The organism is Parabacteroides sp. Y3-G-102, from assembly GCF_023656845.1.
Taxonomy (GTDB): domain Bacteria; phylum Bacteroidota; class Bacteroidia; order Bacteroidales; family Tannerellaceae; genus Parabacteroides; species Parabacteroides distasonis.
Map to the genome: position 1 here is coordinate 1 of NZ_JAMOKU010000028.1, position 57,671 is coordinate 57,671.

A 57,671-nucleotide genomic window follows, 5' to 3' on the forward strand; every position below is an offset into this window, starting at 1 on the left:
TGTGTCTATGTTATCAGTATGAAGTTAAAAGAAGTGACTACTATATCAGTATTACTTTATAACTACTGTCTACTGATTACGTTTATAAACAAAAAAAGTGTCTAGATAAATCAGGAAAAGACAACTGTTCGTGATTTTCCTCTTTTTCCATCGGGGTGAAAAACTTTTTCCACCGTGATGAAAAAGCTTTTTCACTACGATGGAAATCCTTTTTCATCACGGAGAAAAAAGGGTTACTTGTATTTTTATTACCTTTGTGTCCTTAATTGTTTAGGATGTACATATATAATTCAATACCCCATATAACGAACACGCTAAATCTGGGAAAGGACCTATTGGAGGTCTTATTTGAGAAAAGAAAATCATTACCGTTTCGCTATGATTATGCGTTGGATATTATCGATGAGAATAAATTGAATATCTTGATCGAGCGTGAGGTGATCCGCAGGAACGGCCCTTATATCGAGATGGATGAGCATTATCTCTCTTTCTATGAGCTGCTTCTGGAGGCGAATGAGGAGATTTCTACCTCGGTGATCGATGAGAATATCCAGTTGGTGTATCAATTGATCGATTATTATGGCAAGGAGGATAACGATTTGCGTAAGCTGGGTTATCTGCGATCGGTCAAGGCGCATTTGCGGAAGATCGGGAAGATCTTGGTACGTAACGTGGTGTCCTTGCAACGGGTGATCGATAATACGTTCAAGAACGAGCCGAGCTATAAGGTGAAGATCGCCAAACTGGAGAATCTGGACGCTAAACGAATCGAGATCAACCGCCTGATCGTGGAAGTGGAGAAGCTGCTGGATCGGGAACGGACTCCCTTTTTCGCCCAAGTCCCGGACGAGGAGCTGTTGACGATCGCCCGTGAGTTGAAGACGGAGTTATTGAGCGCCGGCCATAGCTTGATCCATTCCCAACAGGATATCATTGATTACTTGAACCAGATCCGTACGCAGGTGGGTTTTACCCGTAAGCTGCGTCGTATCAAATATCTGCGGGAGCAGTTTGAGTTACAGGAGAACACGAACGTGCGGGAGGTGGTAGACGCGGAGCGTTCCGTGGTATTGGAGGGCGTGCAGCCTACCTTATTCAAGATTTCCATTCCTTATTTGCAAACGGACGAGGCGCTGGATGTCATCTTGAAGGTGGCCGACGGCATGCGGCCGGACAAGGCTATCCACCGGCAGGAGCTGGGCGTGATCTCCGCCGAGCAGATGGAGAATCAAGAAGTGGGGGAGGCTGCTATCAATACCCGGAAGATGATGGATGTTTTTAGCCGGACCGGAGGGGATTTGTTCTCTTTCGTGATGGGCTACGAGTATAACCGGGAGATGGATTTCGAGGCGAAGGTTACGTTATTTTGCCGTTTACTCTCCCTCTATGAAAATGAGTTGGAGATAACAGACCGTTTTGGGCATACGGAGCATATAGAATATGCCATTATTCAAAGAACCTAGTTGTAGAGACGGGGCGTGCCCCCTGTGATGAGACGGGGCACGCCCCGTCTCTACAACTGGATAAAATAAAACAACAATAATAAGATGATAGATAATTTACCGGTACAGACCGCACAGATCTATGATTACCTGTCGAAAGGTAATTTTCTGTGCTCGAATACAAGTGTAAAGGAGTTGAGGACACTCTTCTCGGTCGTAGAAGATAATTTTGAGCGTTTACGTGATTATTTCTCGCATATCAATTTCGTGTTGGAGCAGGGGAATAATTACTTCTACTTCTCCCGCAAGGAGCCCCGGGCTACCTTGGAGCAAAAGCTCCAGCGTTTCTTCGCTTGGATCGATATCATGGACTTCTTCTGTACGTACGATACGGCCTTCGGGCCCGGTTTCACTTTCTCGCCGGCGGAGATATTGGTACGTTCCCGTATCGACATGGATCTAGAGATGAAGCTGGACGGGTTGAAAAAACATACCGGAGGCAAGGAGAAACGCAAGGATATCCTCGATACCATCTTGGACAGGATGACGAAAGAGGGCTTTATCGAGTGCGTAAGCGATATGAACGGGACGTGGAAAGTGCTCTCCTCGTGGGATTACCTCACGAAGATGATCCATAGTATTAACATAAAGAACGAAGATGAGATATCTCAATAAAATAGTATTTATAAACAGCGCCGCTATCCGTTACTCGGAAGTGCAGCTGGATGGAAATATACATTTAATCGGAACGCAGGGAGTGGGGAAGAGTACGATCCTCCGTGCGATCCTTTTCTTTTACAACGCCGATACGCAGCGGCTCGGAATCCCGGTCGAGAAGAAATCGTATCAGGATTATTATTTCCCTTATGCCGATTCCTCGATCATCTACGAGGTAGCGAGGGAGGATGGTTGGTTTACGGTACTTAGCTATAAGACGATGAACCGTATCTGCTACCGCTTTATCGCCTCTCCGTACCGGCCGGATCTTTTTATCGACGAGGAGGGAGCGCCTTATCCGTCGGATCGTATCCGCTCGGTGCTCGATAAGAACGGTATCAAGTATAGCGGGGCGATCTCCACGTATGAGGAATACCGGAATATCCTCTACGGAAACTCGGATAATAAACGGGATTACTCTTGTTATTCCTTGATGGAGAGCGGCTCCTACCAGAATATCATCCGTACGATCCAGAACGTCTTGCTGAATTCACGCTTGGAGGCGGATTATATCAAGCAGACGATCATCACCTCCTTGAACGAGGCGGATAGCGTGATCGACTTGAGCCGTTATCGGAGCCATCTATCCGGTTTTGAGGCGCAACTGAATGATATCGGTGTTTTTCGTGAGCCGGGCATGGCGCGGAAGGCCGCCGGGATCTCCACCTTGTCGGACGATATCCGTAAGCGGGATTTACGGATCAACGATCTGTGCCGCCAATTGCGCGGGGCTTATCTGCAAACGGAGCGTATCTTGCCGGAGTTGTCCCGGAAGATACACGAGCAGGAGGCGGTCAAATCGGATTTCTATAAGCAAAGGGATAAGCTAGACGCTGAATCGAAGAACCGGACAGCCACGATGGAAGGCGAGTTGGCCGTGCTGAAAAACGCCTTGTCGGAGGCGGAAGCGAAACGGGTTTTCTATGCCGGAAAAGATATCCAGACGGCGATGGATCGTTGTAACAAATTGGAGATCTTACAGCAGGAACAGGAATCCTTAGTCGTGGAGAAAGATTTGCTTTCTTCCAAGAATAAAGAAGCCTCGGTCTTGCACGCCAATTTGATCGCTAATCTGAAGAACGAGTTGGCCGGCTTCGAGAACGAGAAACAGAAACAATTACTGGCGGCAGAGACTGAGATCAATGCTCGTCGGGAGGCTCGCCGGGAGTATTATCGACGGCTACGGGAGGAATCGCGCCATGCCGCCTCGGAGGAGAAAGAGCGTTTGTTGGTGGATCGGGAGAAACGTACGACGGAGGTCGCCGCCTTGAAGATGCGTATCAAGACTGCCCGAGGGCAGTCGGGAACCTCGGAGGAATTGGAGGCGGTCAAGGGGCGTCTCGGTAATTACGACGCGAACCGGAAGGACTTGGAGCTGAAGATCCGTGAGCTGAAGTACGAGTTGAACTACCAGACGAAAGAGTTCGAGACCGCCGAGAAGCATTTGGATGAGGATTATCAAAAGCTAGCGGAATCCAACGAGATGAAGATCGAGGCCCTGAGCGCTAAGCTAGTGGAACTGACGGAGTTCTTGGATAACCAGAAAGATAGCTTCTTCAACTGGCTGTCCGAGCATAAACCCGGCTGGGAGCAGACGATCGGGCAAGTGTGTGACGAGCGCCTGCTTTACGGGAAAGAGTTTACGGCGGAGGTAGGCGAGGGAGATACCTTTTATGGAATCCGCTTCACCTCCGGGATTCACCGGAATGTCAAGACTAAGGAGGATTACTTGACGGAGAAGAAGGTGGCCGAGGAAAAACGTGCCGGAATCCAGCGGTTTATCGCTACGGCGCGGCAGGATTTGGAGGCGGCTAAGGAGAATCTTCGCAAGCAATATCAATCCTCGGTGAAGCCCATCAAGGAGGATATCTATCATGCGGAATATGAGTTGGAGCAACTGGCGGTCCGCAAGAAGGAAGACGAGTCTCGTCTGTCGGCCTTGCGGGATCAGGCGACCCGTCTGAGGCAGGAGGAGATCCGGCGCTTGGAGGAGGAGTTGAACGCTGCCGAAGCCGTCCTTTCCTCGATCCAGCAGGAGATCGCCACGCTTCAAGGTAAGATGGACCGGGAACTCGCTTCCTTGGATGAGCAAGAGAAAGATGAGTTGGCTGCTTTGGATAAGGAACTCTCCGTCGCAAGGGAAGCTATCTCGGAGGAGATCGCACGCAAGAAAGCGGAGTTGGAAGAGCGCAAATCCGGATATGACAGGGAGCAATTGGATAGCCTGACCGCCAGTGGTGGCGATCCGAAACGTTTGGAGGAGATCCATTCCCGCTTGGCGTATATCGGTGGGGAGATTAAATATATCAACGAGACCAAGGCATTGATTATCGAGTATCTGAAAGATAAACGAGAGATGCTGGATAAGGTATCCGACTGGACGACGGAGAGCCTGCGCTTGCAGCAGATCATCCACGGGGAACGGGAGGAATTGAAAAAACGTCTGGCGGACGTGAACCGGAGTATCTTCAAGGTAGATGCCGAGTTGAAGGAGCTGAAGGAGGCCAACCGGAAAGCGTTGGAGAACCGGGAGGAATATCACCGCTCTACCCTGTTGGACTGGTTTACCTCTAGGGAATCCATCTTCTCTTCCATGAACCGTACCGATACGGATGGCGATTGCCGTTCCTTGGTACGGGAGATCACGATCCGCATCAGCGAGCAATCCCAGAAACTTTCCGAGCTGCGCAAGGAGATAACCGCCTACACCGGCAATTTCTCCGAGGATAATGTGTTCGCCTTCAAGACGAGCTTCTCGGATGATAAAGAGTATATGGATTTCGCTTGCGACTTGAAGGAGTTTATCGACGAGGATAAGGTCTCGGAATACCAATCGCGTATCAATACCCGCAACTCCGATATCTTCCGGCAGATTACGGCGGACACGAAAAGCATGGTCTCTCAGGAAGGCAATATCCGTGGCGTGGTGGATCAGATCAACGCCGATTTCAAGGAGAAGAACTTCGTGGGGATTATCCAGTGTATCGAGATGCGTATTGATCCGAGCCAGAACAAGATCGTCAATCTGTTGAAGGAGATCAAGCGATTCAACGAGGAATATAGCTGGGATTTGGGGCAGAACCTCTTCGCTTCCTCGGCCGACGATACGGCTACCCGGGAGAAGGCGACGACGTTGCTACGTGAGTTGATCAAGTCGATGGACGCTTATTCCGGCAACTTGATCCGCTTGGCGGACTTCTTCGACCTTAAATTCCGGGTGATCGAGAACCGGAATGATACGGGCTTCGTAGAACGTCTTACGAACGTAGGCTCCGAGGGTACGGATATCTTGGTCAAATCCATGGTGAATATCATGTTGCTGAACGTGTTCAAGCGGAACGCCTCCACGGTATTCTCTGATTTCAAGCTCCATTGCATGATGGATGAGATCGGGAAGCTGCACCCGAACAACGTGGCGGGTATCTTGAAATTTGCCAACGACCGGGATATTCTCTTGATCAATGGTTCGCCGACCGAGCAGGATGCTCTGTCCTATAAGCACATCTATAAACTGGAGAAGGATACGGATAGCTTCACCCGGATTCGCAGGGTGATTACGCAGTTCGATTAGTTACGATCTATGTTAGGGCCTCGGTTGATACGGGTGAGAGACGAGGCTCTCTCATAGGTCATAGATTAGGCTCTCTTATGGGTCATAGACGAGGCTCTCTTATAGGGGTAGGTGTCTCGTCTATGGCCCATAAGAGAGCCTCGTCTATGACTATACCATTGAAAAAATGTTAAAGCCCTGCGATCTCATCCAGCCAAAGCGTAGCCATTGCGTCGCTCGGCATTCGCCAGTCTCCACGTGGGGAGAGGCTGATGGAACCTACTTTCGGGCCGTCCGGCAGGCAACTGCGCTTGAACTGTTGCTGGAAGAAGCGGCGGAAGAAGGTATGGAGCCATTTCTTGAGGGTGGCATCGTCGTAGGTTTCCCCGAATGCCCGCTTCGCCAAGAAATAAATCTTCGCGGGTGAGGCTCCGAAGCGTAAGAAGTGATAGAGGAAGAAATCGTGCAGCTCGTACGGGCCTACCAAATCCTCTGTCTTCTGCTTGATATTCCCATGCTCGTCGGCGGGAATCAATTCCGGGCTGATCGGAGTGTCTACTATATCTAATAACGTGGCGCGGGAAGCCTCGTCTACCTTGTTATTGGCCACCCATTCCACCAGATATTTAACCAATGTCTTGGGAATGCTACCGTTGACGCCGTACATAGACATATGGTCGCCATTGTAAGTAGCCCAGCCCAAGGCAAGCTCCGAGAGGTCTCCCGTACCGATCACAAGGCCGTTCTCTTGGTTTGCTACGTCCATAAGAAGTTGGGTACGCTCGCGGGCTTGGCTGTTCTCGTACGTCACGTCATGTACATGGATGTCGTGATTGATATCCTTGAAGTGTTGGATGCAAGCGTCCTTGATGGAGATCTCCCGGAGGGTCACGCCAAGGGAGCGTATCAAGTCGCAGGCATTGGTATAGGTACGATCCGTCGTTCCGAAGCCGGGCATGGTGATGCCGATGATCTTATCCCGTGGGATCTTCAAGGCATCGAAGGTCATGACGGTGACCAGTAGGGCCAAGGTGGAATCCAGTCCCCCAGATATGCCTACGACGGCGGTTTGGGCGTGGGCGTGGAGGATGCGCTTGGCGAGTCCCGCTACCTGTATATGGAATATTTCCTCGCAACGTTCTTTCAAGGCATCGCCGGAAGGGGTAAAGGGATGCGGGTCGATTGCCCGGGTCAAATCCAGTGTCCGGTTGGGAAGGCTGAATGAGACTACGGTGCCGTTATCCATGTTATGGTTGAGATAACCCTGCATGAAACTGGTGTTGATCCGTCGGTCGTTCTGTAAGTTCTGGATATCGATCTCGCTGATAACGAGTTGCTCCTCCATGGAGAAACGCTCGGATTCCCTTAATAACGTGCCGTTCTCCGCTATGATACCGTTTCCCGCGAATACGAGGTCGGTACTGGATTCTCCGAAACCGGCGGAAGCGTAGACGTATCCGGCGATACAACGTGCGGATTGCTGGCAGATCAAGGATCGTAAGTAAGCATGCTTACCGATCAACTCGTTGCTGGCGGATAGATTGAATATCAAGTTCGCCCCCTGCATGGCTAGCTCGGAGCTGGGAGGGATGGGAACCCAAAGATCCTCGCAGATCTCGATACCCACACGTACCTCATCGTACTCGAAGATCAGGTAGCAATCCAGCGGCACTTCCCGGTTACCGATCGTGATCATGGATTGCTGTAGGTGTGAAGAGGCCGTGAACCAACGCTCTTCTTGGAACTCCTTGTAGCTGGGCAGGTAGCTCTTGGGCACTACCCCCAATATCTCGCCCCGTTGGAAAGCGACGGCGGCGTTTATCAGTTGGCTTCCGCTGACAAGCGGGCAACCTACGATCGTTAGTAAATCCAGATCGGCGGTGTTGTTCACTAAATCCAGCAAGGCTTTCTCGGCGTTTCTGAGTAAGGTCTCTTGCGAGAACAAATCCATGCAAGTATAAGACGTAACCGATAATTCGGGGAAGGCGATGATCTGGACCTCTTTTTGGGACGCTTGGCGCATCAATCCCTCAATCTGTTGAATATTATAAAAGCAGTCAGCCACTTTAACCTGTGGTACGGCTGCCGCTACTTTGACGAATCCGTAATTCATATTTGTTATTGTTTATCTGATAGATGTTCTTAATTTATCGGGGTTTTGACGACAGTCCCACAACAATACGATACGTATGGAACGTTTTCCTTCTTGGGTATATATAAGTTTATGATGTCCCTCGATCAAGGAGCGATATTCCTTGTCTCTATCGGCGAAAGTCTCTTCTATAGTACCAATAAGAGGATTGTTCTTTATCCGGATACAATTCTTCTCCAACTTATCGATAAAGTTGAGAGCAGCTTGTTTTCCAAAATGCTTTAAACAGTAGGCTATGGCTAAATCAGCTTGTCTTTTCGCACGGGGTGCCCAAATTACTTTAGCTTGTTTCTCCATGTCTCAAAGAATTGGTGCATATCATCCTCATTGATGCCTTTACCTTCTTCTAGCTCCTGTTCGGCTATATCTATTTCCCTATTGGCTTCTTTCAAACTGAATGAAATGGGAGATGTTGCATTCGCCTTGGACATAATTCGTTTCATATATTTCTCGATCTTTAGGACCGTTTCCATATCGTCTATTTTATTGAGATACCTCTCGATAAAGCTTTCTCTCCATTGTTGTAACTCTATTGTCGTCATATCAATTTCCCTCCTATATATTTATGCCCCAAAGGTATGTATTTTGTATGGGATAAAAAAGAAGGAGAGGCATACTTCGCAGCATCCTCCCCTTGTAAACACAAAACAATCAACAAAAAACTACTGTCTGAATAAGACTATCTGATGAATAAAAGCTCACGGTGTTTCGGCAAGGTCCATATCTGGTCATCGACAACCAGTTCCAACTTGTCGATATGGTAACGGATGGCTTCCATCATCGGGACGATCCGGTCGTGGTAAGCGATCGCCTTCTCCCGCTCGCTCTCTATCTTGTTGGCTATCTTGCGGGCGTTGACCATCTCGTCCACTTTTTCCTTGATGAAGATCGTGCGGTTCGCTATATCCTCGATGATCTCCATGTTCTTGGAGGATAGATGGGCGGCTTTATCTGCGGGGAATAATTCACGCATCTTATATACGTTGTCGATCAAGGAAGACTGGTATTTGGTGGCCATCGGGATGATATGGTTCATTGTCAGGTCGCCTAATACACGGGCCTCGATCTGGATCTTCTTCGTGTACATCTCCCATTTGACCTCGTTGCGAGCTTCCAGCTCCTTACGGGTCATGACTCCCGTGGACTCGAACATGCGGACGCTGCTATCTTTCAAATAAGCGTCGAAGATCAAAGGCACGCTGGTCTCGCAATCCAAGCCCCGGCGTGCGGCCTCGGCCTTCCATTCCTCGCTGTAGCCATTGCCGTCGAAATGGATCGCCTTGCATTCCTTGATATCCTTGCGGATTACCTCGATGATAGCGGCGAACTTATCCTTTCCGGTGGCTATCTTAGCGTCTACCTCGGCCTTGAACTGCCTCAACTGATCCGCTACGGCGGCGTTCAATACCAGCATGGCGGCGGCGCAGTTCGCGGAGGAACCTACGGCACGGAACTCGAAACGATTACCGGTGAAGGCGAAAGGGGAGGTACGGTTACGATCCGTGTTATCGATCAATAACTCGGGGATACGGGCGATATCGAGTTTCATGCCTTGCTTTCCCGCTAGGTTGAAATCTTCCGTATCGCTGTTCTCCAGATGTTCCAAAACCTTGGACAACTGTGTCCCTAAGAAGCTGGAGATGATCGCTGGGGGAGCCTCGTTCGCTCCCAGACGATGGGCGTTGGTCGCACTGGAGATGCTGGCCTTCAGCAATGCGTTATGGGTGTACACGGCTTTCAGTACGTTGACCACGAAGGTCACGAAGCGCAGGTTGTCTTCCGGCGTCTTACCCGGTCCCATCAAAAGGATTCCGGTATCGGTTCCCAGCGACCAGTTATTGTGCTTGCCGGAACCGTTGACACCTTTGAACGGTTTCTCGTGCAACAGGACACGGAACCCATGTTTGCGGGAGATCTTGCGCATTAGGGCCATGATCAGTAAGTTATGGTCATTGGCGAGGTTGCATTCCTCGAAGATGGGAGCTAGCTCGAATTGGTTCGGGGCGACCTCGTTATGGCGGGTCTTTACGGGAATGCCGAGCCTCAATGCCTCTACCTCGAGGTCTTTCATGAATTCCATGACACGGGTGGGGATGGCGCCGAAGTAATGATCCTCCAACTGCTGGTTCTTGGAGCTTTCATGTCCCATCAAGGTTCGGCCGGTCATCAACAGATCGGGACGTGCGGCGTACAGGCCCTCGTCTACTAGGAAGTATTCCTGTTCCCAGCCGAGGTAGGCGTATACTTTCTTCACGTCCGGGTTGAAATAGTGACAGACATCGACTGCCGCTTTGTTTACGGCTTCCAAGGCTTTCAGTAGGGGGGCTTTGTAGTCGAGGGATTCGCCCGTGTAAGCGATGAAGATCGTCGGGATGCACAGGGTGTCGCCTACGATAAAAGCGGGGGAGGAAGGGTCCCAAGCCGAGTAGCCACGGGCCTCGAACGTATTGCGGATACCGCCGTTCGGGAAACTGGAGGCGTCCGGCTCTTGCTGGATCAGTAGTTTGCCCTCGAATTCCTCAAGTACGCCGCCTTTGCCATCATGTTCAATGAAAGCGTCGTGCTTCTCGGCGGTACCTTCCGTCAAGGGATGGAACCAGTGGGTGTAGTGGGTAGCGCCTTTTTCCATCGCCCATTTCTTCATGCCGGAGGCCACGGCGTTCGCTGTCTCACGGTCTAGCGGGGTACCGTTGTCGATGGAGTCCACCAGTCTCTCGTATGCTTTCTCTGGAAGATATTTGAACATCTTCTCACGGTTGAATACCAATTCTCCGTAATACTCGGAAGGTCTCTCGGCGGGAGTGGTTAGCTCGGTCGCTTTCTTCTCGAACGCCGATTCTACGACTCTAAATCTTAACTTTGACATAATACCTGATGATTATTGTTGTTTATAGTAAATGACTTATCTTAGCCACTTCCTCAGCCTAGCCATGGCCTCTAGGGTGTCATCCCTATCGCCGAAAGCGGTGAGGCGTAGATAACCTTCCCCGCTCGGTCCGAATCCCACTCCGGGGGTTCCGACTATCTTGACTTCATAAAGCAGTTTGTCAAAGAATTTCCATGAGGAGAGGCTGTCCGGGGTCTTTAGCCAGAGGTATGGGGCGTTATCGCCTCCGTACACCGTGAGACCGCAGTTTTGCAGACCCTCTTTCATGATCTTCGCATTGGTCATATAATAATTGATAGTAGCTGTTACTTGCTGTTTCCCGGCGGTGGAATAAACCGCTTCCGCACCCCGTTGGGTTATGTAACTGGTTCCGTTGAATTTCGTGCATTGGCGACGGTTCCATAATTTGTTCAACTGTACCCGTTGCCCGTCCAGCGTGAAGGCGTTCAGCTCCTTCGGTACAACCGTGTATCCGCAACGTATTCCCGTGAATCCGGCGGTTTTAGAGAAGCTCCGGAATTCGATGGCTACCTTCTTCGCTCCTTTGATCTCGTAGATAGAGTGGGGAATATTTGGGTCCTGTATATAAGCCTCGTAAGCGGAGTCGTACATGATAAGCACGTCGTTGGCGAGGGCATAGTTTACCCATTTCTTCAATTCGTCCTTAGTCAAGGTCGTTCCGGTCGGGTTATTGGGATAGCAGAGGTAAAGGATGTCCACCCTGCGACTGGGCAGATCCGGTACGAAGTTGTTTTCCGCCGTGCAAGGGATGTATACGACATCGCTCCATTTCCCGTTTTCCAATACCCCGGTGCGTCCGCTCATTACGTTCGAGTCGATGTAGACCGGATATACGGGGTCTGTCACCCCGATACTATTGTCGTGGCGGAGCATGTCACCTATATTTCCACAATCGCTTTTCGCCCCGTCGCTGATGAATACCTCGCTCGGTTCGATAAAGACTCCCCGGCTGGCATAATCGTTCTTGATGATAGCGTCGATTAGGAAAGGATATCCCTGCTCGGGGCCATATCCGTGGAATGTATCCTTGCTCGCCATTTCTTCCACGGCTTTATGCATCGCCTCAATAACGGCGGGGGCAAGTGGTTGCGTAACATCACCAATACCCATTCGAATGATCTTATCCTTGGGATGGGTAACCTTGAAGCTGTTTACCTTTTTCGCGATGTCGGAGAAAAGGTAATTGTTCTGTAATTTCAGGAAATGTTCATTAATTAGTGCCATACTCAGTTCTTTTGTTTTTATGTTGTTGTTTTTGTTGTTTTGTCTTGTTCCCCATGTCAGACTTTGATGAATCCCTCGAACACGTTGACCGCTCCGCCGGTCATAAAGACCTTACCGCTCCGCTCGTCCCACTCGATGGTTAAAGGGCCCCCATCCATGATGACCTTCGTCTTTCGCTTTGTCTTCCCACGTACGACCCCGGCCACGGCGGTGGCGCAAGCTCCGGTTCCGCAGGCTTGTGTGATGCCGGAACCTCGTTCCCACACCCTCATCCGTACCTCGTCCGGTTTTAGCACCTGCACGAACTCCACGTTTGTCCGGTCCGGAAAAAGCGGGAGGCATTCCAGTAACGGGCCTACGCTTGCCAGATCGACCTTGTCCATCTCGTCCACGAAGATAACCAAATGAGGATTTCCCATGGAGATGACGGTGCCGGTGTAAATTTCTCCTCCGGCCTCAACTATCAAGGCGATTTCACCTACGGCAGGCTTTCCCATATCTACCGTGACCTCGGTGACCTCTTCACGCTCTATTTTCAATTGTAGCTCTTTGATACCTGATAAGGTCTCTAAGGTAACCTTGTTCTTTTGCGTTAGGCCGGCCTCATAGACATATTTGCCAATACATCTGGATGCGTTTCCGCACATCATCGCCTCGGAGCCGTCCGCATTATAGATATGCATGCTGAAATCTGCGATGTCTGAAGAACCTATCAAGACCAAACCATCAGATCCTATGCCTGTGTGCGGCTTGCTCCATGCGATAGATAATTCCTCGGGGTTGTCTATCGGATAGACCATCGTGTTTACATAGATGTAATCATTTCCGGCACCGTGCATCTTTGTGAATCTGATTGATTTTGTCATTTTGATGATATTATTCTTTATATTATTTCTTTTTGTTTTATTGTAATGCAAATATATAACGTTTTGATAAGTATATAACAGGTGAGAGGCTCGAATGTTTTATAAATATGAGGTTTGTAATAGATTGAAGTTATAATATATGCTTTTAGTTATAAATGATAATTAGAAGTGTGCGTTTTGGTTTTATATCGTAATATATGCTTTGTGAATATGGGTTGCTGTAACTGTAAGTAAAAAAGCTATATATCTATCTATTTGCTTAAAATAAGTCTGTTTGTCTGACGAGCCTCTTTTTCAAGAAGCCTTAACTAGGGATAGATAATGGGTGAAAATACGTATTTAACCACTGATTTCTACGTAAAAGGTCATGTTTTGTTACGCGAAAGGTTGCGTTGGGCGACGCAAGTAGTGGCGTTAGCCAACGCAATAGGTCACGTAAGGCGATACATATAGTCGCGTCGGGCGATACAACCGTATGAAATGCGTCTTTTATCCGTATAAAAAACATGTTTTGACCCGTATAAATGTGAACTAGCATGAATTATTTTTCTAGAACAAAAGGTCGTATTTGGCTAATATATTACTAAACAATCATTTGCTAATATTTTTTCTCATATTTAGGGACGATAAGTACATCAGGCCAGAAAAATCAACTCTCCGGGAGTTTGGTTTACAAATTGACAAAAAGAAAGGAGCTACTCGGTTTTGTTTCCGGATAGCTCCTTTTATCAGATTAACTAATTATCTAGATAATTTATTTTACGAACTTAACAGTTGTCTTATGAGCAGATCTCAAGAGCTTAGACTGATCGATTGAGATCATATAAATACCGTTCGGCATATTCGGAGTGCTGATGTATTGCTCATCGCTAGTGATGATACCCGTAGAAACAACTTTACCTACCATATTAACGATTACATAATTACCCTTACCATTCTTTACATAAAGACCGCTAGCGGTTGTAGATACCGTAACCTCTTGAACCTCGTCACTGATAGTCTCGTTATCGGTGATGATACCCATAGCGTCAGATTTTACGTACATTGTAGCGACAGCTTTATCGTATCCAACTGGTGTGAAATCAGCTACTACCTTGTCACCCTTTAACGGAAGATTGATAGCGATATCCATGCCTTCGGTCAATTGTCCGTCTGTATCATTAGGAGTTTGTATCTTAACCGCAACATTCATAGCGGGAGCTGTCACTGATCCTCCCATTGCTGTAGTTACGTCAGCTTTTAATAGAGTGATCGTTTCTGCGGCTGCTACTTGACCATCCCCATTCATGTCGGAAGTCTTTGTTACAACCATGCTGTATGGATTAGTCGTTCCTGTTGCAGCTAACTCTGCGATAGCACGAGTAATAGTTTCGGCTACGATTGCTTTTGCTTCGGTTGCATTCGTACGATTAGTCATTGTTATCGTTTCAGTTGCAGACCATTTCCATTCTGTCGCATTTAAAGTTTTTGTGGAATCTTGTGAGGTAATCACAAAATTCTGGCCTTTTTGCTCCATCTTAGTAGCTAGCTTACGATAACCTTCTTTTTGTCCATTCTTGTAGGATGTCAAGAGAATTGAATCGGGAGACATTTTACCAGTAGCGGCCGCTTTAAGATTCAGATAAACTTGGGCATCACCCATCGGTACTTGTACAGTAGAGCTAGTTGTAGGTACAGCATATAATGATGCCTCAACTAAACCTTTGGCCTGTTGGGTCATATTGGTTTTGATAAGGAAGTTTGGGATGGTAGTTTTTTCCTCTTCGTCTTTTTCCAAAAGAGCGATCACACTACGTAAGGATTCGCCTATCGTTACGTTGTAATCGAACATACCAGCATTAGTCGCTTTTTCTTTTAAAGAGAATAACTCTCCACCTTTAATTCCCATTACTCCGGCTAACTCGGACAATCCGCCTAAATCTAACTTAGCTGTGAATGAATCAAATGGTAAAAGTCCTGTTTGCTTTCCTAGTTCAAAGTTTAAAGAAACAGTGGAGCCGAGAATTGTTGTTGAAATAGTTTTAGGTAAGTTGAGTTCTATTGGTAATCCATTAGTTGATGAAAGATTTGCTGTGTAATAATTAGACATTTTTAATGTGATCTGACTGAACATAGCGGGAATATCTTTACTTATTTCACTCAGATTTACTTTCATACTATCTGGTTGAACTGTAATAGGATTTGCGATAAGCGTCTCTGCTCGTAATGTGCTGGCTGTCCCAAAAACAGGAGAACTTAATACATTCTCAATGTTGGGCTTTGCCAATTCTATGATATCGATTCCGCTTACTTGTTTTACCTGTTCAAACATAGCGGGCACAATAGCTTCTATAACTGCAGCTTTTTCCTTATCCGTAAGTTTTTGTTGTTGTGCCATCACTGGGGTGGTAGCCATGAATGTAGCGGCTGCCAAACTAATGCATGTAAAGATTTTCTTCATATAAATTTGTTTTAAAGTGTTTTATGACTCTAGCTGGCAAAGTTATTATAAAAATTAAATGCACCAGCGTTTATTATTCATAAAAGTTGGTGCATTTTGCTACTAAAGAAAAGAAATATTCGTCAATAAGCGGATTCATGTACGTCTTTTATGGCCCTGCCGCTTGGCTCGTTCATGTTTTTGAAAGCCGAGTCCCAAGCTAAAGCCTCTGCGGTAGAACACGCTACGCTAGGAATGGAAGGTACGCTTCTCGCCGCGCTTTCGCTGGGGAAATGCTCTTCAAAGATGGAGCGGTAATAATACTCTTCCTTGTTTTGGGGTGGATTGATTGGGAATCGTTTGGCGGCATTCGCCATCTCTTCATCAGTGACCGACTCGGAGGTTATTTTCTTTAATGTATCGATCCAGCCATAGCCTACCCCATCCGAGAATTGCTCTTTTTGACGCCAAGCGATCTCCTTGGGCAAACTGTCGGAAAATGCTTCTCGGAGTATCTTCTTCTCGATGGTCGTACCCGGGCACATCTTTGCCACCGGATTCAGACGCATGGCCACATCAAGAAACTCTTTATCCAAGAACGGCACTCGTCCTTCTACGCCCCATGCGCAAAGGCTTTTGTTCGCGCGCAAGCAATCATATAAATACAGTTTGCTTAATTTACGCAGGGTCTCTTCATGGAAAGCCTGTGCGTTCGGGGCCTTATGGAAATATAAATATCCCCCGAATACCTCGTCCGCACCCTCGCCGCTTAGTACCATCTTGATACCCATGCTCCGGATCACACGGGCCAGTAAATACATGGGGGTGGAGGCTCGGACGGTAGTGACATCATAGGTCTCGATATGATAAATGACATCTCGTAAAGCGTCCAATCCTTCTTGTATCGTATAATGGATCTCATGATGAACCGTACCGATCGCATCCGCTACTTTACGGGCGGCGAGCAAGTCCGGGGCATCTTTCAATCCGATGGCGAACGAGTGGAGTTGAGGCCACCATGCGTCCGCTTTCCCATTGGTCTCGATGCGTTTCGCCGCGTATTTCTTGGCGATAGCGGAGGTGATGGAGGAATCCAGACCTCCGGATAGAAGGACGCCATAAGGGACATCGCTCATCAGTTGGCGTTTGACGGCGGCTTCCAGCGCATCGTGAAGTTGTTGTACGTCGGTAGGATTATCTTTCACGTTGGCATAATCCATCCAGTCACGGGTGTACCATCTCGTGAGTTTACGGTCTTCGCTATAGAAATAATGACCGGGGAGGAACGGCTCGTAATGAGTGGCGAAGCCTTCAAGTCCTTTTAACTCAGAAGATACCATCAAGTGTCCCTCGTCATCGTATCCGATGTAGAGCGGGATCACGCCGATCGGGTCACGGGCGATCAAGTAAACCTCTTTCTCCTCGTCATAGAGAGCGAAGGCGAAAATACCATTGAGATCCTCGATGAAATCAATCCCTTTCTTCTTGTATAAGGCGAGGATCACCTCGCAATCGGAGCCGGTTTGGAACTCGTAATCGCCTTTTAACCGTTCTCGTAATTCCTGATGGTTGTAGATCTCTCCGTTGACGCAGAGGATGAGTTTCCCATCGGGGCTGACTAAAGGCTGCCCTCCGGAGGCAGGGTCTACGATGGAAAGGCGTTCATGGGCCAAGATAGCGGTTTTGCCTTGGTAGATACCACTCCAGTCCGGCCCCCGGTGACGGATTCGTTTACTCATTAATAACGCTTGTTTACGCAGGGCTTGCGCTCCGTCGTGTATATTGAATATCGCTGTTATACCACACATGATCATTAAAAATTGAAAGTTGAAAATTAGTTGGTTTGTAAGAAACGGTCGATGGATCGGGCGACATTACGGCCGGAGGCCATCGCTTTTACGACTAGGCTCGCTCCGCTGACAGCGTCTCCGCAGGCAAATAGGTTGCTGTTGGCGGTATATCCGGCGTTGTCTACGGCGATGTTATCGCGGTTGTCGGTAGCCAATCGCAGTTCTTTGATCAATCCTTCTTGCTCCGGATGCAGGAAGCCCATGGCGAGGAAAACCAGATCGGCCTCGATGATCTCTTTCTTGCCGGTCAGCCTCATCTGCGGACGGCCTCCGTCTGGGGAGGGAACCCATTCGACTTCTTCTACCTCAACCCCTATCAGGTTGTTTTTCTCTCCGATAAAACGGTTAGAGGTTAGGTTCCACCGGCGGATACAACCTTCCTCATGGCTGCTGCTGGTTTTCAGTACTTGCGGATACATGGGCCAAGGTGTCGCCGGATTCTGTCCGACGGGTGGCTGGGGCATGATCTCGATCTGGGTGACACAGGCCGCCCCATGACGGTTCGCTGTCCCTACACAATCGCTACCCGTATCGCCTCCGCCAATCACTAAGACTTTCTTGCCTTTGCAATTGATCTGGCTTTTGGGCGGGATGGGGATGCCTTCTAAGATCCGGTTCTGCTGGCTTAATAACTCCAAGGCGAAATGTACGCCTCTTAAATGACGTCCCTCGATAGATAGATCCCGGGGAACCTCGGCGCCGATCGCTACGCAAACAGCGTCGAAATCTTTCACTACATCTTTCGCTAATATCTCTTTGCCGACCATCGTGTTTACACGGAAAAGAATCCCTTCTTGCTCCATGATACGGATACGGCGATCGATAATGTGCTTGCCTAGCTTGAAATTGGGGATGCCGAAGCGTAGCAAGCCGCCCGGTAACTCATCTTTCTCGAATACGGTGACTTCATATCCTTTCCGGTTCAATTGGTTCGCTACGGTCAATCCGGCGGGACCGCTACCGATCACGGCTACCTTTTTCCCGTTGCGTACCGGTTGGATAGGCTGTACGTATCCTTCCCGGAAAGCGGCTTCCACGATAGCCGCCTCGTTCTCACGGATCGTGACAGGTTCGTCGCAGCTAAGTTTCAGTACGCAGCTTTTCTCGCAGAGGGCGGGGCAGACACGTCCCGTGAACTCCGGGAAGTCGTCGGTCTGCTCCAATACGTGATATGCCTCTTTGTAACGGCCTTTGTATAACAAATCTTGCCATTCGGGTTGCTTGTTACCCAGCGGGCAGGCCCAGTGGCAGAAGGGTACGCCACAATCCATGCAGCGGGAGGCCTGCGTACGGCGGTCGCCGCTGTTCAAGGTCTGTTCTACCTCGCTGAAATCATCTATACGTTCGTGGACGGGACGATAGCCCGCCTCTTGTCTATGTATCGTTAGAAATGCTCTTGGGTTTCCCATAGTTCTCTTGTTTTTGTGTAAATATTTAGTAGTCTTTCTGCATCTCCGCGATCTTGCGTTGGAGTTTGCGCATCTGTTCCTCTTGGAGTACTTTCTTGTATTCGATCGGGACGATCTGGATGAACTCATCCACGTACTTGTTCCAGTTATCGAGCATCAATCCGGCCAGATGGCTGCCGGTATGATGATAATGCTTGCGGATCAATTCATGAAGTTCCTTTCGTGAGGTGCTATCCTCGATCAAGGAAAGCTCTACCATTTCCATGTTGCAATAATAATCGAAATCACCATTCTTGTTCCACACGTAAGCGACACCACCGCTCATTCCGGCGGCGAAGTTCCGGCCTGTATTGCCTAAGACGACAACCCGGCCTCCGGTCATGTACTCGCAACAATGGTCGCCTACACCTTCCACGACAGCGATTGCCCCGGAGTTTCGCACACAGAAACGCTCTCCGACCCGGCCGTTGATATAAACCTCACCGCTGGTAGCTCCATATAATAAGGTATTACCGGCTATCGTATTGTCTTCCGCTATAAAGGTGGAGCGTACCGGAGGCATTAAACTGATGTGTCCGCCGCTCAATCCTTTTCCGAGATAGTCGTTCGCCTCGCCTTCCAACCGGAAATGTACGCCGTGAGCCAGAAAGGCTCCGAAGCTCTGGCCCGCCGCCCCCTTGAACTTGATATGCAGGGTGTTCTCCGGTAACCCGATGTTCCCGTACCGCTTGGCGATCTCGCCGGAAAGCATGGCTCCTACGGAACGATCGGTGTTGGCTATTGCGTAATCCAACGATACTTCCTGTCCGGATTCGATGGCAGCCTTTGCGTGACGGATTATATCCACATCTTTCACGTTGTCGATCGCGTGGAGTTGACGGGTGACATGATGGATGGCCTGCGTGGCGGCTTGTTCCGGTAGATGGATCAAGCGGCTGAGATCCAATAGATCATGTTTCTCGATATGATCAGAAGGTTTACGCATGAGTAAGTCCGTACGGCCAATGATATCGTCTAGTTTCGTATAGCCTAGCTCTGCCAGATATTCTCGAACTTCACGGGCGAGGAAGGTGAAGAAATTCACCAAATATTCGTGTCGGCCATGAAAGCGTTTACGTAATTCCTCATCTTGGGTAGCGACACCTACCGGACACGTGTTCATATGGCATTTACGCATCATCACACAGCCTAAGACGATCAAGGCGGAGGTGGCGAATCCAAACTCCTCGGCACCCAGCATCGCCATCAATAGGATGTCCCGTCCGGTTTTCAATTGTCCGTCTGTTTGCAAGCGGACTTGTCCCCGGAGGCCGTTCATCACGAGCGTCTGTTGAGTCTCGGATAGTCCTAGCTCGGGTGGGATTCCGGCGTAACGGATAGAGCTTATCGGGGAAGCCCCCGTTCCTCCTTCTGCCCCGGAGATCACGATCCGGTCCGCTTTTGCCTTGGCTACGCCGGCGGCGATGGTTCCCACGCCACTCTCGGATACGAGTTTCACACTGATCTCGGCTTGAGGGTTCACGTTCTTCAGATCGAAGATCAATTGCGCCAAGTCCTCGATCGAGTAAATATCGTGGTGAGGTGGGGGAGAGATCAGAGAGATACCCGGGATCGAGTGACGGGTTCTCGCTATGATATCGTTCACCTTATAGCCGGGAAGCTGTCCTCCTTCGCCCGGTTTCGCTCCTTGGGCGACCTTGATCTGGATCTCGTCGGCGTTTACCAGATATTCCGTGGTCACGCCGAAGCGTCCGGAGGCTACTTGCTTGATGGCGGAGCGGAGCGATAACCCGTCCTCACGGGAGATGAAACGGGCCGAGTCCTCACCACCCTCGCCCGTGTTACTGCGTCCGTGTATCTTGTTCATGGCTATAGCTATCGTCTCGTGCGCTTCCCGACTGATAGAACCGAAGCTCATCGCTCCCGTGACAAAGCGACGCATGATCGCTTCTTCCGGCTCTACCTGCTCCAAGGGGATCGGGGTGCGTTGTTTGAAGGTCAGGAAGTCACGCAAGAATATGGGGCTTTCCTTCTCATCAACCACATGGGAATATTCCTTGAATTTCTTGTAGCTCCCCAAGCGGGTAGCCAGTTGAAGCATGGAAATGGTATCCGGGTTCCAAGCGTGTTTCTCGCCATCCTTGCGGAAGGAATAAATGCCTTTATGTTCCAATAAAGAATCCGTGGGGTGGGAGAATGCGTCATTGTGCATGGCGATCGCGTCTGCCGCTATCTCTTCCAAGCGGATACCACCGATGTTGCTGGTGGTTCCCCCGAAGTAAGTATCTGCCAGATCCCGGCTTAGGCCGATCGCCTCGAAAAGCTTTGCTCCCCGGTAACTGCGGATCGTGCTGATCCCCATCTTGCTCATAACCTTGAATAAACCCTTGCAAATGGCTTTTACGTAATTCTTCTCGGCAGTCTCGTAATTCAATTGTATCTCTTGCCTGTCTACTAGATCATCCAAGATAGCGAAAGCCATATAAGGGTTGATGGCACTGGCTCCGTAGCCTAGTAAGAGGGCGGCGTGCATTACCTCACGCATCTCGCCGGTTTCCACTACCAGCGCTGTTTGCACCCTTTTCTGCACGGAGATCAGATGGTGATGCACGGCGCTTACCGCTAACAGGGAGGGAATCACCGCTTTTTTCTCATCTACGTTTCTGTCGCTTAAAATGATGTAGTTAACGCCATCGGTGACGGATTGCTCCGCTTGCTTACATAATTCGTCCAAGGCAGCTTTCAGTCCTGCGCATCCTTTCTCTGCGTCAAACAAAGTGGGGAGCTTAACACTTTTAAAGCCCTTATACCGGATGTTACACAGGAGATCCAGTTGTGTATTGGTCAAGATCGGATGGTTCAGCCGAACCATTTTACAGTGGCTCTCGTTTGGAACTAAGATATTGCTTCCCACTGCCCCGATATACTCGGTCAGGCTCATGACGAGTTCCTCGCGGATCGGGTCGATCGGCGGGTTGGTTACTTGGGCGAATTGTTGGCGGAAATAATTATAGAGGATTTGCGGACGGGCGGATAATACGGCCAGTGGCGTATCGTTGCCCATGGAGCCGACCGGTTCCGCCCCTCCCGTGCACATCGGTATGATAATACGTTCGATATCCTCACGGCTGTATCCGAACGTACGCAGTAGCTTGTCGTATTTCTCTACCTTATGAGGAATCTTACGACCGGATTTCAACTCGTCCAATTCCACCCGATTTTTCTCCAGCCAAGTACGGTAGGGCTGGGCGTTCGCCAGTTGTTCCTTCAGCTCGCTATCGTAATAAATCTCGCCTTTCTCGGTATCGATGAGTAAGATCTTTCCGGGTTGCAGACGGCCTTTTTCCTTGATCTCGTTAGGCTCGAAATCCATGACGCCGACTTCGGAGGCCACGACCATCATGTCATGTTTCGTGATCAGGTAGCGGGCGGGGCGGAGGCCGTTACGGTCTAGCATGCCTCCGGCGTAGCGTCCGTCGCTAAAGAGCAGGGCGGCAGGCCCGTCCCACGGTTCCATCAAGATGGAGTGATATTCGTAGAAAGCCTTTAGGTCTTCGGAGATCGGGTTCTTCTCGTTGAAACTCTCCGGTACCAGCATCGCCATGGCATGCGGCAGGCTCATCCCGGAGGCCACGAAGAATTCCAATACGTTATCCAGTGAGGCACTGTCACTCATGCCCGGCTGGATGATCGGGCGTATATCGTTGATATCCGGGATTCTGGGGGAGGATAGTACGCTCTCCCGGGCCTCCATCCATCCCCGGTTGCCCCGTATCGTGTTTATTTCCCCGTTATGTGCCAGTAGGCGGAAAGGTTGCGCCAGACTCCAAGTGGGGAAGGTGTTGGTACTGAAGCGTGAATGTACCAATGCCAGTCCGCTAGTGAAATAAGGTTGCGTCAGGTCCGGAAAGTAATGGCGTAGCTGCATGGATTCCAGCATGCCTTTGTAAACGATGTTTTTGGTGGAAAGAGACGCTATATAGAAATCATCCTTGGCCGGAAGGTCGGTGGCCGATACCCTTTTCTCGACCCGCTTACGTATGAGGTATAGCTTTAGTTCCAGCTCTTGCTGATCGTTACAGCCGATGATGAATATCTGCTTGATATCAGGTTCGGTCGCTTGTGCGTCCTTTCCCAAGATTTCCGTATGAACGGGAACTTTGCGTAAGTGCATCAAGGTTAATCCCTCTTTCTCGATCTCTTCGATGAGGATACTGAGGATGCTTGCTTGCTGTTCCTCGTCTTTGGGGAGGAAGATTAGTCCGGTGCCATATTTGCCTTTTTCGGGAACCGGAATTCCTTGCAGGAGGATGAACTCATGCGGGATCTGTAATAAGATTCCCGCTCCGTCACCCGTTTTGTTATCGGCTCCCTCGGCGCCTCGGTGCCTCATGTTCTCTAGTACCTTAAGGGCTGATTCGATGATGTCGTGCGATTTCTCGCCGTGGATATTTACTAACATTCCTACTCCACAAGCGTCATGTTCATAAGACGGGTCGTATAATCCTTGTCTGCTATTAAAATGATTTCTGTTTGTTTTCATTTGTTGACCTTATGTTTGCGTATAAATGATTATTGCGTCAATTTATTTCGCAAATATAGGTATTAATGGCATAATGTAATTGCTTGTAGGAGCGAAAGAACGGAGAAAAGATAAGAATATCTTATCTAATGTTTCTATTTGTAAGTATTCACTGGGTTTATTCTTTTTATTTGAAAGATATTTGGTTGGTTAGTTTGCTAAATGAAAGATGAACTAAAAAAAGAAGCACCGTCACGTTTTGCGACAGTGCTTCTTTTTCTCCGGAAGCGCTGTCACGGATTGTGATGTCGCTTCCTATCTGTTTTATCTATCGGGATATTCTCGGATGAAATAGCGGGATAGGAATTTCCAATTATCTTGTATGATCGCCTTGCCACGTTCCGGGCTGGTAAGGCTTTTTGTTTGTGCGTCGGCCAACATACCTCGGTCTACCAGCTCTTTCAGGAAGTAAACGCTGCAATGTTTCACGATGAAGAAAGAGAGCGCTTGCTTGGCGGCACGGTTGGTGTCGTAGAAGGGATTGTTCTCATCCTTGATCAACTCCACGTCACGGGTGATGACTTGGGCGCCTTCCTCGGGCGTGGCGTAGATCGCCAGCTTCTTGCCTTGCCAGTCCTCGGGAAGATGGAAGTTCTCGGCGGGGATAAGGCCGGAAGTCTCCGTGATAAATGTTTGTGCATCTTCGGTCTTGTCGAAATAGAGAAGCAGTTTGTCTCCTGCGGCTTTGTGGAAAGTCTCGTATTGTTGGCGGTTTTCCTCCAGCATATCGTCGGGCAGGGTGGCTACAGACTCGTCGGCGGTGTTCTGAAATACCGCATGGTCGGGATGCTCGGCGGGCAATATCTTTGCCAGCCATTGCGGGGAGGTCAGGCCTAGCAAGGAGGTCTTGCTGGTGTAGGCCATCATGCCGTGGCTGTTGACGAGCAGGTTGTTAAGCTGCTCTTGGTTGAGGTCGGGCTGCTCCTTCCAGCGGTCGTGGGCGAAGTCGCTCAGTTCCCGGGCCGACTCAGGCAGGATATAGGATTCGTAATGGAACCATTGCAATAGACGGTCGTAATCCTCTTGCCGCTCGTAGCGGGTATCAAGGGCGAAAAGCTTTGCCATGCGGGTATTCTCCGGCGCCGTGGTCCACTCTTTGCAGAACAGGTCGTAGATAAGCATGCCGGTGGATTCGTTGGCAGGGTTGTCCGGACTGACGAAAGTGCCTTTACGATAGCCGTGATACTGCTGGGTATAATGCCAAAGGAGGAAACGCACGTCCTCAAGGTTCACCTCATCGTCGTAATAATGATCGTCCGGAGTGTAGAAGGGGAGGTATTTGCCGTATAGCTCCTTATGGGTAAGGATGAAGGCACGCCAAATCCCCATGCCGGAGATCACGTCCTCGAAGTAGGCGGCCATGCGGATACAGATCTGCTTTGTTTCCTCGCCCTCGAAGGAGTTTACCAACTCGGTCTTCTCCATGATATCGTAGATACGGTTCGCTATTCCGGTATAATAGGAATCCACGGGAGTGCTTTGTTTATAGGGATGCAACTGCAACCAGTCTTTCGGGAAAATTTTAATGTTCTTCATGTTATTAAATGTCTTTATGCATTCAGGAGTGCAAATGTAGTAAAAATACGTTAGCTATGTCAAACGATAAGGAAAAGTTGCGGTCTTAAAAATGTAACATTTGTTGTCTTTATTGTTATCGGATCTAAACATCTTTGAAATACCGCCCCCGTACTTTTGCGTCGAAATCAAAGATGAAATAATAAGTAGTAAGATAATGGGAAAGAGTTTAAGGGGCAAAAGATTGAAAAGGTTAGGGCTTTTCTGGGTGGGAGTTTTCCTGTCATTCTCTCTATGGGCACAAACAGGGGTTATCTGCGGGACAGTTACGGACGCAAAGATGAAAGAACCGTTGATCGGCGCCTCGGTCGTGATCGAGGGGACTACGGTTGGCGCTATCACGGATATAGACGGTAATTTCCGTATCGAGAACGTGAGACCAGGTACTTATACGGTAGCCGCCTCTTACGTGTCGTACCAAACGCAAACGGTAAAGGATGTTCCGGTAGTCGCACGCCAAGAGGCGGTGTTGAATATCGAGCTTTCCGACGCTAACCTCCAATTACAGAATGTGGTCGTAGTGGCCCAACGGAAATTGGGAACCGAGATGGCCGTACAAAATACCGTACGCAAGAGCCTTCCGGTCGTGAATGGTATCTCCGCCCAGCAAATCAGTAAAACACAGGATAGCGATGCCGCCGAGGTACTACGCCGTATCCCGGGAATCACCATCGTGGACGACCGTTTCATCGTGGTCCGGGGTCTGGCGCAACGTTATAATAATGTATGGCTGAACAATGCCACGACTCCTTCCAGCGAGACGGATAGTCGTGCTTTCTCATTCGACGTGCTGCCCTCTTCCTTGATCGATAATATGATGATCTATAAAAGCCCCTCGGCGGAATTGCCGGCGGATTTCTCCGGAGGTTTCGTGCGGGTGCTGACAAAGAATATTCCCGAGGGTAATACGCTCAACGTCTCCTATCAAGTCGGGTTTAATACAAACTCCGCTTTCCGAGATTTCCAACTGACGAAAGGTTCCGCCTTGGATTATCTGGGCTTTGGCGCTGGCTCCCGAATGTTACCCTCGAACGCCCCATCTCATTTGAACGACATATCGGCAGCGGATGCGGCGGCGTTTACGAAGCGGGTGAATACAGGATGGAACGTGTGTCATTTCACGGCGATGCCGGAACAGAAACTGACGTTCATGATGAATCGTACCTTTGATATCGGTGACATGAAGATCGGTAATATCACCAGTGTGAACTATAGCACAGGCTATGATTATTACGAGATGAAAAACAACAACTACCTCTCGTACGACATGGCCAAGGATCAATCCTCATACCGTTACCGCTACGATGATGTACAATATAAGAATACGACAAAATTAGGAGCCTTGTTCAACTGGTCGTTGATGAAGGGAACGAGCAAATATGAGTTCAGGAATTTCTTCAACCAGCGTGGAACCTCTTCCTTATCGCAACGAGAGGGAACGGATTTCTACTCCGACCAAAATATCCGGAAATGGGAATCCCTTTATACCGGACGCACTACCTATTCCGGCCAGCTAAGCGGGGAGCATAAATTGAGAGAAGATATGAATAAACTGGATTGGACGTTAGGTTATGCTTTCGCCGCTTACAAGGAACCGGATCGCAAGGTGGTAAAATCTTTGGAGAGTACGACGGATGGTGACTCTCGTTATTACGTGTCCGACCCGACTCGTTATTATCAAGACTTGAAAGATAACAGCGCTTCCGCCGCCTTGAATTACGAGCATAAGTTCGCCGTCTCGGAGATGTTTACCCCTGTCTTGAACACGGGGGTATATGGAGAGTTTAAGAAACGTAACTTTGATGCCCGTCGTTTTGTCTATAATATGCTGGGAAGTGGTTATGACCGTTTTGCCGAATGGGACTACAGCTCGGTCTTCTCGGACGCAAATATATCGACCGATCGTATCTATATGAAAGAGAGTACGAACAAGAGCGACTCTTATACTTCCGATAATCTGCTGGGTGCCGCTTACGTAGCCGCTAAACTGAACTGGGGAGAGAGGCTGAATGCGAACGTAGGTGTACGTATGGAGTACTATCAATTGAAATTAGATGGTTATGAGTCGGACGGTATAAAACCGGTGCATCTGGATCAGAACGCTACGGATTTCTTTCCTTCCGTCAACATCGCTTATAATTTGAATGAGAAGCACCAAGTACGCTTGGCTTATGGACGTTCCGTGAATAGGGCGGAGTTCCGGGAGATCGTACCTTACGTATATTATGATTTCGCCTTAGATGCGAATATCACGGGTAACGTAAACTTGAAGAACGCTTATGCGAATAATATGGATCTGCGTTATGAATTTTACCCGGCTCCGGGTGAGACGGTGACGATCGGCGGTTTCTACAAACGGTTCGATAATCCGATCGAGCAAACCTATATGGAAGCGGGTTCCGGATTGCAGTACACATACCACAACGCCGATCATGCGAATGCTTTCGGCGTGGAGCTGGATATCAAGAAGAATCTGGACTTTATCGGTCTGAAAGGCTTGAGCTTCGTATTCAACGGGGCTTATATCCATAGTAGGGTGTATTTCGCCGAGGGCTCTTTCGAGCGGGATCGTGCGATGCAGGGGCAATCCCCTTACTTGATCAATACGGGCTTATTCTATCAGAATGACAACGCAGGAATCTCAGCCTCCGCCTTGTATAACCGGATTGGCAAGCGTATTGAGACGGTAGGCGTACCGAAGCAGAAGCCGAACGATGATATTCCCGATATCTATGAGATGCCCCGTAACTCCTTGGACTTGAGTTTCTCGAAGAAGATCGGTAAATACGTGGAGGTCAAGGGAGGCGTAAAAGATCTATTGAACTCAAAAGTAGAATATAAACAATTCCTAGAATTAACAGAGGCTTCCGGAGAGAAACGGGAGGTCGAGCAATTAATCCGTAGCTATCGTCCGGGTGTGACCGTGAATCTAGGTGTAGCCGTGAAGTTTTAATTTGAATTCACTCATATAAACTAAATTCGTTTACTTATGAACAAGTTATTATTAAAAGGTGTGGCCGCCGCTTTCTGTATGGCCACGATGTTTGGAACAACCGCTTGTGGCGACGATGATGATCTCGTAAATGTAGAGCCGCCTGTAGAGGAAACTCAAGATGTTATATTGGAAGGTGAGATTACCTCGGATATGACCTTGAAGGCTGCTGATAACAACCTGTTGAGAGGTTTCGTATATGTGACGGATGGCGTGACCTTGACGATCGAGCCGGGAACGGTAATCAAGGGGGAGAAATCGTCTAAAGGCTCCTTGATCGTCGAGCGTGGCGGAAAGCTCATCGCCGAGGGTACGGCGGAGAAACCGATCGTGTTCACTTCCGACCAACCGAAAGCTTCTCGTACCTATGGTGATTGGGGTGGCTTGATTCTTTGTGGCAAGTCTATCGTGAATAATACGGCTGGCGAGGCTCAGATAGAGGGCGGTCCTCGTTCTTACTACGGTGGAAAGGATCCGGAAGATAACTCCGGTATCGTGAAATATGTCCGTATCGAGTTCGCCGGTTATCCATTGGAGCCAAATAAGGAGATCAATGGTTTGACTTGCGGTGGTGTTGGCCGTGGCACTACGATCGAATACGTGCAGGTCTCTTTCTGTGGCGACGACTCATTCGAGTGGTTTGGCGGTACGGTAAACGCAAAACACCTGATTGCTTACAAAGGTTGGGATGATGAGTTTGATACGGACTATGGATTCCAAGGTAAATTGCAGTTCTTGTTAGGCGTTCGCGACCCGAAGCACGCTGATACGTCCAAGTCCAATGGCTTCGAGTCTGATAACGACGCTGATGGTTCCAATAATACTCCACTTACCACTCCGGTCTTTTCTAACGTGACCTTGATCGGTCCGTTCTATGGTGAATCAGCTGGTAAAACGGAAAATGATATCTTTTATGTTACGGAAGACGCGGCTAATGGCGCTAAGGGTGGATCATTCCAAGCCGCTATGCACATCCGCCGTAACTCTTCCTTGAATGTGTATAACTCGATTTTCGTGGGTTGGCCATACGGTTTGTATCTGCAAAACGCAAATGTGGGTGCGGTTGTTAAGAATGTGATCTTCGCCGGTATGTGGGAGAATTTCAAGGATGAAACTAGCCAAAATTACTTTCAGACAGCAGACTTGAGCAACCTTACTTACGCTTCCAGCAATGATATCATCGCTAAAGATGGTGACTATACATCGATCGTAGCGGATAAGATTGACGGAGCGGATTTCTCTGATACGGCTTTGAACGACGCTTTCTTCGAGAAGGTATCTTATAAGGGAGCTTTTGATGGCAAGAATGACTGGGCCGCTAACTGGACCAACTTCGATCCGAATAACACTGAATATTAATTTAGCTTGACTTTGAATAGGCTGTGAATTTGTTTGGGGCACTGAGGTATCCGGAAAGATCCCTCGGTGTCTTTTCGCATATAATTTAGATAAGAATGTATCATGAATAAAAAGCTATTGTTATTTTCTGCTTTTATGGCGGGGGCCTCATGGACCGTACAAGCGCAAGACTTGGTTTTAAGCGAAGGACAGTATTATACCGATGCCACGCAAACCACTCCATATACGGGTCGTTATACGGAATTTTATGACGATGGTATGCTTAAGATGGAGTTATATTTGAAAGATGGCCGTCCGGAGGGAACTTACGTGATTTATTATCCGAGTGGCAAGATCGCCGAGGTGCGTTCCTATTATCATGGGATCTTTCACGGAGAATGGCGTACATATAATGAGAACGGCCAGCTGATCGGCCTGGCTTCTTATAAGGAAGGGCAAAAGGACGGCCCTTGGCGTATCTGGAGTGATAAGGGAAATTTGTTGTATGAGATGTTCTATACGGCAGGGAAGAAATCTGGTGTCTGGCGTAGCTGGGATGAGGAGGGGAATCTGCTTTCCGAGGAGAATCAATAGGGATAATTGCCGTTTACATACCGTTGTAACGCCATTTACCTCTAATGGTAAATGTTTTTTCCTCTAGAGGTAAATGGCGTTACATCAGTATGTAAACAGTTTTACCTCTAGGTGAAAATACTTTTACTTCTTGATGAAAATATTGGTAAATGTAATTGAATGGAAATCAGTATGCTTACTCCTCTTCCTCTTCTCCAAAGTCGAACTCGAAATCGAATCCGTCATCCATGAATTCCGGCTCAGTGAATTGCTCCAGTTCACGACGGTCTTTCTTGGTAGGACGTCCGAGACCTTTCGCACGGTTCACGAAACCGGAGATACGGTTCATCTCCAGAATCTCATACTGATCCGGGGTTGTCACGTTCTCCAAGTAATTCGGGACGAGCTTTGCGCCCACACGATTCTCGATCAATCCGATTACCTTAAAAGAGAAGGTGATCGGCGGTTTACGCACTTGGATCACATCGCCAACCTTGATCATGCGGGAAGGTTTGATCGTTACTCCACCTATCATGATACGCCCTTTCTTGCAAGCTTCCGCGGCTATCGTGCGGGTCTTAAAGATACGGGTCGCCCACATCCATTTATCGATACGTACCTCGTTCATATCTGTATTCTCAGTCTCTTTTATTTATTATTAAATTGATTCATCGTAATCTGGATGCCGGCGAGGCAGAAGCTCTTGATGATCTCTGTCGCACGATCCAATATCTCTGGCATCAATTGCAATTCCTCCGGGGGAAATTTCCCTAGCACGTAATCGATCTGTCCGCCCCGTGGGAAATCGCTGCCTATGCCGAAACGAAGGCGGGAATATTCCTGCGTATTCAATAACTGGGCGATATTCTTCAACCCGTTATGCCCGGCGTCGCTACCCTTTGGTTTCAGACGTAAGGTTCCGAATGGCAATGCCAGATCATCTACGACAATCAATAGATTTTCCACGGGAATGTTCTCTTTTTGCAACCAGTACCGAACGGCGTTGCCGCTGAGGTTCATAAAAGTATTCGGCTTTAGCACGATCAAGTCACAGTTTTTCACCCGTATGCGTGCGATTGCCCCGTATCGCTCCTCAGTGAAATTGCCTCCTACGCTCTCTACCAGATGGTTGACAACCCGGAAACCTATATTATGGCGGGTTCCCCAATATTCGGAACCGATATTACCAAGTCCTGTTATCAAATATTTCATTATCCTCGAATCTATAAAAGAAAGGGGAAGAACATTCTATGAATATCCTCCCCTTCATGTATTGTAATAATGTTTTTACCTCAGATTATCCTTTAGCCTGAGCACCACGAGCGGCACGAGTCAATTGAACGGCGCAAACAACAGCGTTTTTAGCGTTCATCAATTCAAGACCTTCGAAGTGCAAAGCTCCTACCTGCATAGTCTTACCTAAGCCAAGGTGATCCACATTAATCGTCAACTTTTCAGGGATTTGATCGTATATAGCTTTCACTTTCAGTTTTCTCATTTGAAGAGACAACTTACCACCGGCTTTAACACCTTCTGCGTGACCTTCCAAAACAACCGGAACTTCCATTACTACGGCTTTGTCCTTAGATACTTCCAAGAAGTCCATGTGAAGGATTTCGTCAGTTACAGGTTGGAACTGCATGTCCTTAACGATTGCCATCGTCTTGTTACCGTCAATGCTTAACTCAACAACGAAAATCTCCGGAGTGTAAACCAACTTACGAACGGCTTCTTTTGTAACCGTGAAGTGAGTTACTTTTTCGCCACCGTATAATACAGCGGGAATTTCATTGTTCTTACGCATTGCCTTCAAGGCTCTTTTCTGATCAGCGGAACGAGCGACGATCTCTCTTCCTTTTCCTTCTAACTCAAAAGTCTTCATTTTCTTTAATTTTTGTGTTACTCAAAATTAGTTATTTTGCTTCCTAATTTCCCATCACACGGTACGGGGCTAAAAAGCGGTGCAAAGATACGATTTTTGTTTGATGTGACAAATATTTCGCATGTTATTTGTCGGATTATCGATCTAGCTTCACTAATTTCGTGGTTCGCATGATCCAGCGGACAAGGCCGTGGGGGAGGAGCACAACGAGGGGTGTGCATATTTTGTTGAAGAGACCCGGTAATAGGGAAGCCCGGTGGTGAAACAAGGCATTAATCCCTTTTTTAGCCAGTTTTTCCGGGCGCATCATGATACCTAGGCGGATCGCTAAGGTCTTTAAGTTGTCGCTTAGGTTATATAAATTCGTGGCGACGGCGCCGGGACAAAGTACGGTTACGCTTACTCCATAATCCAGTAACTCCGAACGCAAGCCTCGGGAGAAGCTTTTCAAGTATCGCTTGGTGGAAGCGTACAGCGTAATTCCCGGATAAGGTAGCCAACAAGATAGGGATGACATATTGAGGATATATCCATGACGCCGTTTCTTCATCTCTTGCCCGAAATAATAACAAAGCTGGGTAGGAGTGGTCACGTGGAGGTAGAGCATTTTCTCGACGATGTTGGCCTTAGCTTGTAAGGTCTCGCAGAAAAAAAACATACCGGCGTTATTGACCAATACCTCTATTGGGATGTTTTTCTCTTGGCAAGTATCATATAGCTCCTTGGCCGCCCCGGGGATCGCCAAATCACGATAAAGCGGCAAAACTTCTATACCATATTTCTCGGAGAGAAACTCACCTTTCTCCCGGATCGCCTGCTTCTCATTGCTGACGATCACTAACTGATAGCCTCGTGAGGCTAGTTCCTCGGCATAGGCGAGACCTATTCCGGAGCTGGCCCCCGTGACTAAAGCCCATTTCTTTTCCATTATTTATATTCAAGCCTTTTGATTTCACGTACGATACATTCCGGAAGACCTTTCACGTTCTTATGACAGACCATATCCTCACTATACATACGGGCGATACAATAGTTGCTATGCCCACAATCGCAACGGGCGTGCTCGTCTTCTTTCATACGGTTGACGAAGCCCGGCTCGTTCACCAAGGCACGTGCCATGGCCACAAACTCGAACCCGTCGTTCAGTACCTCCTCGATCTTGTCTCTGGAGACTAATCCTCCTACGTAAATAAGAGGTAAATGTAAGGCTTTGCGGAATTTCAACGCATCTTCAAGGAAGTAAGCCTCCTTAAACGGTTCCGAGGGAATCATATATTTACCCACCATGCGGATTCCAATCGGTAGATAGCCGCGAGGCATATAATACGCCATCGTACGGATCGGCATTTCTCCCCGCATTACATACATGGGGGCACGGCTCACGAATCCGCCGCTTAGTACTAAGGCATGCGCTCCGCATTGGTCTTGGAGTGTACGGGCTACTTCTAGACATTCGTCTATTTCAAGTCCTCCCTTGAACCCGTCCCGCATATTGGTCTTTACGGTTACGGCCATGTCGGAACCTGCTGCTTTCATCACCTCTTCCATACACATTCTCATGAAGCGCATACGGTTCTCAAGGCTTCCTCCATATTCGTCTTTCCGGTGGTTGGTATACGGGGAAAGGAATTGGCTGATCAGATAACCATGCCCGGCATGGATCTCGACAGCGTCCATACCTGCCTCACGTGCCAATCGTACGGCCTCACCGTAGGCACGAGCCATGGAAGCGATCTCGGATTGTCTCATACCTCGTACGATCGTGGGAGAGTAGAGGTTGAAACCGCTGGACGCTGAAATAGGCGTGCATCCGCAAATCCGCTTATGCGACATATTACCACAATGGCCTAACTGGATGGAAGCGGCGGCTCCCTCTTTATGGATAGCGTCGGTGAGCTTGCGGAGGCCGGGAATAATATCCGGACGCATCCACAGCTGACGCTCGAACGACAAGCCGCTTTGCGTCACGGCGGCATAAGCTATGTTCGTCATGCCGATCCCTCCGGCGGCTACGGATGTGTGATAGTTGAATAACTGCTCCGAGGGAGCGTTTCTCGGGCACATACTCTCGAATGCGGCGGCCCGGATCGTGCGGTTCCTAAGTGTTAGCGGACCGATCTTACCGGGTGTAAACAGGATTGATTTGTCCATATCAATAGATTAATGTAGTTGTTTCGAAAAATTAAGTTAGATGGTTTTCTCTATATTCCAGACGAAGGCCCGAAGCCCTTGCGCTTCCGTTTCCTTGTCTAAGTTGTGTAGGATTTCCAGAAAATGATCGACCTTCTCGTCTTCTACCATCGTAAGGATAGCTGAATTCAAGGTAGGCCAAGCGTGATTGCCGTAATGTGGCTCGCCTGTTTTACTTCCCCGTCCTTGCACGACATCCCAATAGGTAAAACCTTTAAGGTTATTACGGTCCATGATACTGACGATAGCTTCGTAATACGCTTGATTGAAAGATATAAATATCGCTTTCATATAGTTGTTTTTTATGAGATCGCATATCCGTAGGGAAGCTTTTCTTACGATGGGCATTCAAGCCTGCTTATTATGGGCATCGTAAGCACCTTACAATGGGCATTGTTATGACCTAACAATGCCCATCGAGGTTTGCTTGGCCTCGGCTTCCCTATGGTACGCAAAGATAATTAATTATTTCGTAATGCCTTCCTTATTTTGCGGCGTCTTCGTTTTACGCCGTTGGCAGCGAATACGGCATAGACCGTCGGAACAATAATCAAGGTAATCAAGGTGGATACGGAAAGACCCCAAGCCACAGTCATACCCATCGAGCGCCACATCTCGGAACCCTCGCCGGTTCCCACCGCCATCGGGATCATACCCAAAACGGTCGTCAACGTTGTCATCAATACCGGACGGAGACGGGATTTTCCGGCAGTCACTACCGACGTGATAATACCCATGCCACGCTCCCGGCATAAGATCGTATAGTCGATCAGCACGATACCGTTCTTAACCACGATACCCATCAACATGATCACGCCGATCAAAGCCATAACGCCCAATGGTGTCTGCGTGACCGCCAATCCCAATACGATACCTGTAAAGGCGAACGGGATAGAGAACATGATCACGAACGGGTCTACCAACGACTCGAACTGGGCAGCCATCACGATGAATACCAAGATGATGATCAATACCATCAAGATACCCAAATCGGTAAATGTATCCTGCTGATCTTCGAATGTTCCACCCAACTGCCAACTTACGTCGGATGGGATATCCATTTGTTTCAACTCATTCCGGGCGGCGGCAACCAAGTCGCTCAATGCTGCTCCCTTACCCGCTACGGCAGATACGGTGATCACACGCTCACGGTCTTTACGCTCGATGGTCGGGGGAGTCATACGTTCCACTACCTTGCCTAAATCACGGATGCGGATGCCTTTGCCTTCATTGTTATAGATCAAAATATTCTCAAGATCCTCTACGGACTCACGGAACTCTGGGGCGTAACGTACCTTGATATCATACTCATCTCCATCCTCACGATATTTTGAAGCGGTGGAACCATTTACACGGTTTCGGAGATACATGGAGGCGGTTGTTACGTTCAGCCCGTTGATGGCCAGTTTCTCCCGGTCGAAGTCGATCTGGTATTCCGGGATATAATCCTCACGGCTGATATTTACTTGCGAGCATCCTTTTACATTTCTCATACGACGGGCGATCTCATTCGCCACGGCATCCGTCTGGGCGAAATCAAAACCATAGATCTCGATGTTAACCGAGGTCTCTCCACCCATAGAACCTTCCTGCCCTCCGGCGAGTACCTCGAATTTCTTGATCTCGCTGTATTGGGCTAAGTCCTGCCGCATCAACTCGCAAATCTCGGTAAGACCTCTCTCACGGTCGCCCACGCTAGTCAGGTTTATATTGAACTCGATGATATGCGTACCGTTATTGCTTAGCTGGGCGAAGGTATTATCCGTATCCGCCGTACCTTCCGTGAAGTTACTGATCAGGATCTCCGGATATTTCTCACGGAACTTCTTGTCGATGTCGAGAGCTAACTCACGGGTAATATCCTGCCGTGTACCGATCGGCAACTCAATCGTTATACCGATGCGTGCGTTATCTTGCGTCGGGAAAAATTCCGTCTTGATGACCGGTATCAGCATCATACTGCCGATGAAGATCAGCGTAGCGCCTACGATCACCGTTTTCCGGTGGCGTACGGCCCAGTTCAAGAAGCGTCCGTAACCGCGATCCAAGGCGTTCAATCCCTTTTCGATAGGCGTGAAGAACATCCGGTACAATTTACCCTTCTCCGGTTGCTGGCGTAATAACTGTGAGCAAAGCATCGGGGTCAATGTCAAGGCACCTACCGTAGAAACGATCATGATGATACTAACGATCCATCCCAACTGCTTAAATAAGATACCCGCCATACCCGTAACCATCGTCAACGGCAAGAACACCGCCAACATCGTAAGGGTGGAGGCGATAACCGAGATAGCTACCTCGTTCGTGGCGTGTACGGCGGCCTGTTTCGGCTGGCTACCCCGCTCGATATGGGTCGTTACGTTCTCCAATACCACGATAGCGTCGTCCACCACCATGCCGATAGCGATAGAAAGTGAGCTCAACGAGATAATGTTTAACGTATTACCCGAGGCCAGCAAATAAGCGAAAGAAGCGATCAAGGAGATCGGGATGGTCAAGATAATGATAAACGTGGCCCTCCAACGTCCCAAAAACACGAATACCACCAACATAACGATGATAAAGGTAATCATGATCGTCTCTTTCAAGCTATCGATCGTATTCAAGATATTCGTGGAAGTATCCATGATTACGTCCAGCTTCACGTCTGAGGGTAAGCTAGCCTGTATCTCCGGAAGTTTCTGGTGTACCTTCTTGGCGATGTTCACCGAGTTCGCTCCGGACTGTTTCTGTATGACGATCATACCACCTTTCGTGCCGTTGTTGAACGTCTCTTGCGCACGTTCCTCGATACTGTCCTCTACACGGGCCACGTCACGCAGATATATGTTCTTTCCGTTCTGGCTACCGATCACTAGGTCCAGCATCTGCTTAGCGTCCGTGAATTCTCCTTGAACACGCAAGGAGTAGGTATTTGAGCCGATATCTACGCTACCCCCCGGTGTATTCCGGTTCTCTTGCGCGATGATGGTAGAGATACCTTCGATGGTCTGGCCGTAAGCCTCCAACTTGTACGGGTCGCAATACACTTGCAACTCACGGATCGGCGTACCGGAGATAGAAACGGCGCCCACGCCACTGATACGTGCCAATGGGTTGGATACCTTATCATCCAAGATCTTGTAAAGAGCGTTCGTGCTCTCCTCCGCGGTTACGGAGAGGATCAAGATGGGAATATCGTCCGTACCGAACTTGAAGATGATCGGATTCTCTACGTCATCGGGTAGGGAAGACTCTACCATGTCCAGTTTGTCGCGGACATCGTTCGTGGCGACATCGATATCGATGCCATAATTAAATTCCAACGTTACGATCGATATATTCTCACGGGATTGCGACGTGATATGCTTCAAGTCGCTTACGCTATTCAACACGTTTTCCAAGGGCTTCGAAACATTCATCTCGATATCCGAAGCGCTGGCGCCGGGATAGGCCGTCATCACCATGATGGTGTTCGTCTCTATCTCCGGAAGCAAGTCCACTGATAACCTGCTTAAGGAAAAAAGTCCGAAGATCACGATCGCCACAAATACAAGGGCGGTCGATACGGGCTTTCTTACCGCTGTTCCATATAAACTCATAGTCTGTTATTCGTTTTCGATTTCAACTTCCATACCGTTCGTCAGGCGGCTTTGCCCGGTGATAACCACTTGGTCGCCATCCTCCACTCCGGATATGATCTCATATTTATCACCCATACGGCGTCCTAGCTCCACCTTCTGGTAGGATACCTTGCCGTCTTTGCATACATAGATATACCGGTCGCCGGCGCCTGATTGTTTTACGATAGAGCGATCCGGAGCCACCACGTGATCCATATGGCCGAAACTCATTGTCACCCGGGCGAACATACCCGGTCGCACTCGCTCATCCGAGTTGGCGATCTTGATCTCCACGGGGAACGTGCGGGTAGCGGGATCGATCGTCGGGTAAACTAAGTTGACTTTACCCTTGAAAACCTCGTCTCCGTACACATCCAGCCGGATGTCTACCTCATGGCCTTTCTTCACTTTCGTAAAAAGACTCTCGGAGACATTCACCATTAATTTGACCGGACGGATTTCCTCTACCGTATAGATGGGGTTTCCGCCGCTGTACATATCGCCGCTATCGTAGTTGCGGGCGGTTACGACTCCGCTGATCGGGCTTAGCAATTGGGTGTTCTCCACCAAGTTTTTATACGTCTCGCGAGCCACTTCCAAGGAAGTCTTTTGGGCATCCCAAGCGGATTTGGAAGCACCGCCTACCTTATACAACTCGTCGATACGTTTGAACTCGATCTCTTGGTTATCCAATTGTATCTTCGCTTGCTTTAGGCTTGTAGCGTCCATCTTGGCCAATAACTGCCCGGCTTTTACATGGTCGCCTACCTCGGCGAAGATTTTCTCGATACGGAATGGGGTTTGGGGAGCGATATTATTTTTGATATTCGCTTCCACCGTAGCGGTAAATTCACTGAGTTGCTCCACGTCTTGAACAGAGACCGTCTCCACTTTCACCTTTACTTTCTCATTCTGTGTTTCCGTGGCTTCCTCACTCTTATTACCCGAGCAAGACATCAGCAGGGCCAACGTAGCTATCGGTATTACTTTCAGCATTTGACTTGTCTTCATATAATTGTTCCTAATTATTATCTATTAAACTTTCAATTTTTAATTTTCAATTCATCTGTCCGTTACCTAATACTTTCTCCAGATCCGCCTTCGCTACCATATAGTCGTAGATAGATTGGTTGAAGTTCAACCGGGCCTGCGTCAAGGCAAGTTCGGCATCGTTCATCTCCAGCCATGTACCGGCTCCGGTGTCGTACCGTTTTTGCGAGATCATATATCCCCGTTCCGCTTGCTCGACTCCCTTTTGGGCGGCGTCGAACTTCTTGATACAGGTATTCATATTATCTATGTACTGTTTAACGGCCAACTGCAAATTACGCTTGGTATCGTCCCGTTGCAGGTTTAATTGGTCGATGGAGACTTTCGTCTGCTTTACCTTATAAAATTTACTACCTCCGGAGAAGATAGGAACCGATAACGTGATACCGATCATCGAATAGGGGTTCCATCTGTAATTCTTGAACTTGAAGTCATTGTTCATGGCACTCCATTGATATAGACCGGTCAGCGACAAGGTCGGCAGATAATCGAATTTCTGCATGACCAGCGTCTTTTTTAGCTGTTCCGCCTGAAGGTCTAATTGTTTCAAGTCGGTATTCTCGGATAAGGTTGTATCCGTGGATAGATAGTCGGCGAAGAGGCTGGACTTGAAATCCGTCAGTTGCCCGTCGCAATCGATATTTAAATCCAGATCCATACCCAATAACGCTTTTAACTGCCATTTAGCCAAGGTAAGGGAGTTCTCTGCCTGCAACAGATTAGGCTCTGTATTCTTTACCGTCACATCGGCACGTATCAAGTCGTATTCAGCTACGGTTCCCTGTTCATACTTCCGTTTGATATCCAGATAATTCTCCATGGCATTGTCGTAACTTTGCTTGAATACCCGGTAAGAGTCGCTTGCCAGAAGGACGGCGTAAAAGCTCTTTTTCACTTGGTTCACCATCGCTATCTTAGAAGAGCGAGCTTGCTCCACCGCCAATTCCACGTCTAAGGCCGAGATACTCAAGCTTTTCCATAAGGAGGCGTTCACCAGTGGCATGGAAGCGTTGAAGCCCAAGCTCCAGTTGTTGCTACGTCCTACCTCGAAACCCTCGTCCATACTCGACATGTCCGTGCCTTCGGGCAAGCTGCCGCCTCCCATGTCACCCATGTCGAAATCCATATACATCACCTGTTTCTTCAAGGTACGGTTGTAGTCCCCCGCAAAACTGATCTGCGGAAATAGAGAAGCGTACGAGCCTTTACGTGCGTACTTTTTCTTCTGTATTTCTTTATCGGCAACTTTTACGGTCGGGTTCTCGCTAAGGGCGATCTCTAGCGCTTTCCCAATATCCAGTTTCAGGGTGTCTTGAGCCAGAACCGGTCTCGCCGCCAGAAAAGGCAATACCATAAATGTGACCAACATCATTTTTCTACTCATCAATAATCGTTTCATTTAGGATAGATTTTGTCTGTGATTAAACTCATTAAGTGTTCGCTATAAATCATAGGATTGTTTGAGATCGAATCGGTCTAGGATCGCTCTTCCCTTCTCGGTACTGATCCCTTTCAGGAATGTGAGGAGGATCGTGTTGTATACCTCGGTGATGGAATGCTTGCAGAAGACATTGGAAGGCCGCAACATCTTCGTCTGCTCTTTCACCAATAAGGCCATGATCTCGAAGTTGATCCCCTCTTGGAACACGCCCTCTTTAACGCCCCGTGTGAACAAGTCCATACACCTCTTACCCATTCTCGCTTTATTCATCTCTATTTTTTGTTGGGCTTTCGGATATTTCTTCAAGTCCTCGTAAAACTTCTCGTTGAACCATCTCGGGTTTTTCATCATCTCCTCATAGAAGAGCAGGATTACTTCCAAGGCATTGAAAGGTTCTTTTTCCAGTCCTGTCAGATATTGTCCGAGCGATTCGGTATTGTGATCGATCCCCTCGATCAGCAAGGTTTCCTTGTCCTCGAACGACTCGTAAAGTGTACGCTTGGAGATGCCAGCCGCTTTCGCTACATCATCCATACTCACACTCTTGATGCCATATTGAGAAAAAAGATCGAACGCCGTATTAATAATCTGTTCTTTTATCATATTCTTTTTTGTTACGTCAAAAGTAGCCGGGGCAATCTCCGTATACAAGTAAAAAGCGCTGACTCGTCCGTTGGAATCGACCAATGACCGGATATTCCCGTCGAATCTATTCGCAAAGGTCTGATATATTTAGAAAACCAGAAAGGTTTATACTGTTACGGTATTGGTATGGAATGAAACAGGATATTGTCAAAAATTCTTGTTATTCGTTCAATTTTGGATGAAAATTGGTTAAAAACGAAATAGTGGGTGGTCTTTGGCTTTTTATTTCTATCTTTGTCCGAGGTGATAATAAAAATCTACAGATAGATATGAAAAATTTACCTTTAATTGAAGTCACTGAGTTAATCAAGGGAATTGAGTCCAGCGACAACTTTCAAGATGATTTATCGATAGCGGATCTGAATGGAGATTTGATTAATTACGAGGAAAAAAGGCTGGAGCATTCCACCCCGATGCGTTTAAATGCTTTGTTGATGATCTTGGTACAGGAAGGTACTGCCGATATCTCGGTAGACTATATTCCATATAAGATAGAGAAGAATACGTTTATAACCTTGATGCCGACTCATATCATACAGGTATCGAAAGTGAGCAAAGATTTGAGAGGGCGTTTGTTGATCGTGTCCAGATCTTTTCTGGATGGATATACTACCCCGGCAGGGAAAAAGAACTCTATGGTGCATTATATGCAGATCCGTAAGAATCCATGTGCTGCGATGAGTGCCGAGGAGACTGAGCATATATCCGGCCAATTCTCAATCTTACGGGAAAAGATGAAGCTGCGTACTCATTTTTTCCAGAAGGAGGCTCTCCAAAACGCCTTAGTCGGTTTCTTTATCGAGTTGGCTAATATCTTTATGGGTAAGAAGGAGCTGATGACGGCACCTACACTCTCCCGGAAGGAGGAGCTTTTCGAGCAGTTCCTGCAATTGCTTTTCGAGCATTGCAAGGAGCAGCACGTCGTTACTTTCTATGCCGAGAAATTATTTATTACCCCACAGTATCTTTCGCTTATCTTGAAAGAGCTAACGGGTAAATCAGCGAATAAATGGATTGACGACGCCTTGATCGTCGAGGCCAAGATGCTGTTGAAGGCCCCGCAAGCCACGGTTCAGCAAGTAGCGGATATACTCCACTTCTCCGATCAATCCACTTTCGGTAAGTTTTTCAAGAAGCATATGGGTATATCACCCATGGAATACCGGAAATCATAATCCGGTATTTTCTATACGCTTGCGGAACTTATACCAGTTGATCAACTCACAAGCCCCGTAGAAAATGCTGGCTACACCGAAGATTACGAATGTATTTGCCGCCGCCCCGAACGGGTAGGCAAGAATCATTACTCCGGTTATCAAGATCAAAGCCGGCATCAGGTAGAACCCCAACGGTACATTGCTCCATTTCCTTGCGGATATCAATGAAACCAATTGCTGTACACCGGCAATTACCAATAAGGCTCCGAGTACGTACATTAATATATTCACGAAGAACTCGGGCATGATCACCAACCACGCTCCGAACAGTACGCTTCCCGCTGCCTCGATAGGAAACATCGGTTTCTCCCCGTTCTCGTTCTTCGGTCGGGTGAAATAGCTGAGGATAGCGAATAATCCCGGTAAAATGAATAGTATACCGATCGTGATAACCAGATAGGTTATGGCTGCTTCCGGCCATAATACCAAAACAAACCCTAATACCATCGCGAATGCGCTACGTAAAACCGCGCCATTAATAGATCTCATATGTTTTTATTTTAGATTTCACTTATAATATGACAAAGGTATATATTCTTTCCGACTTTTTTACCTTTGTGCGCCATAAAGCAGTATCAGGAAAAACATCGAAATATATCCCTCTTGAATGCATGCTTCGCGTAAAAAGACAAACTTGAAATCATCTAACGAATAATAATACTAAAACAAAAAATGAAGCGTATAGTTTTTTTGGATTACGTGCGTGTGTTTGCGTGCTTCCTTGTCATGGTTGTCCACGCCAGTGAAAACTTTTATGGAGCTGAGGGCTCCACGGATATGGTGGGACCGCAATCTTATCTGGCCAATGAGGCCGATCGGTTGTGGGTAGCCGTATACGATGGTTTCTCACGCATGGCGGTGCCATTGTTTATAATTGTCTCCGCCTTTCTTCTTGCGCCGATGAAGGCAGGGCTGACCTCTTGGCAATTCTACCGTCAGCGTTGTATCCGCATCTTACCGCCGTTTTTCATATTTATGATACTATACAGCACTTTACCCTTGCTGTGGGGGCAGATAGATGCCGAGACATCATTGAAAGATATATCGAGAATATTCTTGAACTTTCCTTCACAGGCTGGACATTTGTGGTTCATGTACCCTTTGATCAGCCTCTATTTATTTATACCCGTAATATCGCCATGGTTGAATAAAGCCACGGCGAAAGAAGAGCGTTTTTTCATCGGCTTGTTTCTGTTGTCGACCTGTATGCCCTATCTCAATCGTTGCTTCGGCGAGGTGTGGGGACAATGTTTTTGGAACGAATACCATATACTGTGGTACTTCTCCGGTTATTTAGGATACCTCGTACTGGCACATTATATACATGTCCATCTTACATGGAACCGTTCTAAACGTCTGGTTATCGGAATCGCCTCGATGGTCGTCGGTGCCTTGCTGACGATTTATTCCTTCTATGTCCAAGCGATACCCGGAGTAACTCTTGTCACACCTGAGATAGAGATCGGATGGGCTTTCTGTACGATCAACTGTGTGCTTCTTACGGCGGGTACGTTCCTCGCTTTTACTTGCATAGGCAATTCGAAATCTCCACGACTCATAACAGAGATGTCTAAACTCAGCTACGGTATGTACCTTATGCATATATTTTGGCTCGGATTGTGGGTAACGGTGTTTAAGCACGACTTAGCCTTGCCTACTGTCGCCGCCATACCATGTATTGCGGTAAGTACATTTATCTGCTGTTATGTGACGACAAAGATTATCTCATTAATACCGGGCAGTAAATGGATTATAGGATGAATATAGGATAGCTCTGTCATTTGGCGCGGTTACTTTGTAAACAAGATGATAAGATTACCTGTTATTTGGAAAAAATCGTATATTTACGATATTCAAATAAATCCCGGGTAATAATGATGACGAGAACAGTTTTTATACTTTTGATATCGAGCCTTTGTACGCTAAGTTATTGTACGCCGAGGACCGAGCCTGCTCAAACCGAGGTCTTAACTCCTGTGGATTCTATATCGAAGGATTCCGCTGTGATCATGGAGACTTTGCCTCCCCATATCGAAATAGAGAAAGAGCTGCTTTACGATAAGCATACTTTAGAAGATACTTACCCCTATAAAGATACGACACGGGAGTTCCAGTGGGAGAAAATGAAAGAAAGATTATCCTTATTGGAGTCGATCCAAAAGGAGCCGTCTCAATGGGCGATCTTGCAGAACTATAAAAACAGGAATGGAGAGGCTCCTCTTGTAAAAGTCTTCAAGAGAGATGCCTATAAGAGGGTTTCCGATACGCTTGGTGTAGAACGCTATCAATCCGTCCCGCTTTATTTGCTGACTGATACCGTGATTCCCGAGATCTATGGACGTGACGGTAGCTTGGTTCGTATCAAGGCGATGGATGAGGATTCTAAATTCGCTCGTATACAAACCGTGTATGATGGGGAGGAGGAGTGGTATGCTCCGAAGAAATATATCAAGCAAATAGGGGATACGGTAGTCTTCGATAAGGCGATCTTCGTGGATCGTCATAACCAGAATATCGCGACCTTGGAGCACGTCGGCTCAAAATGGTTGGTTCGTAGCATGAACCCTGCGACTACCGGACAGCATCGTCCTCCTTATGCGCAGGAAACCCCGTTGGGAATGTATGTTCTCCAAGAAAAAAAGTCTCGCATGATCTATTTGGTAGACGGTTCCAAGAAGACTGGCGGATTCGCTCCTTATGCCAACCGTTTTACGAATGGGGCGTATATCCATGGCGTACCGGTCAACGCTCCTCGTAAATCGTTGATCGAATATAGTCCTTCGTTGGGAACGACACCACGGTCTCATATGTGTGTGAGAAACGCGACTTCGCATGCGCAATTTGTTTACGATTGGGCGCCTGTTAATAAGACGATTGTTTTTGTATTAGAATAAAAATCATAACTTTGCGGCGTTATTGTTTTTTAGTATGCGAAGGATTTTCTTGTATTTGTTTTTTATTGTCTTGTCTGTAGGTTCAATTTCAACCGGTGGCGTTTTGCGTGCCCTATCTCCGGAAACGGGATCAACGTCTGTGGCGGTTATGGGGCGCCAATTATATGAGGAGATGCGATTGGATCAATGGGTTTGTTTCGATGCGTTTATGCAGGGGCTTAGAGGTTCCGAGAAGATTGATCGGAAAAATAAGGATATCCTTACATTGATCGATTTCTCTAAACCTTCTACGGCGGAGCGTATGGTTGTATTGGATATACGGCAAAAGAGAATACTTTACACCTCTTTGGTTTCTCACGGTAAGAATAGCGGAGGGAATTATGCGACCTCTTTCTCGAACGAGAACGGTTCCCATAAAAGCTCTTTAGGATTTTATCTGACGGAAAATACGTACCAAGGCCGGAATGGCTATTCGCTTATCCTAAATGGATTGGAAAAAGGAATAAATGATTTGGCTAAGCAAAGGGCGATTGTAATTCATGGCGCCTCTTATTCCGATCCTTCTGTGGCAGCTTCCTCGGGTCGGTTAGGACGTAGCTTTGGTTGCCCTGCGTTGCCTGTATCTGTCAGTAAGCCAATTATTAATACGATAAAGAATGGAACCCTTTTATTTATTTACGCCAACGATAAGAACTATCTGACGCAAAGTTCCATTCTATCCACTCAACAAGAAAATGATATTTTTCATGAAAAAAGTTACCAAAAAGTTTTGTAGTTTAAAATAAAGGCGTACCTTTGCACCGCAATCAGAGATAAACACTATGAATTGCAAAACGGGGTGTAGCGCAGTCCGGTTAGCGCACCTGCTTTGGGAGCAGGGGGTCCCAAGTTCGAATCTTGGTACCCCGACTTGGAAAAAGGGAAATGGTTGGTATTCAACTGTTTCCCTTTGACTGTTTTAATACCCCCGGGACAGGAATGGGACATAAGTTATCAAAGTGCCTCGTTTTAACATAACGGGACAATTTTGGGACAGGAAATGTCTGTAAGATTTTTAGTGTAAATGTCTTAGCGTTGATTTTAATTTAAAATTGACGTTAAAAAAAATGCCTAAAAGGAAACAAAGTTCGAGTGTTTTGAGCATTGTAGCTTATACTCCGCCTCAATTATATGTCGGTGTGGAATGGTATATCGGATTTATGGCCTTCGATCCAGCAAAGGGAAAGATGCGCCGAAAAAAAATCAAGCTTAATCATATTTCGAAAATAGGAGAGAGGAGGATCTATGCAAAAGATTTGATCAATCGTCTTTCGGAACAACTTCGAAGAGGTTGGAACCCATGGATTGAGCGGGAATCAGCATTATCTTATGTATTTATTGATGATGCCATAGAACATTTCTTTCGGATACAGAAAAAATATTTGGACGATGACATTATCCGAGAAGCTACTTATGTGGAATATCAATCAAAGATTAGGAATCTCAAGAAATACAATGAGTCGTTGAAACAGTCGGCTACGTATATTTACCAAATTGATCAGCGCTTTTTGCAAGAGTTTTTGGATCATATATACATTGATCGCGGCAATACGGCCAAAACTCATGATAACTACATAAGGGTTTTGAGTGTATTTTGTAAATTCCTAGTACGCTCTGGATATCACAAAACGAATATGGCCGAAGGTTTGCAAATTTTAGGAAAGCGGCATTATCAAAAAAACAGGACAGTCTTGTCTATAAAAGATCTTGAGCGCTTACGGAACTACTTGATGGGGAATAATAAACATTTCTTGCTAGCCTGTTACATTGAATATTATTGCCTTATTCGCCCTAAAGAGATGTCAATGCTGAAAATAAGGGATATATCGTTTAAGAATCAAACGATTTTAGTTAGTGGTGATATATCGAAGAACCGAAAAGATGCGGTGGTTACATTGAATAAAAAGGTTATTCAATTGATGATAGATTTGAAAATCTACCAATATCCGATGAATTATTATCTTTTCTCAGATTCTTTCAAACCAGGAGAGAGTGGAAGAACCGAGAAACAGTTTAGGGATTATTGGTTATCTCATGTTATGAGAGATTTAAAGTTCCCGAAGGATTATAAGTTCTATTCCCTAAAAGATTCTGGAGTTACAATGATGCTTCGCCAAAATGTGGATGCTCTGTCTGTACGTGATCAAGCTAGGCATTCCTCAATATCAATAACGGATATATATACGCCACATGATTTGAAGGAGGCGAATCCTTTGTTGACGGATTTTGATACGGGATTTTAATGAAAATATGATCTGGTCGTTGTTAATAGATTACATTTCTATAATTTCATCATCATCTCCACTTTCTTCTCTAAGGCTCGATAATCGGCCAGTGTCACCTTTTGGGGTTCCGGGGACGTGGGGAGTCCGGGGATATCGTCCGGGAGGTATGGTATTAACGTCTTGTCTAGGTGAATTTTCTGCCGGAGATACTTCCGGCAGTTTAATTACATTTTATTACTGTTTACCATAATCATGCTTGGTCAAGATATTTTCTCTATCTCAATGATGTTGACCGGATTCATCCGCTCGTTGGCGGCCGATACCGCCTTTATGGACATCGTCCCGTCAGTGACCCGTATATCCTCAAACACCATATACTCGGAAGCGTTGTTGAGAGGGTACTGGGCGTCTTTCTCGATCCTTGTATCATTAACCTCGTACGCTATGGTCCCGCTACCCAGTGATCCCGAGTGAATCATGCTCGAGAATATACGGACCCGGTAGGTACCGTTAGGCATGGACTTGAACGTCATCGTGATCGTCGGGTTTTCCCCGGACACGCTTGACGTATAAGCAGAGATAAGGTTCGCCATGTAGACATCGGGATAGATACCGGAGTCATCACCGGTTATGTACCCACGCTTGTCCGTGTTCGCCGTCATGCCTGCCTTGAACTGCTGACCGTTATGGGCGAACAGCATCTGGCCGCTCTTAGTACCGTCCGTCTTGTGCAGGTCCTTATAAACCATCGCCCCCATTTGCTTGTCTATACCTGTTTCCGGGTCGTACACGGCATCCGAGTATGACCAGCCTATGCTCAGTATCCACTTGTCACCTCCCGTGACCGGAGGGGTCGATCCCTCGCTCTTGAAGTTACAGGTCACCGTCTTGTCGGACTGGACGTCCGTCACTGTAGCCGTACCGGAACCGCTACCCACCCCGGTACTCGAGGAGGCCCCGGCCCAGCTCTCTATCACGTAACCGGACTTGGCCGTGGCCGTGAGGCTGGCCGTACCGCCTTGGGCCACCTCTTGGGTAGCTGGCGTGACCGCCCCGTAAGAGACGTTGTTGCTCTTGCCCGTGACGGTGAACGTGACGGCGGGCCTCTCCTGCAAGATGACGGATGACGACTTGACCCCAGACTCCCCGTATTGGTTCTTTACTTGGACGTACACCGTCTTGGTCCCCAATCCAGAGGAGAGATTGAGGCTGAATGTCTTGGACGTGTCCGCTATCCAGTCCACCCCCGAGAGATCCGGAGTCTCAGCCGCCTTATAATGCGTGATCCTCCCGGTGACCCCGAGCGTGACGCTGACAGCCCGCTCATACGTGGTCGACGAGCCGGAGTTGATAGACACCGATCTCAAGACGGGGGCGGTCTCCCCGGCGGTGATGCGGGACATGAACGGCTCACGAAGGTCCTCACGGAGCTGGGCCACGAAGTACAGGGCGTCGGCCTTGTCATCCTCCGAGGAGCTGGACTCGTATAACGCCGTGAACCTCTCCGAATTGGATAGTAAGTCCCCGTTAAGGCTAATGTTTACCAGCAACTTTCCGCCCTTGTCGCCGCAGGAGAGGCCCAGTATGTTGGACGAGGCCGAGGACACGCAGCCCGCCGTGAACGTGACGTTCGTTATCTGGACCGTGAAATCCACGTGCCGGCCATACTTGATCCGTGGTACCAATAGGGCGAACCTGACCCCGCCGTCCACGATCTCCTTGTGGACACGACCGAACCTGCGGATATACCAGTACTCGTATATCTCGTCGATTGTCGCGAACCACACCGAGTCATTACCATCCTTGCCGTACGTGTCGTTAAAGACCGTGAGACCGTCAAGCATCCCCTGCGAGGGGCCATGCGTGAAATCGCACATCCATTTATTGGCGACGGACGAGCTCTCGGTGATCTTGGACATGTAAGCCTCAGATGTCGTGTTATCGCAATTCCTCCTCCATATCATACCTTTTCTCAGGTCAACGTCCGTGCCCAGAGAGTCTACCGTATGGTTGTTACCCTCGGTCGTGATGAAAACGATATCCGGATACAGCTTGGCGGCCTCCACGTAGGTGTCGTTCCCGTTGGGCCGAACCATGACCTTCATCCCGGTCCCGATCTTCTCGAGCGTCACGCCTTGGGCCTCCCCTATACCCGCCAGCAACCCGTCCACGTCATTCTGGTCCGTGGACCTCACGTCATGGAAATATATCTCGTTGCCGAACGACATCACGTGCCGGACCTCCGGCCATGTGAGATAGGGATAGGTCTTACCGACCTTGGTCGCGGGAGGGTCCATATAGTTCGGGACATAGTCATTGCCCATCCCGGGCCAGCAGGCCACCCCGTACGTGAAGCGTCTCTCCACGCCAGTCCCATCCGTGTACCCTAACGTTTTCGAAGGCGTATGGCCCGTTGTCCTCTCCTGACCAATATGCTGGTATTTCTCAGAGTCGACCCATTTCCTGTTCACGAGGAAGAAGATCTTGTTCGAGTCCACGCGGTCATCGTCCACGATCAGGGAATAGGCGAATTTTTTATCATATTTCAACGGCGGGAACACGATATTGACGGTGCTCTTGTCCACGGAGGGCGGGACGGATACCGTGAATTCCACACGCTCAACATCGAACTTGATGTAATCGATTGTCAACGTGCCGGACAGACCCGTGGAGGTTACGGCCTTGTCACAAGACAGGATCATGATGGTCTCGAAAGCCGCCGACACGTAGATCCTCTTGATCGAGTACGCCGAGGGGTAATAAATGCCATCGTCATCCACCACCACGAGATTCCCGGCGTAAACGTACAGGTCGTTCCCAATGGGGTTCGAGTCGATCCTGTACTCTTTTTCCCCTCCTTGGGTCGTGGGGGGATCGAGGAAGCGAATCGCCCGCCTATACAATTTATACTCCTCACCGCCGATACGCAGCGTACCCGCCTCCATTTCGGACTCGCTGATCACCGAACCGGTGATGGCGGAGACCTTATCGGAGAGCTCCCTTATCTCGGACCGCAAGCCGCTATCGTCATACGATGGGATGGAGCCGACGCGGTTGACCTCGGAGACGACCTCATTGAATTCGCCTGCCGTTAGCTGATCTCCTGCCTGTTTTATTGGGATATTCAAAGCCATATCATATTTTTTAATGTAAAACAAAAGGGAACGTGTACGGGAAAGCTGAGTCCTCTGAACCTCCCCCTCCACTGAATGAGAAAGGATAAATGCCCACGAACGCTCGCGTTATCTCGCCTTTGTCCTTGTCGAGACAGGCATATAGCGTGTTGGGATTCTTGTCCTCAATAGCGAGGTATTCCTCGTAGCTGAGCGTTGCGATATTGGCTGTCCCCTTCTCCTTGTCCAGCCGGTCGATGCCCTCTTGCAAACGTTTCAGCTCTGCGGCGTAATCACCCTCAAGCTTGCCGATCAATAGTTTCAAGGGGGCTTTTACCACAGACGGGGGATTCATGCCGATCTCCTCCAAGGCGGGAAGCGAGTTCACGTGGTCGAGATTGTCCACCATGCGCAAATCCTCCACGCCCTGCGATCCCGTTTCTAGTTCCGCCTTGATCAAAGGGGTCAAAAGGGAGACCAGTGTCTTTATATCGTCTATAGTATAAGCCATCAAGCTAAATGCTATTCTGTTACGGGTTTGTTCAATATCTTATCGAAGGCGTTTTGCACCTTCGTATACGCGCTTATCCATTCCTCTCCGGTAAGGCTGTCCGGGGATTCTTGGAAGAAAGAGAGCCTTTTGTTACGATCAGCGGACGCATACCCGATACGGGTACCGGCATCGTATATGTAGGCATCTATATGTTGGAATGGCTCGCTTTCCTTACGGGATGCCTCTATCTTCACGAAACCCGTGGAAGAAAGGGCTTCCGTCAAGGACTTATTGATTGTCGTTGTTTCCATTTTTCTTTGTTTTAAGGGTTAGTAACTCGTTCATGGCATTTTTCAAGGGGGCGATAAAGGATGATCCCATGATAATCTCCTTGATGGACTCAGCCATAGGTCTCGGAACATCGATAGCTTCCTTGCTGTAGTATATCTTCTTTCCGAAATCAGAGACAGCGATATCCGCCGTACGTCCATAGACCAAGTTTCCTACCTCTTTTGTCAAGTCAATCACTACGGGATCGCCTTCTACCGTAGCGTTAATACTTACTTTACTGAAATCTACTTTCATAATTCTACTGTTTTAAAAAAAATCTATGATCCTAATAAAATATTTCCGTTGTCATCGGTCACTCCGACGATTATGCCGCCCATAACACGAAGACGGACATTGTCTAAGTCAAAATCTGCGGGGTTGAAAGAAACTCCGGGATAATGATAGCGGTACATGTCAGAACTCTTATAAATAGAAAATCCGGAACAACGCATTTGGCCCGTAGCAAATACCGACCCACTGAAAAAGCCTGCGTACTTAGATCCATCCGGAGGAAAATTCGATCCCCATCCGTCTGTTGATCCATATATGGCTACGCCAAAAGTGTTGCATATACCAGATATACATGCATGGGTATCAGCGGAATTGCTCCAAGCCCCTACCATGGTTTTACAACTTGTTCCGGTATTGTATGTATATCCTCCCCCTACAGTCAACCTAAAGGAGGTATTACCGAAATAGTCAGAGCCAGTCCAGTTAAGACCATTATAACTATTCAAGGAGAACGCACCGATACTCAAGGTACTGCCTACGACCAGATCTTTAACGTTTATCAAGTCCGCTTGAATATACCCTCCCGCTATAAGCGTCTGTCCGTTTATTATCACGCTCGCCAATTTGTTCGCTCCCACACTAGCGCTACCTGTAAGTTTCCCGGATAATTCCGTCTGAAGGGCTTTAGCCAAATCTTCTTTTGTGATAGCGCCTTTTTTGGTATAATTCGTAAGGCTATTGTTTAACGTATCCAGATTTATCTTACCAGCGATCTCTTGACTTAATGCCCAAGACAGATCATCGGATGAGACACCATCTTTCCACGCCATCGATCCTAGATCACCTGAGTTAACCTTGTTCTTGATCGTATTCTGGGTGCTTAGGTCAAACATGGCAAATGTCACGAAACCGTTCAAATTGAGTCGGCTAGCGTTTATCTTGATCGTCTCCGCCGTCTGGTTGATGCTCGATATAATACTATCCTTAGATACCTTCAGATTAATATTGTCAGCGTTCACCTTGATAGCCGCCTCCATCTCGGTTTTTAGCCCGGATACGTCGGTCTTCTTGGCGTACAGTGTCAAGCTCTCATCTACACCGTCCAGCTTTAAGCCTAGGCTTGTCACTGTCTGGTTTATGCTGTCAGTCTTGTCAACATACAAGGATAACGTGCTGGTCGTATTATCCAATTCTACCCCCATGTCCGTCACCGTCCCGCTCAACGTGTCGATCTTCAGGGCGTACATGCCTATCTTCTCGTCCGTCTGCAAGAACTTGGTGGACATTTCCAACCGCAAGTCCTCCACGGGATGCGTGGACATCTGGACGTTGTAGATATATATTTCCCCCGTATAATTCAAGATGAAATCACCTGTTCCGTTCCATTTGCCGGAAAATTCCTCTTGAACGAAGGTATCCGTAATCGCCAACGGTTTGCTTACGTAAAGCCCCTGTCCGGAGAATCCGGATGTTAACGTACCGGCGGTCTTTACCATGTACATGAACGATACGTAATAGCTAGGCCATACCTTCGTCCCGTCGGGCATCTCCAGTTGGCCGTCCGGTTTGTTCTTCAGGTAGGAGTTTAATTGCTTTACTCCCGAGTTCTTGATATAAAGGGCCTTGCGGCTGGATACCTCCACGATTCCTGTAACCTTATCCTTCTCAGCGTAGAAGGAATCGTTCACGGCCATGAAACGCTCCTTCACCGTGAATAGCGACACGTCGTTACCGAGTACCCATCCTACCGTATCAGCGGAGAAAGAGGCGTTCGTGAGGCAATTATCCTTCTCCGATAGCTCGTAGCGCACGGAAGACATCTCGCTGGATAGCCTTCCTTCCACGATTTCGAACTTGGTCTTCACGTTCTCCCCCGTATCGAGCATGAACTGCCCACGGGCGTAAAGATTCTCCACGTATATACCATCGCCCTCCAGCCTCCCGAAATAAGGCGTTACCAGACCGTTCATGTTTCCCACCCGTACCTTCACGCAGTTTTCCGGATCGGTCTTCATCCCACGGATCACGTCCATGTAGGGCGTGCCGAACTCATCCACCGTGGTGATCTTCATGATGCCGCTGCGGGTGGAGTTATCCGGATTGTCCACACGACAAAGGGTATCCCTCTTGGCTATGTCCGATAGATTTCCCACGAAATTCGTGAAACGGAGCCAGTCCAGACGGTTCTCGCCGTCGGAGAGGTCCCCTACGGCCACTTCCACCACCTTCAGCTCGTACGACTTGGTCATCTTGTAGTCGTTCTGCAAGGTAGGATCGCCTTGAAACTGCTGTACCATGAGGATATCGCCTTCCCGGAACGGGTTGTACAACCTGCCTCCGTCGGTATCCAAGTAGATCCGACCGGTCTCCGGATCATAATGATCCACCTCCATCATTCCGGCGAAGATGCGGTTGTCGTTCTCGCCAAGCAGTTGCGAGACCACGAACGTATATACTTTAAGCTCGTTACGTACCGAGATCGAATCGATCTCCAGCTTGTATTTAGTCTCCTCCACACCGGCGGCGTTCGTCACCTTGTAAGGCGCTATCATGAATCCCGTCCCGTTCGGGAAACCGGAGGCGAATGTAGGAGAGGAAAGGGAACCGGCGAACATGGAGTCATGCTTCACCTTCAAGTCCTTTACCCATGCCGTGCCGTCGGCGAAGATACGGAAACCGTTCTCGTGCTTGAAACTATCAGCGTCACGGTCTGAGTAGATGGAGGATTCCAGCCCGCTTAAGATTATGTCTTTTTCGAAAGAGATGTTACCATGCGCCGTATCATCTATATCTTTTCTTAAAAAGCGATCATCAAGTGCGGATATAGGCTTTAGTATCTCCTTCAAGACTCTAAGAGCCGTGAAAGCGTTCTCATCGGACGGCTCTGTCAGATCATCTAATTTTATATGATAGAAATCGTCTCCCGGTCCACCCGATCCTCCTGCTCCGTTGACGATAGCCCTCCATGTCTCTCCAAGTTCGCTTATGATGCCGTTCCTTATCGTGTCATGTATTACACCAAAAGACGTAACGGATGCTTTCGGGTTATGCGGATCAAAGGCCGGGAATAATACCCCCTCGCCAAGCTCTTGCCGTGGGAGCTCAGCTAAACGAGGGGGAAAAATAAAATCCGGCGATGAGAGGTTTGGAACCGTTAGATTATCCGGAAGCTCTTTCTCGTTACGGATAAGGTTCAGGTACCTCGAGATCTCCGAGAGTCGGTACGTGAACGTATAGGAGCTCGGGAGATCGTTGGAGGTGTAGGTGGCGTCGCTCTCGGTGACGATTATTCTCCGGATCATGGACGCCTCGTATATATACTTGGCCCGGCTGGGGAAAAAATCCAGCAACCAACGGCGGGAGTAATCATCGAGGAATCCCGTGTTCTTAACGAACTTACGATCGGTCTCCACGTCATACTCGGACAGGTTCTCGTCCAGTTCCGCTATCAGGTGGCCATGCTCCGCCTGCAGACGGTTCACCCCATGGGCACGGAAGGTGTCCATACCGCCCAGACTGTTCTCGAAAAGGAACCATTGCTCGTCCTCGGAATGGATATCCGTGAATTTATAGAATTGCGATACGCTCAGTCTCGCTCCGCCGGCCTCGGCGTAAACCTCGAGATAGCTGGGGTACTTGTTCCCGAATAGCTTGGCTACGATCGCGTATTGGAGATTGAGTGTCACGCACTCGCCGGCGGTCATTCCCTTCAAGGAGGTCGTGCTCGACGAGTTGTCCGGGAACGTGGCCTTGGCCTTTACCGTGCAGTCCGATATGGCGTAGTAGGTCAACCACTCCGGTGAGTAATAGGTCACCTCCTTGACCTTTGGCTGCCACGTGAGGAAGTGGGACTTCAGCCAGTTTCCCGGCGTGTCCGCCAGATCCGCTATCCCGCACCGGATCGCCCGGAACGAGTGGGAGGTCCCGTCTATCGTGGCCGTGAAATCGGCGAATATGGTATTTTGGGAATAGATCTCTTGGGCCGTGTCCAAAGTATAGCTCAATTGGCTTTCCACCACCTCTCTCACGTCGATCGTGACCATCTTGTCCGGGCCGGGCTCGTAGCTTTGCTCGAGCAAGGTGGCCGTTCCTTTCTTCAAGATGAAAGAGACGGCCTCTTTTGCCCCCAATACAAATCTCCTCATGTTCCCGGACAGGCTCAGAGCGTCTGGTTTATCTATGATCGTTGCCATTTGCGATTATTTTACCCCCAAAAGTATGGCTGTCGGATGGTCCGATAAAGGACAGTTACCGGGTCACGGGCTCGAGCCACACGGTCAGGGTACCGTCCTCCGGATCGGTCGGCCCGGACGCGGAGCCACGGCTATAGAATTGCACGGGATAAGTGGCTTGATGGTATTTCCCGCCCTGCACGTATTGGTATGCGCTGGGCGGGGCGTAGTATATGGTCACGGGTTCCTCCTTGAACACCCATCTCCTTTTCACGCTGTCGCTGGCGTTGGACCGGGAGTAGTTGACCTTCCATTTATACTTGGATACATGGGTGGCGAACCGCTCCGTCTCGGCCATGGCCGTGGATACCGGCTCGTAAAGCCTCGTGGTAAGGAACGTGGATTCCAAGGGTTCCCGGGAACCCGGGCTATATTGTATGGCGGAGGGAAGCAGCTCCTGTCCCTCGATCGTCACCTTCCTGTACTCGGAGAGCGATACCTTTTGGATGTCACTGAGAAGCATGCTCGCTTTTATCTCGAGCAGAGAGTTCCGGAGCAGGGAATCGTAATTTCGCCAGAACCGTTCGAAAAGCCCGTCCGGGCCGTGGTAGGCGAGCGTATAGTTCCAGAGCTTGTTTCCCTCGGCGTCATGATTGAGGATCGTCCCGTAGTCCAGTTTCCCGGCATGGAATACGAACGCCGGCATGGGTTTCAGCTCCTCGTTATCCTCCGCCTCGCCCGCCACCTCAGACGTGGAGTCATTCACGGAATCCATGATGATGGAGGAGTTCAACGATCTTCCGGTCCCTATATAAATCCCGAGATACGGGATGGCCCCGGCTCCTCCGCTGCCAAAAGCAGGTGTATAGACCATCGCCGGTAGCACGTCCGGGGATTCCTTGCTCTCCGTCTCCAGTGTCCCGCCGGCGTAATAATCCATCGTGACCAGACCGATCCGTTGCGTGACCGGCGTGATCCCCTTGTAACCTCTCCGGACAAACTCACCCGATATCTGGTTATACTCCACGTCCGGGTATTTCTTTAATAGGTCTACCAAGGTACTGAACTCCTCGTTCTCGTTCCCCGTGGCTCTTCCCGTCGTTGGCATCGGGCGCTCGCTCTCCTGTTTCTCTTCCGGCGGCGTGAGCCGGTCACAGGTAAGCTTTAACTGCTTGAAGCTCGAGGGATGGTTGACGGTATATTTACCGGCTACGCAATCCGTGAGGTCGCAGGAGGGTGTCTCGTTCAGGTTCTCATCGAATAGCACGATACGGATGGTCTTGCGGGTCTCGTCCGGGATGAACTCGCAGCAGAATTTATACCGGTATACGTCCAGTATCGTCTTGATCATGCAGTCCGGGACGATCTGGGAGTATCGGATCTCACCCTTTACGATCGTATCGATCGTGTTGTTCAGAAAGACCATGTCCTTGAATGGGGTGGTGCGGGAAAAGAAGGAGTCCTCCAAGGTGTAGCCGAGATAGGCGAATATCTCCTCCAATAGATGCAATCCACGGATGAAGGGGGATATGTAGAATCCCGGAGCTAACCGGATCGTTTTCTCATCGACTACCTCCGTCTGCTCCACGTCGTTGTAAAGACGAGGATATCCGTCCGGTCCCGGATCACCGGTGGCGTTTAAAGAACCGGACTCTAGGATGGCCGGGAACAAGGCGAATCGGTCGTCATGTGTAATGAACAGGTTCCGGCAGAAGGATATCGCCTCGCTGACAGACGCGAACTTGAGAACCTTGTCCTCAAAGACCGTGGATAACGGTACATCCTTGATCTTCTCGTAGAACGCTCCGGTATTCAAGTAAAAACTGGTCTCGATCCCGCTCTTCCGGTTCGCCGACAGGATGGCTTGACGGCAGGGAATGGAGAATACCCCGTGTTGGATCATGGCGTTGATCCGCTGCGAGGCCTTGCTGATCCCGGCCATGTTATCCGGATAGATGAGTAGTTCCCTATTCCTGTCCGTGGGAGGGAGTGTTACCGGTAAGCTCTGCTCTCCGTAATCGTTAAAGAACGGGTTCATCCGGGATAAGGTCAATTGGATGTCTCCTAGGTCGTAAGCCTTGCCGGATTCGTGAATGATGTCCATCTTATTTGCCTCCTATCTTTTTGGATTTGTCCAATGTCTTCTGGGCGGCCTCGATATCGCTATAAACGATATAGGCCCTCATGCCTTTTGCTCTTAGTTCGGAAAATAGCATAAGTAGCTGTGTGAGTACTTTGAGTAATTCCGGATTATTACTTGAAACCATTACATTTTCTTCATCCGAGCGTCCATTGTATCCACCGTTGGCGAATCCGTTGACGGGAAGAGGATTTGTGCTTGTTCTTTGTCTTCGGATGGCATCCAAGGCTAGGATATGGTTCATGGAAACCGGATCTTGTAATTGCCATGCCGGTGTAACGTATTCTTCTCGATGTACGGGGCCAGCCACTTCAAGTATACCACCGTTGCCGGTGAATCCTCCGTTGTACCAACCGGTGGAGTCTGATACAACTCGTTGTCCGGTTTGCGGCGTAGTGCTGTCATTAAGA

40 protein-coding genes and 1 tRNA gene (1 of these 41 running past the window's edge) are annotated in these 57,671 nt (G+C 48.4%); 12 read left to right on the forward strand and 29 right to left on the reverse strand.

Features of this window, described 5'->3' with window-relative positions; translation table 11 throughout:
• Positions 1–275: 275 nt before the first annotated feature.
• The 3 genes from NBH16_RS14485 (at position 276) to NBH16_RS14495 (ending at position 5,730) form a co-directional block, all read left to right on the forward strand.
• Entirely contained in the window at positions 276–1,463 is a 1,188-nt protein-coding gene (locus NBH16_RS14485) for a hypothetical protein (RefSeq protein ID WP_048928060.1), read from the forward strand.
• 84 nt (positions 1,464–1,547) lie between these two features.
• Positions 1,548–2,117, forward strand: coding sequence for a condensin complex protein MksE (locus NBH16_RS14490; RefSeq protein WP_005866029.1), 570 nt, complete (start codon positions 1,548–1,550; stop codon positions 2,115–2,117).
• Positions 2,101–5,730 (forward strand): ATP-binding protein, encoded by a 3,630-nt coding sequence (locus NBH16_RS14495; protein ID WP_250788788.1) that lies wholly within the window; start codon positions 2,101–2,103, stop codon positions 5,728–5,730. The genes NBH16_RS14490 and NBH16_RS14495 overlap by 17 nt, the downstream gene beginning before the upstream one ends.
• A gap of 169 nt (positions 5,731–5,899) precedes the next feature.
• Here the strand turns inward: NBH16_RS14495 and NBH16_RS14500 are convergent, their stop codons facing one another.
• The 11 genes from NBH16_RS14500 to NBH16_RS14550 all read right to left on the reverse strand — a co-directional run bounded on the left by NBH16_RS14500 (position 5,900) and on the right by NBH16_RS14550 (position 24,655).
• Positions 5,900–7,822, reverse strand: coding sequence for an NAD(+) synthase (locus NBH16_RS14500; protein WP_250788789.1), 1,923 nt, complete (start codon positions 7,820–7,822; stop codon positions 5,900–5,902).
• Positions 7,823–7,834: 12 nt separating this feature from the next.
• The gene (locus NBH16_RS14505) at positions 7,835–8,158 is read right to left on the reverse strand and encodes a type II toxin-antitoxin system RelE/ParE family toxin (RefSeq protein ID WP_008774025.1); all 324 of its coding nucleotides are present in this window, start codon (positions 8,156–8,158) and stop codon (positions 7,835–7,837) included.
• A complete protein-coding gene (locus tag NBH16_RS14510; protein ID WP_250788791.1) occupies positions 8,137–8,334 on the reverse strand; it encodes a hypothetical protein in 198 nt (65 codons plus the stop codon). Before NBH16_RS14510 ends, NBH16_RS14505 begins: the two co-directional genes overlap by 22 nt.
• 206 nt (positions 8,335–8,540) lie before the next feature.
• The gene (locus NBH16_RS14515; protein ID WP_250788792.1) at positions 8,541–10,727 is read right to left on the reverse strand and encodes a glutamine synthetase III family protein; all 2,187 of its coding nucleotides are present in this window, start codon (positions 10,725–10,727) and stop codon (positions 8,541–8,543) included.
• Between the two features lie 36 nt (positions 10,728–10,763).
• Positions 10,764–11,993, reverse strand: a complete 1,230-nt coding sequence (locus tag NBH16_RS14520) for an LL-diaminopimelate aminotransferase (protein WP_048928064.1) — start codon at positions 11,991–11,993, stop codon at positions 10,764–10,766.
• Between the two features lie 56 nt (positions 11,994–12,049).
• Positions 12,050–12,859 carry a diaminopimelate epimerase gene (gene dapF / locus NBH16_RS14525; protein WP_250788793.1) on the reverse strand — a complete coding sequence of 270 codons (810 nt, stop codon included), beginning with the start codon at positions 12,857–12,859 and terminating at the stop codon, positions 12,050–12,052.
• A 754-nt stretch (positions 12,860–13,613) separates the two neighbouring features.
• The gene (locus NBH16_RS14530) at positions 13,614–15,299 is read right to left on the reverse strand and encodes a DUF6383 domain-containing protein (RefSeq protein WP_250788794.1); all 1,686 of its coding nucleotides are present in this window, start codon (positions 15,297–15,299) and stop codon (positions 13,614–13,616) included.
• A gap of 122 nt (positions 15,300–15,421) precedes the next feature.
• A complete protein-coding gene (gene asnB, locus NBH16_RS14535; protein WP_250788795.1) occupies positions 15,422–17,086 on the reverse strand; it encodes an asparagine synthase B in 1,665 nt (554 codons plus the stop codon).
• 26 nt (positions 17,087–17,112) lie between these two features.
• The gene (locus tag NBH16_RS14540; RefSeq protein ID WP_009276606.1) at positions 17,113–18,537 is read right to left on the reverse strand and encodes a glutamate synthase subunit beta; all 1,425 of its coding nucleotides are present in this window, start codon (positions 18,535–18,537) and stop codon (positions 17,113–17,115) included.
• A 25-nt stretch (positions 18,538–18,562) separates the two neighbouring features.
• Positions 18,563–23,080, reverse strand: a complete 4,518-nt coding sequence (gene gltB, locus NBH16_RS14545) for a glutamate synthase large subunit (RefSeq protein WP_250788796.1) — start codon at positions 23,078–23,080, stop codon at positions 18,563–18,565.
• Positions 23,081–23,383: 303 nt separating this feature from the next.
• Positions 23,384–24,655: a DUF3843 family protein gene (locus tag NBH16_RS14550; RefSeq protein WP_250788797.1), complete on the reverse strand. Its 1,272-nt coding sequence runs from the start codon at positions 24,653–24,655 to the stop codon at positions 23,384–23,386.
• A 196-nt stretch (positions 24,656–24,851) separates the two neighbouring features.
• Here NBH16_RS14550 and NBH16_RS14555 point away from each other — a divergent pair, with 196 nt between their 5' ends.
• The 3 genes from NBH16_RS14555 to NBH16_RS14565 all read left to right on the forward strand — a co-directional run bounded on the left by NBH16_RS14555 (position 24,852) and on the right by NBH16_RS14565 (position 29,618).
• The gene (locus NBH16_RS14555) at positions 24,852–27,647 is read left to right on the forward strand and encodes a TonB-dependent receptor (protein WP_250788798.1); all 2,796 of its coding nucleotides are present in this window, start codon (positions 24,852–24,854) and stop codon (positions 27,645–27,647) included.
• 36 nt (positions 27,648–27,683) lie between these two features.
• Positions 27,684–29,045, forward strand: coding sequence for a beta-helix domain-containing protein (locus NBH16_RS14560; protein WP_005866058.1), 1,362 nt, complete (start codon positions 27,684–27,686; stop codon positions 29,043–29,045).
• 102 nt (positions 29,046–29,147) lie between these two features.
• Complete coding sequence (locus NBH16_RS14565; RefSeq protein WP_005866059.1) at positions 29,148–29,618, forward strand: toxin-antitoxin system YwqK family antitoxin; 471 nt, start codon at positions 29,148–29,150, stop codon at positions 29,616–29,618.
• A gap of 175 nt (positions 29,619–29,793) precedes the next feature.
• Here NBH16_RS14565 and NBH16_RS14570 read toward each other — a convergent pair whose 3' ends face one another.
• The 10 genes from NBH16_RS14570 to NBH16_RS14615 form a co-directional block, all read right to left on the reverse strand.
• Complete coding sequence (locus NBH16_RS14570) at positions 29,794–30,225, reverse strand: RNA-binding S4 domain-containing protein (RefSeq protein ID WP_008774015.1); 432 nt, start codon at positions 30,223–30,225, stop codon at positions 29,794–29,796.
• Between the two features lie 20 nt (positions 30,226–30,245).
• Positions 30,246–30,809, reverse strand: coding sequence for an aminoacyl-tRNA hydrolase (gene pth / locus NBH16_RS14575; protein ID WP_005861960.1), 564 nt, complete (start codon positions 30,807–30,809; stop codon positions 30,246–30,248).
• A gap of 85 nt (positions 30,810–30,894) precedes the next feature.
• Complete coding sequence (locus NBH16_RS14580; RefSeq protein WP_005861962.1) at positions 30,895–31,479, reverse strand: 50S ribosomal protein L25/general stress protein Ctc; 585 nt, start codon at positions 31,477–31,479, stop codon at positions 30,895–30,897.
• Positions 31,480–31,615: 136 nt separating this feature from the next.
• Entirely contained in the window at positions 31,616–32,407 is a 792-nt protein-coding gene (locus tag NBH16_RS14585) for an SDR family NAD(P)-dependent oxidoreductase (RefSeq protein WP_122382617.1), read from the reverse strand.
• A complete protein-coding gene (locus NBH16_RS14590; RefSeq protein WP_122382618.1) occupies positions 32,407–33,630 on the reverse strand; it encodes an NADH:flavin oxidoreductase in 1,224 nt (407 codons plus the stop codon). Before NBH16_RS14590 ends, NBH16_RS14585 begins: the two co-directional genes overlap by 1 nt.
• Before the next feature lie 36 nt (positions 33,631–33,666).
• Positions 33,667–33,960 carry a PG0541 family transporter-associated protein gene (locus NBH16_RS14595; RefSeq protein ID WP_005866064.1) on the reverse strand — a complete coding sequence of 98 codons (294 nt, stop codon included), beginning with the start codon at positions 33,958–33,960 and terminating at the stop codon, positions 33,667–33,669.
• 170 nt (positions 33,961–34,130) lie between these two features.
• Positions 34,131–37,250 (reverse strand): efflux RND transporter permease subunit, encoded by a 3,120-nt coding sequence (locus NBH16_RS14600; RefSeq protein ID WP_048928072.1) that lies wholly within the window; start codon positions 37,248–37,250, stop codon positions 34,131–34,133.
• Positions 37,251–37,256: 6 nt separating this feature from the next.
• Positions 37,257–38,282 carry an efflux RND transporter periplasmic adaptor subunit gene (locus NBH16_RS14605; RefSeq protein WP_008774010.1) on the reverse strand — a complete coding sequence of 342 codons (1,026 nt, stop codon included), beginning with the start codon at positions 38,280–38,282 and terminating at the stop codon, positions 37,257–37,259.
• 46 nt (positions 38,283–38,328) lie between these two features.
• The gene (locus NBH16_RS14610) at positions 38,329–39,720 is read right to left on the reverse strand and encodes a TolC family protein (RefSeq protein WP_250788799.1); all 1,392 of its coding nucleotides are present in this window, start codon (positions 39,718–39,720) and stop codon (positions 38,329–38,331) included.
• A gap of 42 nt (positions 39,721–39,762) precedes the next feature.
• Positions 39,763–40,365, reverse strand: coding sequence for a TetR/AcrR family transcriptional regulator (locus tag NBH16_RS14615; RefSeq protein ID WP_005861978.1), 603 nt, complete (start codon positions 40,363–40,365; stop codon positions 39,763–39,765).
• Positions 40,366–40,676: 311 nt separating this feature from the next.
• Between NBH16_RS14615 and NBH16_RS14620 the strand changes: the two genes are divergently transcribed.
• Positions 40,677–41,582, forward strand: coding sequence for a helix-turn-helix domain-containing protein (locus NBH16_RS14620; RefSeq protein ID WP_005861981.1), 906 nt, complete (start codon positions 40,677–40,679; stop codon positions 41,580–41,582).
• On the opposite strand, the gene NBH16_RS14625 is transcribed toward NBH16_RS14620, so the two are convergent.
• Entirely contained in the window at positions 41,577–42,113 is a 537-nt protein-coding gene (locus NBH16_RS14625; RefSeq protein ID WP_005866076.1) for an HdeD family acid-resistance protein, read from the reverse strand. The genes NBH16_RS14620 and NBH16_RS14625 overlap by 6 nt on opposite strands.
• A gap of 183 nt (positions 42,114–42,296) precedes the next feature.
• Here NBH16_RS14625 and NBH16_RS14630 point away from each other — a divergent pair, with 183 nt between their 5' ends.
• The 5 genes from NBH16_RS14630 to NBH16_RS14650 all read left to right on the forward strand — a co-directional run bounded on the left by NBH16_RS14630 (position 42,297) and on the right by NBH16_RS14650 (position 46,800).
• Positions 42,297–43,385: an acyltransferase gene (locus NBH16_RS14630; protein ID WP_005861985.1), complete on the forward strand. Its 1,089-nt coding sequence runs from the start codon at positions 42,297–42,299 to the stop codon at positions 43,383–43,385.
• Positions 43,386–43,498: 113 nt separating this feature from the next.
• Entirely contained in the window at positions 43,499–44,518 is a 1,020-nt protein-coding gene (locus NBH16_RS14635; protein WP_158532936.1) for a L,D-transpeptidase, read from the forward strand.
• Positions 44,519–44,552: 34 nt separating this feature from the next.
• Complete coding sequence (locus tag NBH16_RS14640) at positions 44,553–45,293, forward strand: murein L,D-transpeptidase catalytic domain family protein (protein WP_005866080.1); 741 nt, start codon at positions 44,553–44,555, stop codon at positions 45,291–45,293.
• A 59-nt stretch (positions 45,294–45,352) separates the two neighbouring features.
• A tRNA-Pro gene (locus NBH16_RS14645) sits at positions 45,353–45,427 on the forward strand.
• Positions 45,428–45,654: 227 nt separating this feature from the next.
• On the forward strand, positions 45,655–46,800 hold the full coding sequence (locus NBH16_RS14650) for a tyrosine-type recombinase/integrase (protein WP_250788800.1): 1,146 nt from the start codon (positions 45,655–45,657) through the stop codon (positions 46,798–46,800).
• 242 nt (positions 46,801–47,042) lie between these two features.
• On the opposite strand, the gene NBH16_RS14655 is transcribed toward NBH16_RS14650, so the two are convergent.
• The 7 genes in view from NBH16_RS14655 to NBH16_RS14685 are tightly spaced (at most 55 nt apart) and all read right to left on the reverse strand, a layout consistent with a single transcriptional unit that may run on beyond the window.
• Positions 47,043–49,916, reverse strand: coding sequence for an InlB B-repeat-containing protein (locus NBH16_RS14655; RefSeq protein WP_250788801.1), 2,874 nt, complete (start codon positions 49,914–49,916; stop codon positions 47,043–47,045).
• A gap of 10 nt (positions 49,917–49,926) precedes the next feature.
• Positions 49,927–50,406, reverse strand: a complete 480-nt coding sequence (locus tag NBH16_RS14660; protein WP_250788802.1) for a hypothetical protein — start codon at positions 50,404–50,406, stop codon at positions 49,927–49,929.
• A gap of 11 nt (positions 50,407–50,417) precedes the next feature.
• The gene (locus NBH16_RS14665) at positions 50,418–50,699 is read right to left on the reverse strand and encodes a hypothetical protein (RefSeq protein WP_250788803.1); all 282 of its coding nucleotides are present in this window, start codon (positions 50,697–50,699) and stop codon (positions 50,418–50,420) included.
• A complete protein-coding gene (locus NBH16_RS14670) occupies positions 50,677–50,973 on the reverse strand; it encodes a hypothetical protein (RefSeq protein ID WP_087345624.1) in 297 nt (98 codons plus the stop codon). Before NBH16_RS14670 ends, NBH16_RS14665 begins: the two co-directional genes overlap by 23 nt.
• Before the next feature lie 23 nt (positions 50,974–50,996).
• Complete coding sequence (locus tag NBH16_RS14675; protein ID WP_250788804.1) at positions 50,997–55,142, reverse strand: autotransporter outer membrane beta-barrel domain-containing protein; 4,146 nt, start codon at positions 55,140–55,142, stop codon at positions 50,997–50,999.
• A 55-nt stretch (positions 55,143–55,197) separates the two neighbouring features.
• On the reverse strand, positions 55,198–57,225 hold the full coding sequence (locus NBH16_RS14680; RefSeq protein WP_250788805.1) for a hypothetical protein: 2,028 nt from the start codon (positions 57,223–57,225) through the stop codon (positions 55,198–55,200).
• A gap of 1 nt (position 57,226) precedes the next feature.
• Positions 57,227–57,671 carry the final stretch of a phage tail tape measure protein gene (locus NBH16_RS14685; RefSeq protein ID WP_250788806.1) on the reverse strand. Its footprint extends 3,152 nt past the window's final position, so 445 of the gene's 3,597 nt are visible here — the last part of the coding sequence; the start codon falls outside the window, past its right edge; the stop codon is at positions 57,227–57,229.

Coding starts and splice junctions, on each gene's coding strand:
- NBH16_RS14485 (WP_048928060.1), top strand. CDS start 276: ATGTACATATATAATTCAATACCCCATATAACGAACACGCTAAATCTG.
- NBH16_RS14490 (WP_005866029.1), top strand. CDS start 1,548: ATGATAGATAATTTACCGGTACAGACCGCACAGATCTATGATTACCTG.
- NBH16_RS14495 (WP_250788788.1), top strand. CDS start 2,101: ATGAGATATCTCAATAAAATAGTATTTATAAACAGCGCCGCTATCCGT.
- NBH16_RS14500 (WP_250788789.1), bottom strand. CDS start 7,822: ATGAATTACGGATTCGTCAAAGTAGCGGCAGCCGTACCACAGGTTAAA.
- NBH16_RS14505 (WP_008774025.1), bottom strand. CDS start 8,158: ATGGAGAAACAAGCTAAAGTAATTTGGGCACCCCGTGCGAAAAGACAA.
- NBH16_RS14510 (WP_250788791.1), bottom strand. CDS start 8,334: ATGGAAACGGTCCTAAAGATCGAGAAATATATGAAACGAATTATGTCC.
- NBH16_RS14515 (WP_250788792.1), bottom strand. CDS start 10,727: ATGTCAAAGTTAAGATTTAGAGTCGTAGAATCGGCGTTCGAGAAGAAA.
- NBH16_RS14520 (WP_048928064.1), bottom strand. CDS start 11,993: ATGGCACTAATTAATGAACATTTCCTGAAATTACAGAACAATTACCTT.
- dapF (WP_250788793.1), bottom strand. CDS start 12,859: ATGACAAAATCAATCAGATTCACAAAGATGCACGGTGCCGGAAATGAT.
- NBH16_RS14530 (WP_250788794.1), bottom strand. CDS start 15,299: ATGAAGAAAATCTTTACATGCATTAGTTTGGCAGCCGCTACATTCATG.
- asnB (WP_250788795.1), bottom strand. CDS start 17,086: ATGTGTGGTATAACAGCGATATTCAATATACACGACGGAGCGCAAGCC.
- NBH16_RS14540 (WP_009276606.1), bottom strand. CDS start 18,537: ATGGGAAACCCAAGAGCATTTCTAACGATACATAGACAAGAGGCGGGC.
- gltB (WP_250788796.1), bottom strand. CDS start 23,080: ATGAAAACAAACAGAAATCATTTTAATAGCAGACAAGGATTATACGAC.
- NBH16_RS14550 (WP_250788797.1), bottom strand. CDS start 24,655: ATGAAGAACATTAAAATTTTCCCGAAAGACTGGTTGCAGTTGCATCCC.
- NBH16_RS14555 (WP_250788798.1), top strand. CDS start 24,852: ATGGGAAAGAGTTTAAGGGGCAAAAGATTGAAAAGGTTAGGGCTTTTC.
- NBH16_RS14560 (WP_005866058.1), top strand. CDS start 27,684: ATGAACAAGTTATTATTAAAAGGTGTGGCCGCCGCTTTCTGTATGGCC.
- NBH16_RS14565 (WP_005866059.1), top strand. CDS start 29,148: ATGAATAAAAAGCTATTGTTATTTTCTGCTTTTATGGCGGGGGCCTCA.
- NBH16_RS14570 (WP_008774015.1), bottom strand. CDS start 30,225: ATGAACGAGGTACGTATCGATAAATGGATGTGGGCGACCCGTATCTTT.
- pth (WP_005861960.1), bottom strand. CDS start 30,809: ATGAAATATTTGATAACAGGACTTGGTAATATCGGTTCCGAATATTGG.
- NBH16_RS14580 (WP_005861962.1), bottom strand. CDS start 31,479: ATGAAGACTTTTGAGTTAGAAGGAAAAGGAAGAGAGATCGTCGCTCGT.
- NBH16_RS14585 (WP_122382617.1), bottom strand. CDS start 32,407: ATGGAAAAGAAATGGGCTTTAGTCACGGGGGCCAGCTCCGGAATAGGT.
- NBH16_RS14590 (WP_122382618.1), bottom strand. CDS start 33,630: ATGGACAAATCAATCCTGTTTACACCCGGTAAGATCGGTCCGCTAACA.
- NBH16_RS14595 (WP_005866064.1), bottom strand. CDS start 33,960: ATGAAAGCGATATTTATATCTTTCAATCAAGCGTATTACGAAGCTATC.
- NBH16_RS14600 (WP_048928072.1), bottom strand. CDS start 37,250: ATGAGTTTATATGGAACAGCGGTAAGAAAGCCCGTATCGACCGCCCTT.
- NBH16_RS14605 (WP_008774010.1), bottom strand. CDS start 38,282: ATGAAGACAAGTCAAATGCTGAAAGTAATACCGATAGCTACGTTGGCC.
- NBH16_RS14610 (WP_250788799.1), bottom strand. CDS start 39,720: ATGAAACGATTATTGATGAGTAGAAAAATGATGTTGGTCACATTTATG.
- NBH16_RS14615 (WP_005861978.1), bottom strand. CDS start 40,365: ATGATAAAAGAACAGATTATTAATACGGCGTTCGATCTTTTTTCTCAA.
- NBH16_RS14620 (WP_005861981.1), top strand. CDS start 40,677: ATGAAAAATTTACCTTTAATTGAAGTCACTGAGTTAATCAAGGGAATT.
- NBH16_RS14625 (WP_005866076.1), bottom strand. CDS start 42,113: ATGAGATCTATTAATGGCGCGGTTTTACGTAGCGCATTCGCGATGGTA.
- NBH16_RS14630 (WP_005861985.1), top strand. CDS start 42,297: ATGAAGCGTATAGTTTTTTTGGATTACGTGCGTGTGTTTGCGTGCTTC.
- NBH16_RS14635 (WP_158532936.1), top strand. CDS start 43,499: ATGATGACGAGAACAGTTTTTATACTTTTGATATCGAGCCTTTGTACG.
- NBH16_RS14640 (WP_005866080.1), top strand. CDS start 44,553: ATGCGAAGGATTTTCTTGTATTTGTTTTTTATTGTCTTGTCTGTAGGT.
- NBH16_RS14655 (WP_250788801.1), bottom strand. CDS start 49,916: ATGGCTTTGAATATCCCAATAAAACAGGCAGGAGATCAGCTAACGGCA.
- NBH16_RS14660 (WP_250788802.1), bottom strand. CDS start 50,406: ATGGCTTATACTATAGACGATATAAAGACACTGGTCTCCCTTTTGACC.
- NBH16_RS14665 (WP_250788803.1), bottom strand. CDS start 50,699: ATGGAAACAACGACAATCAATAAGTCCTTGACGGAAGCCCTTTCTTCC.
- NBH16_RS14670 (WP_087345624.1), bottom strand. CDS start 50,973: ATGAAAGTAGATTTCAGTAAAGTAAGTATTAACGCTACGGTAGAAGGC.
- NBH16_RS14675 (WP_250788804.1), bottom strand. CDS start 55,142: ATGGCAACGATCATAGATAAACCAGACGCTCTGAGCCTGTCCGGGAAC.
- NBH16_RS14680 (WP_250788805.1), bottom strand. CDS start 57,225: ATGGACATCATTCACGAATCCGGCAAGGCTTACGACCTAGGAGACATC.